The sequence below is a fragment of the Pseudarthrobacter sp. NKDBFgelt genome (assembly GCF_046097905.1).
In the GTDB taxonomy this organism is placed as follows: Bacteria; Actinomycetota; Actinomycetes; order Actinomycetales; family Micrococcaceae; genus Arthrobacter; species Arthrobacter polychromogenes.
The window spans coordinates 1-56,467 of sequence record NZ_JBJURL010000015.1 but is presented as its reverse complement, the minus strand read 5'-3'; the positions used below and the strand labels follow the sequence as shown (position 1 = coordinate 56,467).

52 protein-coding genes, 2 pseudogenes and 1 riboswitch (1 of these 55 cut by a window edge) are annotated in these 56,467 nt (G+C 66.0%); of the genes and pseudogenes, 23 read left to right on the top strand and 31 right to left on the bottom strand.

The genetic code is table 11. The annotated features are described in order from the left end of the window. The 3 genes from ACKAE7_RS06375 to ACKAE7_RS06365 all read right to left on the bottom strand — a co-directional run. On the bottom strand, window positions 1-113 hold the beginning of the coding sequence (locus ACKAE7_RS06375; protein WP_190612319.1) for a carbohydrate ABC transporter permease. 850 nt of this gene lie to the left of the window's left edge; the window shows 113 of its 963 coding nt (coding positions 1-113); its start codon is at window positions 111-113; its stop codon lies off the left edge, out of view. An 82-nt stretch (window positions 114-195) separates the two neighbouring features. Continuing rightward, entirely contained in the window at window positions 196-1,491 is a 1,296-nt protein-coding gene (locus ACKAE7_RS06370) for an extracellular solute-binding protein (protein ID WP_408978728.1), read from the bottom strand. 152 nt (window positions 1,492-1,643) lie between these two features. Then, window positions 1,644-2,666, bottom strand: a complete 1,023-nt coding sequence (locus ACKAE7_RS06365; protein WP_408978727.1) for a LacI family DNA-binding transcriptional regulator — start codon at window positions 2,664-2,666, stop codon at window positions 1,644-1,646. Window positions 2,667-2,905: 239 nt separating this feature from the next. Between ACKAE7_RS06365 and ACKAE7_RS06360 the strand changes: the two genes are divergently transcribed. Both ACKAE7_RS06360 and ACKAE7_RS06355 read left to right on the top strand, forming a co-directional pair. Next, a complete protein-coding gene (locus ACKAE7_RS06360; protein WP_408978726.1) occupies window positions 2,906-3,598 on the top strand; it encodes a hypothetical protein in 693 nt (230 codons plus the stop codon). After that, on the top strand, window positions 3,540-4,175 hold the full coding sequence (locus ACKAE7_RS06355; protein WP_408978733.1) for a Pr6Pr family membrane protein: 636 nt from the start codon (window positions 3,540-3,542) through the stop codon (window positions 4,173-4,175). The genes ACKAE7_RS06360 and ACKAE7_RS06355 overlap by 59 nt, the downstream gene beginning before the upstream one ends. On the opposite strand, the gene ACKAE7_RS06350 is transcribed toward ACKAE7_RS06355, so the two are convergent. From ACKAE7_RS06350 to ACKAE7_RS06320, 7 genes and pseudogenes are all read right to left on the bottom strand, one after another. Then, the gene (locus ACKAE7_RS06350; RefSeq protein ID WP_408978725.1) at window positions 4,172-5,059 is read right to left on the bottom strand and encodes a restriction endonuclease; all 888 of its coding nucleotides are present in this window, start codon (window positions 5,057-5,059) and stop codon (window positions 4,172-4,174) included. The genes ACKAE7_RS06355 and ACKAE7_RS06350 overlap by 4 nt on opposite strands. A 56-nt stretch (window positions 5,060-5,115) precedes the next feature. Then, window positions 5,116-5,310 (bottom strand): hypothetical protein, encoded by a 195-nt coding sequence (locus tag ACKAE7_RS06345; RefSeq protein WP_408978724.1) that lies wholly within the window; start codon window positions 5,308-5,310, stop codon window positions 5,116-5,118. Next, window positions 5,307-5,837 carry a hypothetical protein gene (locus tag ACKAE7_RS06340; RefSeq protein ID WP_191034409.1) on the bottom strand — a complete coding sequence of 177 codons (531 nt, stop codon included), beginning with the start codon at window positions 5,835-5,837 and terminating at the stop codon, window positions 5,307-5,309. Before ACKAE7_RS06340 ends, ACKAE7_RS06345 begins: the two co-directional genes overlap by 4 nt. Before the next feature lie 75 nt (window positions 5,838-5,912). Then, on the bottom strand, window positions 5,913-6,968 hold the full coding sequence (locus tag ACKAE7_RS06335) for a zinc-dependent alcohol dehydrogenase family protein (protein WP_408978723.1): 1,056 nt from the start codon (window positions 6,966-6,968) through the stop codon (window positions 5,913-5,915). Between the two features lie 128 nt (window positions 6,969-7,096). Further along, window positions 7,097-7,306 (bottom strand): annotated as a pseudogene (locus ACKAE7_RS06330) (VOC family protein); the annotation flags it as partial. 234 nt (window positions 7,307-7,540) lie between these two features. Further along, window positions 7,541-7,990, bottom strand: a complete 450-nt coding sequence (locus ACKAE7_RS06325; RefSeq protein ID WP_408978722.1) for a hypothetical protein — start codon at window positions 7,988-7,990, stop codon at window positions 7,541-7,543. Window positions 7,991-8,130: 140 nt separating this feature from the next. Then, complete coding sequence (locus ACKAE7_RS06320) at window positions 8,131-9,003, bottom strand: universal stress protein (protein ID WP_408978721.1); 873 nt, start codon at window positions 9,001-9,003, stop codon at window positions 8,131-8,133. Between the two features lie 154 nt (window positions 9,004-9,157). Here ACKAE7_RS06320 and ACKAE7_RS06315 point away from each other — a divergent pair, with 154 nt between their 5' ends. Then, the gene (locus tag ACKAE7_RS06315) at window positions 9,158-9,928 is read left to right on the top strand and encodes an SDR family NAD(P)-dependent oxidoreductase (protein ID WP_408978720.1); all 771 of its coding nucleotides are present in this window, start codon (window positions 9,158-9,160) and stop codon (window positions 9,926-9,928) included. A 29-nt stretch (window positions 9,929-9,957) separates the two neighbouring features. After that, complete coding sequence (locus ACKAE7_RS06310; protein WP_408978732.1) at window positions 9,958-11,418, top strand: DUF5129 domain-containing protein; 1,461 nt, start codon at window positions 9,958-9,960, stop codon at window positions 11,416-11,418. Between the two features lie 49 nt (window positions 11,419-11,467). Here the strand turns inward: ACKAE7_RS06310 and ACKAE7_RS06305 are convergent, their stop codons facing one another. Genes ACKAE7_RS06305 through ACKAE7_RS06290 form a run of 4 tightly spaced genes read right to left on the bottom strand, consistent with a single transcriptional unit; the run spans window position 11,468 to window position 15,055 of the window. After that, a complete protein-coding gene (locus tag ACKAE7_RS06305) occupies window positions 11,468-12,634 on the bottom strand; it encodes an ABC transporter permease (protein ID WP_408978719.1) in 1,167 nt (388 codons plus the stop codon). Then, window positions 12,631-13,785, bottom strand: coding sequence for an ABC transporter permease (locus ACKAE7_RS06300; protein WP_408978718.1), 1,155 nt, complete (start codon window positions 13,783-13,785; stop codon window positions 12,631-12,633). Before ACKAE7_RS06300 ends, ACKAE7_RS06305 begins: the two co-directional genes overlap by 4 nt. A gap of 19 nt (window positions 13,786-13,804) precedes the next feature. Then, window positions 13,805-14,767, bottom strand: a complete 963-nt coding sequence (locus tag ACKAE7_RS06295; RefSeq protein ID WP_188808767.1) for an ABC transporter ATP-binding protein — start codon at window positions 14,765-14,767, stop codon at window positions 13,805-13,807. 15 nt (window positions 14,768-14,782) lie between these two features. After that, a complete protein-coding gene (locus ACKAE7_RS06290) occupies window positions 14,783-15,055 on the bottom strand; it encodes a YegP family protein (RefSeq protein ID WP_408978717.1) in 273 nt (90 codons plus the stop codon). A 177-nt stretch (window positions 15,056-15,232) separates the two neighbouring features. Between ACKAE7_RS06290 and ACKAE7_RS06285 the strand changes: the two genes are divergently transcribed. Continuing rightward, the gene (locus tag ACKAE7_RS06285; RefSeq protein ID WP_188808769.1) at window positions 15,233-15,703 is read left to right on the top strand and encodes a DUF1003 domain-containing protein; all 471 of its coding nucleotides are present in this window, start codon (window positions 15,233-15,235) and stop codon (window positions 15,701-15,703) included. Between the two features lie 34 nt (window positions 15,704-15,737). Here ACKAE7_RS06285 and ACKAE7_RS06280 read toward each other — a convergent pair whose 3' ends face one another. The 3 genes from ACKAE7_RS06280 to ACKAE7_RS06270 form a co-directional block, all read right to left on the bottom strand. Further along, window positions 15,738-16,208, bottom strand: a complete 471-nt coding sequence (locus ACKAE7_RS06280) for a GyrI-like domain-containing protein (RefSeq protein WP_188808770.1) — start codon at window positions 16,206-16,208, stop codon at window positions 15,738-15,740. 88 nt (window positions 16,209-16,296) lie between these two features. Then, window positions 16,297-16,668: a DUF5655 domain-containing protein gene (locus ACKAE7_RS06275; protein WP_408978716.1), complete on the bottom strand. Its 372-nt coding sequence runs from the start codon at window positions 16,666-16,668 to the stop codon at window positions 16,297-16,299. Window positions 16,669-16,682: 14 nt separating this feature from the next. Beyond that, on the bottom strand, window positions 16,683-17,153 hold the full coding sequence (locus ACKAE7_RS06270; RefSeq protein WP_408978715.1) for a pyridoxamine 5'-phosphate oxidase family protein: 471 nt from the start codon (window positions 17,151-17,153) through the stop codon (window positions 16,683-16,685). A 143-nt stretch (window positions 17,154-17,296) separates the two neighbouring features. Here ACKAE7_RS06270 and ACKAE7_RS06265 point away from each other — a divergent pair, with 143 nt between their 5' ends. From ACKAE7_RS06265 to ACKAE7_RS06235, 7 genes are all read left to right on the top strand, one after another. Then, entirely contained in the window at window positions 17,297-17,779 is a 483-nt protein-coding gene (locus ACKAE7_RS06265) for a pyridoxamine 5'-phosphate oxidase family protein (RefSeq protein WP_408978714.1), read from the top strand. Window positions 17,780-17,915: 136 nt separating this feature from the next. Continuing rightward, window positions 17,916-19,736 carry a heavy metal translocating P-type ATPase gene (locus ACKAE7_RS06260; protein ID WP_408978731.1) on the top strand — a complete coding sequence of 607 codons (1,821 nt, stop codon included), beginning with the start codon at window positions 17,916-17,918 and terminating at the stop codon, window positions 19,734-19,736. A gap of 66 nt (window positions 19,737-19,802) precedes the next feature. After that, on the top strand, window positions 19,803-20,267 hold the full coding sequence (locus tag ACKAE7_RS06255) for a universal stress protein (protein ID WP_104186003.1): 465 nt from the start codon (window positions 19,803-19,805) through the stop codon (window positions 20,265-20,267). After that, entirely contained in the window at window positions 20,264-22,813 is a 2,550-nt protein-coding gene (locus ACKAE7_RS06250) for a cation-translocating P-type ATPase (RefSeq protein WP_408978713.1), read from the top strand. Before ACKAE7_RS06255 ends, ACKAE7_RS06250 begins: the two co-directional genes overlap by 4 nt. A 128-nt stretch (window positions 22,814-22,941) precedes the next feature. Then, a complete protein-coding gene (gene ppsA / locus ACKAE7_RS06245) occupies window positions 22,942-25,356 on the top strand; it encodes a phosphoenolpyruvate synthase (RefSeq protein ID WP_408978712.1) in 2,415 nt (804 codons plus the stop codon). 42 nt (window positions 25,357-25,398) lie between these two features. Continuing rightward, window positions 25,399-28,620: an HAD-IA family hydrolase gene (locus ACKAE7_RS06240; RefSeq protein WP_191034420.1), complete on the top strand. Its 3,222-nt coding sequence runs from the start codon at window positions 25,399-25,401 to the stop codon at window positions 28,618-28,620. Continuing rightward, entirely contained in the window at window positions 28,617-29,642 is a 1,026-nt protein-coding gene (locus ACKAE7_RS06235) for an ATP-dependent 6-phosphofructokinase (protein ID WP_191034421.1), read from the top strand. The genes ACKAE7_RS06240 and ACKAE7_RS06235 overlap by 4 nt, the downstream gene beginning before the upstream one ends. A gap of 85 nt (window positions 29,643-29,727) precedes the next feature. On the opposite strand, the gene ACKAE7_RS06230 is transcribed toward ACKAE7_RS06235, so the two are convergent. From ACKAE7_RS06230 to ACKAE7_RS06210, 5 genes are all read right to left on the bottom strand, one after another. Beyond that, window positions 29,728-30,150, bottom strand: a complete 423-nt coding sequence (locus ACKAE7_RS06230; protein WP_190612348.1) for an Hsp20/alpha crystallin family protein — start codon at window positions 30,148-30,150, stop codon at window positions 29,728-29,730. 100 nt (window positions 30,151-30,250) lie between these two features. Continuing rightward, window positions 30,251-31,264: a zinc-binding alcohol dehydrogenase family protein gene (locus ACKAE7_RS06225; protein WP_191034422.1), complete on the bottom strand. Its 1,014-nt coding sequence runs from the start codon at window positions 31,262-31,264 to the stop codon at window positions 30,251-30,253. Between the two features lie 78 nt (window positions 31,265-31,342). After that, window positions 31,343-33,787 (bottom strand): HAD-IC family P-type ATPase, encoded by a 2,445-nt coding sequence (locus ACKAE7_RS06220; protein WP_191034544.1) that lies wholly within the window; start codon window positions 33,785-33,787, stop codon window positions 31,343-31,345. Window positions 33,788-33,811: 24 nt separating this feature from the next. Further along, the gene (locus tag ACKAE7_RS06215; RefSeq protein ID WP_190612353.1) at window positions 33,812-34,690 is read right to left on the bottom strand and encodes a universal stress protein; all 879 of its coding nucleotides are present in this window, start codon (window positions 34,688-34,690) and stop codon (window positions 33,812-33,814) included. A 55-nt stretch (window positions 34,691-34,745) separates the two neighbouring features. Further along, complete coding sequence (locus ACKAE7_RS06210) at window positions 34,746-35,207, bottom strand: pyridoxamine 5'-phosphate oxidase family protein (protein WP_190612355.1); 462 nt, start codon at window positions 35,205-35,207, stop codon at window positions 34,746-34,748. 252 nt (window positions 35,208-35,459) lie between these two features. Here ACKAE7_RS06210 and ACKAE7_RS06205 point away from each other — a divergent pair, with 252 nt between their 5' ends. Then, a complete protein-coding gene (locus ACKAE7_RS06205) occupies window positions 35,460-37,139 on the top strand; it encodes a GAF domain-containing protein (protein WP_408978711.1) in 1,680 nt (559 codons plus the stop codon). A 66-nt stretch (window positions 37,140-37,205) separates the two neighbouring features. On the opposite strand, the gene ACKAE7_RS06200 is transcribed toward ACKAE7_RS06205, so the two are convergent. Further along, window positions 37,206-37,829: a response regulator transcription factor gene (locus ACKAE7_RS06200; protein ID WP_188808782.1), complete on the bottom strand. Its 624-nt coding sequence runs from the start codon at window positions 37,827-37,829 to the stop codon at window positions 37,206-37,208. Between the two features lie 318 nt (window positions 37,830-38,147). On the opposite strand from ACKAE7_RS06200, the gene ACKAE7_RS06195 reads away from it, so the two are divergent. Further along, complete coding sequence (locus ACKAE7_RS06195; RefSeq protein ID WP_188808783.1) at window positions 38,148-38,630, top strand: universal stress protein; 483 nt, start codon at window positions 38,148-38,150, stop codon at window positions 38,628-38,630. A 10-nt stretch (window positions 38,631-38,640) separates the two neighbouring features. On the opposite strand, the gene ACKAE7_RS06190 is transcribed toward ACKAE7_RS06195, so the two are convergent. From ACKAE7_RS06190 to ACKAE7_RS06175, 4 genes are read right to left on the bottom strand one after another with little or no spacing between them, the layout of a single operon-like run. Continuing rightward, on the bottom strand, window positions 38,641-38,910 hold the full coding sequence (locus ACKAE7_RS06190) for a hypothetical protein (protein ID WP_238340485.1): 270 nt from the start codon (window positions 38,908-38,910) through the stop codon (window positions 38,641-38,643). A gap of 36 nt (window positions 38,911-38,946) precedes the next feature. Further along, window positions 38,947-41,754: an HAD-IC family P-type ATPase gene (locus tag ACKAE7_RS06185; RefSeq protein WP_191034423.1), complete on the bottom strand. Its 2,808-nt coding sequence runs from the start codon at window positions 41,752-41,754 to the stop codon at window positions 38,947-38,949. Window positions 41,755-41,771: 17 nt separating this feature from the next. Continuing rightward, window positions 41,772-42,803 carry a polysaccharide deacetylase family protein gene (locus tag ACKAE7_RS06180; protein ID WP_238340486.1) on the bottom strand — a complete coding sequence of 344 codons (1,032 nt, stop codon included), beginning with the start codon at window positions 42,801-42,803 and terminating at the stop codon, window positions 41,772-41,774. Window positions 42,804-42,853: 50 nt separating this feature from the next. Next, window positions 42,854-43,303: a universal stress protein gene (locus tag ACKAE7_RS06175; protein WP_190612369.1), complete on the bottom strand. Its 450-nt coding sequence runs from the start codon at window positions 43,301-43,303 to the stop codon at window positions 42,854-42,856. 113 nt (window positions 43,304-43,416) lie between these two features. Between ACKAE7_RS06175 and ACKAE7_RS06170 the strand changes: the two genes are divergently transcribed. Then, window positions 43,417-43,884, top strand: a complete 468-nt coding sequence (locus ACKAE7_RS06170; RefSeq protein WP_190612371.1) for a hypothetical protein — start codon at window positions 43,417-43,419, stop codon at window positions 43,882-43,884. Here ACKAE7_RS06170 and ACKAE7_RS06165 read toward each other — a convergent pair. Continuing rightward, complete coding sequence (locus ACKAE7_RS06165) at window positions 43,879-45,597, bottom strand: DUF4389 domain-containing protein (RefSeq protein WP_190612373.1); 1,719 nt, start codon at window positions 45,595-45,597, stop codon at window positions 43,879-43,881. The two genes, ACKAE7_RS06170 and ACKAE7_RS06165, sit on opposite strands and share 6 nt — an antisense overlap. A gap of 70 nt (window positions 45,598-45,667) precedes the next feature. Then, window positions 45,668-46,534: a universal stress protein gene (locus tag ACKAE7_RS06160; RefSeq protein WP_190612376.1), complete on the bottom strand. Its 867-nt coding sequence runs from the start codon at window positions 46,532-46,534 to the stop codon at window positions 45,668-45,670. A gap of 192 nt (window positions 46,535-46,726) precedes the next feature. Here ACKAE7_RS06160 and ACKAE7_RS06155 point away from each other — a divergent pair, with 192 nt between their 5' ends. Next, on the top strand, window positions 46,727-47,065 hold the full coding sequence (locus ACKAE7_RS06155) for a hypothetical protein (RefSeq protein WP_229666281.1): 339 nt from the start codon (window positions 46,727-46,729) through the stop codon (window positions 47,063-47,065). 117 nt (window positions 47,066-47,182) lie between these two features. Then, entirely contained in the window at window positions 47,183-47,443 is a 261-nt protein-coding gene (locus ACKAE7_RS06150; RefSeq protein ID WP_190612379.1) for a hypothetical protein, read from the top strand. A 42-nt stretch (window positions 47,444-47,485) separates the two neighbouring features. On the opposite strand, the gene ACKAE7_RS06145 is transcribed toward ACKAE7_RS06150, so the two are convergent. After that, window positions 47,486-48,688: a globin domain-containing protein gene (locus tag ACKAE7_RS06145; protein ID WP_190612381.1), complete on the bottom strand. Its 1,203-nt coding sequence runs from the start codon at window positions 48,686-48,688 to the stop codon at window positions 47,486-47,488. 248 nt (window positions 48,689-48,936) lie between these two features. Between ACKAE7_RS06145 and ACKAE7_RS06140 the strand changes: the two genes are divergently transcribed. From ACKAE7_RS06140 to ACKAE7_RS06125, 4 genes are all read left to right on the top strand, one after another. Next, complete coding sequence (locus tag ACKAE7_RS06140; RefSeq protein ID WP_188808790.1) at window positions 48,937-49,119, top strand: hypothetical protein; 183 nt, start codon at window positions 48,937-48,939, stop codon at window positions 49,117-49,119. A gap of 67 nt (window positions 49,120-49,186) precedes the next feature. Beyond that, the gene (locus tag ACKAE7_RS06135) at window positions 49,187-50,164 is read left to right on the top strand and encodes a ribonuclease Z (protein ID WP_191034425.1); all 978 of its coding nucleotides are present in this window, start codon (window positions 49,187-49,189) and stop codon (window positions 50,162-50,164) included. Next, window positions 50,161-51,603: an APC family permease gene (locus ACKAE7_RS06130; RefSeq protein ID WP_188808792.1), complete on the top strand. Its 1,443-nt coding sequence runs from the start codon at window positions 50,161-50,163 to the stop codon at window positions 51,601-51,603. Before ACKAE7_RS06135 ends, ACKAE7_RS06130 begins: the two co-directional genes overlap by 4 nt. Continuing rightward, a complete protein-coding gene (locus ACKAE7_RS06125) occupies window positions 51,600-53,075 on the top strand; it encodes a protein adenylyltransferase SelO (protein ID WP_408978710.1) in 1,476 nt (491 codons plus the stop codon). The genes ACKAE7_RS06130 and ACKAE7_RS06125 overlap by 4 nt, the downstream gene beginning before the upstream one ends. Window positions 53,076-53,223: 148 nt before the next feature. Here the strand turns inward: ACKAE7_RS06125 and ACKAE7_RS06120 are convergent, their stop codons facing one another. After that, the gene (locus tag ACKAE7_RS06120; RefSeq protein WP_408978709.1) at window positions 53,224-54,075 is read right to left on the bottom strand and encodes a LysM peptidoglycan-binding domain-containing protein; all 852 of its coding nucleotides are present in this window, start codon (window positions 54,073-54,075) and stop codon (window positions 53,224-53,226) included. A gap of 3 nt (window positions 54,076-54,078) precedes the next feature. Next, a riboswitch (cyclic di-AMP (ydaO/yuaA leader) is annotated at window positions 54,079-54,279 on the bottom strand. A gap of 270 nt (window positions 54,280-54,549) precedes the next feature. On the opposite strand from ACKAE7_RS06120, the gene ACKAE7_RS06115 reads away from it, so the two are divergent. Continuing rightward, window positions 54,550-55,524 (top strand): dienelactone hydrolase family protein, encoded by a 975-nt coding sequence (locus ACKAE7_RS06115; protein ID WP_408978708.1) that lies wholly within the window; start codon window positions 54,550-54,552, stop codon window positions 55,522-55,524. A 169-nt stretch (window positions 55,525-55,693) separates the two neighbouring features. Further along, window positions 55,694-56,467: pseudogene (locus ACKAE7_RS06110) on the top strand (lytic transglycosylase domain-containing protein); the annotation flags it as partial.

Below are 56,467 nucleotides of genomic sequence, written 5' to 3'. Positions count from 1 at the left end.
CTGAGCTGCTCGCGCAGGTAGCGCGGCCTGCGATGGGGTTTGCTGGGCGGTGCGGCCGGGGCCGGGGCCGCCACTCGGCGGCCAGGATTAGGGGGAAGCTGGGTGGTTGTCATGGGATTCTCCGTTGACAGTCAGGGCCGGAGGTACGACGACGGCGGGTTGCGCGCCGCCGTCGCCGTACCGTTCGGCAGCTGGCTAGCTCTTGTAGCCGCCGTTGGACTTGATATTGGCGTCAATCGCCTTGACTGCCTTGCCCAGGGCTGCCTTGGGATCCGCACCGGCAAGGATGTCCTGGACAGCCTTGCCGTATTCGGTGGCGATGAACGGGTAGGCCGGAGTCTCAGGCCGCAGCACGGCGTACTCGCGGGAGAACTCCATGAAGATTCGGTTGGCACCGCCCTCGGCGAACGCGGGAATCAGGGCTGCGGCTTCATCAGTGGCGGGGATGCCTCCCGTTGCCTTGATGACGGCAGCCACGTTTTCCGGCTTTAGGGAATAGGACAGGTAGTCCATCGCGGCATCCGTATTGTTGCAGCCACTGGTGACGCCCCACTGCCAGGAGGCTCCACCGATCTTGGGACCGTTGCCCAGGTCCACCGTGGGCATGACAACCAGCTCATCTCCCAGGGTTTCCCGGGCCTTGTCTCCTGCCCAGGAACCGGTGTACAGGAGGCCGCTCTTGTTGTTCAGGAAGTCCTGGGTGGAGTCTTTCCCGCTCTTCGTCGCCATGAAGCCCTGGTCCGCCAGGCCGCGGAACCACTTGGCCCACTCGACAGCTTTGTCACCATTCAGGGCTCCGTCAGCCGACTGGTAGTCCTCGCGGTCGATCAGGTCTCCGCCGAAGGACTGCAGGAACGGCGAGTACGCATACGGCAGCCATTCGCCCGTTCCGGCAGTACCCATGTCCAGCGGGTAATCCCACTTACCCAGCGCCTTGAGCTTGGTCAGCGCGTCCTGGAACTCCTCCTTCGTCCATGGCTTCTCAATGGTGGCGGCCCGGATGCCCGCTTCAGCGAGATCAGATTTGCGGGCAAACATGGACAAAGCGACGTCGCCGTACCCAACCGCATAAGTCTCGCCCTCCCACGTGGCAACGGTGCTGGGGAGGTTCTTGGAAAGGTCCGCGGATAGCTTCAGTGGCGTGAGGTACTCGGCCCACGCCCAGTTGGGAACGTTGGGCCCGTCAATGTCCACAATGCAGGGAAGATTGCCGGCTGAGGCGGCCCCAACGACGGAATCGTTGTAGGACTCCTGCGGGAAAGCCTGTACCTTGATTTGCGCCTTCGCGCCGCTGCTCTTGTTATAGGAGTCCACGATCGACTGGGTCGCCGCCAGTTCGGCCGGGTTTCCGGCTGCGTGGGTCCACATGGTGATCTCAGTGGAGCCTTCGGTTGTGGCGGAGGAACTGCCCTTGCCGCAGCCGGCGAGGGCGGAGGTGAGGGCGGCAGCGGCTATGCTGGTCGCCAGGATCCTTGTGAGCTTCTTGTTCATGGGTCGGTCTTTCTGCTTGGACAGCGGGGGATTGATGAGGGTCCTGCAAGGGAACGCGGCCGCTGCAACGGCTGCGTTCCCGTTTTTTCTGGGGGTAATTCAGGGGGATGGAGTCTGACGCGCCTCTTGCGCCGGATCAGTTCTTCTGCCGCTCAGTTCCTGGGTGGAGCAACAGAGTCCCGCTCCACCAGCGGGCAGGGGATTTTTTCGTGGGTTCGGGGCGCCCCGGGGTTTTCGAGCTCGCTGAGGAGCTTCAGGACAGCCCAGCGGCCCATTTCATAGTGGGGGAGTGCCATGGTGGACAGCCCCGGCCAGAGGGCGTCCGCGATGAGTTCGAGGTTGTCCACGCCCACAATCGAGAGGTCGTCCGGGATATTCAGGCCGAGGTGGCCAGCCGCCTGGTAGGCGCCCATGGCCATCTGGTCGTTGAAGCAGAAGAGCGCGGTGGGCCGTTCGCTGCCGGCCAACAACTCCAGTGCGGCCTCCCGTCCTCCCGCAGTGCTCGGATATGCAACCACCACGCGGCTCTCCGGCAGCTGCATGCCGTGGCGGTCCAGGCCTGCCTGGAAGCCTGCGAGCCGCCCGTGGGCGGCGGGAATGTCGTCCTCGTTGTTGATCATGGCGATGTTGCGGTGGCCCGCTGAGACCAGCAGCTCGGCGGCAGATTCTCCTGCGCCGAACTCGTCCGGTACTACGGAGGACAGCCGTGGGTTGTCCGAGGTGGCGTCCAGGACGATGGTGGGCACGGCCTGGAGCTCCTCCGGGACAGATACCAGCTGGTTGAACATGCGGGCGTAGATGATGCCGTCCACCTGGTGCTGCTGGAGTGCCCGGATTTCCTGGCGCTCCAGTTCGTTATCGAGGCCGGAGTTGACCACCATGAGCAGGTGCCCGTGCTCGGAGGCGGCGTCCTGTGCGCCTTGGATCATGGCCCCGGCAAAAGGGGTGGTGGTGATTTCGTCGCTGACAAGGCCCAGGATCTGGGAGCGCTGGTTGCGCAGTCCGCTGGCCAGCCGGTTCGGAGCGTAGCCGAGATCGCAGGCCACGGCTTTGACGTGCTCCACGGTCCGGGCATTGACCCGGGAGCTGTGCGCTTCGCTCAGGGCATGCGACACAGTGGTCACGGAGACGCCTGCGGCCTTGGCCACGTCCCTGATGTTTACCTTTGTCGCCATTGACGTCGTTCCTTTGCAAAACGTTTTGTATGTTGCTTGCATCACTATATGCAAAACGTTTTGCAGCCGTCAAGCTTTCTTGCGGATTCCGCTGTCGGTGACTTCGCGCAGCGGGGGAACAAAGGCTTTCTTCCGAGAGGTTAATCAGCCCGCCTCTTCCCGGGAAACTCCTCTTGACAGGCGTGCGGACAGGGGACTCTCATCAAAGAAAAACGTGAAGCAGAAAGGGGGTGGCGGCTGTGCCTGCCATCCAAACTACCCCCGCGACGCAGTCCCGGCTCCGGACCGGAGCAGCCCTGATGGCTCTCGCCGGGCTGGCCTTCGTGGGGTACGCCGCAGCCTTCCTGGCACTCATCTTCTCGGGCGCCTTCCTGGAGCTGGGCATCGGTCCCGAACAGGTGGACAAGGGCAGGGCGGAGGTCCAGGCGTTCAGCCCCCAGCTACATCACTACATCAGCCATCTGCACATTGCGCTGAGCGGGTTCATCGCTGCCACCGGGCTGGCCATTGCAGCCATGTCCTGGTTCGGGGTGCGGCGGGGGGAACGGTGGGCCTTCGCCGCCACCGTCACCATTACGTCAGTCAGCCTCGCAATCTCTGTCCCGGCGCATTACCCGTGGGGCCTGGCAACGCTTGGACACCTCGGCCCGGTGTACGTCGCCATCCTCATATTCCTGGCGGGCGCCGCCGCAGCCTACAGCGGACTGCGGGACATGACGGTGGAAGCAGGTGACAGCGGTCTTTGTGCCCTGCGCAGGGACGTCCCTGGCGTGCAACACTTTGCGAATGAGCAGCGCACGCAAGTTGGTTCCCCTGGAGGAGCATCACCGCGACCCGGCCAGCGCCCTGCACCCGGACAGCCCGTGGGTCCGGGTGGTCCGGCTGCTGGTGGGCGCGTTCGTGCTCGCCGCCCTCGTGCAGAAGACCTATGACGCAACCCTGCCGGGCAACGACGTCGACAGCTTTCAGCTGTATTCGGAATTCACCGTCCAGGCGAACCTCGGACTCGGGCTCCTGCTGATCGCATCGGCGGCATGGCCGGCGGCCAGGCTTCCGCGTTGGTGGGTCCACCTCTTCGGCGCCTTTGTCCTCTACTTGGTGATGACGGGACTTATCTACATTGTCCTCGTGGCGCCGCCGGACGAACCTTGGTGGAGCTGGGACCTGTACTGGCCGCAGATGGCACACCACCGCCTGGCTCCGCTGTATGTTCTCCTCGATTGGCTCCTGGTCACGAGGACGGTGCGCGGTCCTTGGTGGCGGCCCCTGGCGTGGCTTGCCTACCCGGCGGCCTTCCTCATCTTTTCCTGGCTCCGGGGTTCGATCGACGGCTGGTACGTCTACGATTTCCTGGATCCCACGCTTGAGGGCGGCTGGCCTGCTGCCCTGGCGTCCATAGCCCAGGTCCTGGTGGCTTTCCTGGTGATCGCGGCCCTGGTGCATCTTGCCGGCAACGCGCGCGCCGCTCCCGCCCTCAGGCGCTCGCGGCGCCAACGCCAGGCAACCTAGGCCGGGGGCTCCTGCCGGTATATCCCCGGTCCTTCCAGGATCCTCCTCGCATCTTCCTGGGCCTGGAGGGCAAGGTCGCTGACCACCTCGCCCCTCAGGTGGCCGGAGGCGGAAATGATGTGCCGGAGCTCCGACACGGTGCGCGGCGGGCCGGCACTGCCGTGTGCCAGGGTGTGGCAGTTGGGGCACATTGGCACGAGGTCGGCTACGGGATCCAGCTGGTAGCCGCTCCCAAGCAGCTCCGGCGGCACCACGTGGTGGACGTCAATGGACCCGGAGCCGGCATCGCCATAAAAGGCTTCGAAGGAGAAACCGCAGGCAGCGCAGGACGTTCCATGGAAGGCCAAGCACACCCGGCGTGCGTCAAGGTTCCGCTCATGGCGGTTCACGTCGATAGTGCTGACGGCGTCCGGCGGGCAGGTCCCCGAAACAACGTGCGGGGGACGGGTCGCCGCGGGCCCGAGGTCCCGCCACAGGCGGCGGAGGCCAGATTCCGCATGACCAGGAACGGCAACGCCTGGGCGGTACATCGCCTCACTCCAGGGAATCCCGGGGACTGCTGCGCGGAGCGTGTCCTGACGGATCTGCTCACCGAGGGGGAGCAGCGCGTCGAACAGGATGCTGACGTGCCACTCTGCGGGGCTGTCTCCGGGCAGCGTCTGGTACGGCTCCGACATGGCCACCCCATGGCCGATCAGCCCGGTGCCGGCGTCGCTGCCGCCCTGGACAAAAAGCCAGGCTTCACTTCCTGCCGGGACGATGAGCGGCAGGCCGCCACTCCAGCGCCGCAGGAACCTGCCGGACTCCGCCACAAGCCCGACGGCGGCATGGTAGTCCCAGGGGTCGGATCCGCTTGGGTTCCATCCAAGAATTACTGCAGCCACTACTCACCCAATCCAGCACACACGTGCGTTGGCCTTCACAGCCTGCAGAACGGAACCTAGATGGGTTCCTTGGCCAGCGCCTTTGTCCTGGCCGGTGTTTCGCGGCCGAGGCGCTGGTCGAGCGTGACGCGCAGCCTGGCAGCAGCCACCTGGACGCGATGCTCGGCAGGGGTGGCTTTCTTCGGGGCCGGCTGGGCGGCTGCGCTCCGCGGAGGATGGACGAACCGGTGTTCGGACGATGCTGCGCTCATGGTCCAACCTCCTTGGTAGTGTCTTCACCCGTGGTTCCATTCTCGCCTATGTTGCCATCGGCGTCCACGAACGCCGTGTCCTGGCCAGCCTCGGTGCCCTGCCCGTCGTCGTCCGCGTTTTCATCGCCCCACACGCTTTTCCAGGCGATGTCGAACAACTCAAGCTCTTCGTTGCGGGCGAGCTCGCTGCGTGCCAGGACTTCCAGGGTTGCCAGCCCCAGGGCTTTCGTTCCTTCGTCCTGGTCCAGTGCCCGGTCCAGCGCCCACTGCGTCCGGCGCCACCATTCCGCGCGGCTGTCCGCTTCGGTTTTTTGCAGCAGGGCATGGGCGTCCGCTTCCCGCTTCTGCTCCAGCGCAGTGGCATCGGCAGCAGTGCGCTGTTTGAGCGTGCGCCAATTGATGTAGAACGCCAGCAGGGCAGCGATGAGGACGGCCAGGGGACCCAGTCCGGCAAGGATGACCCACCAGTCAGCCGGTCCGGAATGGACGACGACGTCGAGCGGGCTTGGGGAGGGAGCAGGGGTCACTGGACCAGCATAGGCCGCGGCGGGGCTGTCAGCCGGGCGGACGCATCCCGTGCCGTGCCCATCAGGACGCGACCATCAGGCGGTGATGATCACCTTCAGTGCGTTGGTCTCCGCGGCCCGGGCGAAAGTGTCGTACGCGTCCATGAACTGGTCGAAGCGGAAATGATGGGTGGCGAATTTTTCTGCGGGCAGCTTCTTCTGCGCGACGAGTTTCAGCAGCATCGGCGTGGTGTTGGCGTTAACCAGGCCCATGCTGATGTTGATGTTCTGGATCCAGAGGTTCTCCAGGTGCAGTTCCACCGGTTTGCCGTGCACGCCAACGTTGGCAACTGTGCCACCGGGCCTGACGATCTCGGTGCACATACCGAAGGTGGCGGGAATGCCCACGGCCTCGATGGCAACGTCCACGCCTTGCCCGTCCGTCCGGGACAGCACTTGGTCTTTCCAGTCGGAATCACCTGACAGGACAACGTGTGTAGCCCCGAACGCGCGGGATTGCTCCAGGCGGTTTTGGTCAAGGTCTATGGCGATGATGGTGGCCGCCCCGTAGAGCCCCGCCGTGGCGATCGCGGCCAGTCCCACCGGGCCGGCTCCCACCACAGCCACCGTGTCCCCGGGCTTCACGCGGCCGTACTGGACCCCGATTTCGAAGCCGGTGGGGAGGATGTCCGAGAGCATGACCGCCTGTTCGTCGGTGACCCCCTCCGGGAGGAGGTGAAGGGAGTTTTCCGCATAGGGAACGCGGACGTATTCTGCTTGGGTGCCGTCGATGAGGTGGCCAAAGACCCACCCGATTCCTGATGCGCCTTCGTCCCCGAGGCAATGGGAATAGAGCCCGGTCTTGCAGTTGGCGCAGTGGCCGCAGGACTTGATGCAGGAAATGATCACCCTGTCGCCGGGTTTCAGTGTGGTGACGGAGGCCCCCACTTCGGTGATGGTTCCCACGCCTTCGTGGCCCAGGATCCGTCCCTCCTGGACTGCAGGGACATCACCTTTGAGGATATGCAGGTCTGTTCCGCAGATGGTGGTGGTGTCCACTTTGACGATGGCGTCGCTTGGATTGATGATCGACGGGTCCGGCACATCGGTCCAGGATTTTTTCCCGGGCCCGCCGTAGACAATGGCCTTCATGACTGCTCCTTGTTGGTCGGCGATCGGGTTGATTCCGGACTGCTGCGTCAACCTCAAGGATGGAGGAGGGGGCCGGGATCGATAAGGGTCCTAGGTCCTGGTGGCCAGGATTGTGCCGTCCATGGGTGTCAGTCTTTCTGCAGTTTCTCGGCGAGCATCACAATGATTCCGCTGGGGCCGCGGAGGTATGTGAGCTTGTACGCGTCGCCGTAGGTCGCCACGCCGCGCAGCGGACGGCATCCGTGCTTCGCGGCTACCTCAAGGGCTGTGTCCAGGTTGTCCACCGAGAAGGCCACGCGGTGCTTGCCAATGTCGTTGGGCCGGGTTGGATTGGTCTTGGCGCTCGAGGCCCTCGGGGATGAATTCGGCGCGGGTGGCTACTCTGCAGGATGCCGGGCTGTTGACGCGATGTCCTAGTGCGAAGCGGAAGAGAATCGTCGTTGAAAGCTTCGGCGGCTATCGTGGCGAGGGCACGGGTTGCATAACCGCGGCCCAAAGCGCTGGAGCATCTTTGGATGTCCTTGGAAGAACGTCGATGGTCATAGCTCCATGGTGCCTCATGGACCAATTGCTCACCGGCCGGCCTCGTACCAGGCACACGCTGTCGTAGAGAGAGTGAGGAGTGCGGCCATAAGGCCCGCAAACCAGACTTCCCCTTGGAAGATGAAGTTGGACAACGTCACCGCGGCGAACCAGAGAGCGCCCCATATGCCCATGTAGACGGCCCATCGGAGACTGAAGCCCTGCGTATCGGTGCGGGTGAAGTAGAGGAAATTTGCCAGGTAGATGAACCCCCAGACGCCCATAAAGGACCCTGCAAGCACTGCTGAGGTATCTGACGCTAAGCGCGCATAAGTCAACGCGATGATTCCCATAGATGAGACGGCGCCCAAGCCCAGAAGTGAGCTGATCGCGGTCCAGCCTGCACTGGACCGGACGCTGCTGCCAGGATGGTTTACCTGCTCACGGAGAGCTTTGGCCCGCCCGGCATCAGGTGAAACTGGCGTGGTGGTGTCATTCATTGTTTCCCCCCCGGGCTGAATGGCGAGTGCCTGCCCTTAGCCTTGCAAATATGCTCCGAGGGGGCAACTCTTTGCTGAACCACGTGTTGCTTCAACGATTCCGGGCTGGGAAGGATGTGTTGCAGCCTGGAGTTTCCCCGTTACTGCGTCCCCCTGATGCGGGCGGTTGTGCCGCGGCGTGAGATGAGGACCGGGCCACGTGCGTGGTGCAGGACAGCGTGGGCGGTGGAACCTATCGTCTCCCTGAGGAGCCCTTGGCCCTTGGTGCCCACAACCAGCATTCGTGCACCGTCCGACGCTTTGAGGATGGCATGGGCGACCGACGTATCGGAGAGCACCTTTCCGTCCACTGCAACAGCCGGGGCGAGGGTGCGGACACGGCCGAGGGTGGAACTGAGGACCTCCCTGGCGGCAGCCTCGGCGTCAGGCATCCCGCGATGCCCGTACCCGGGCGGCGTGTGGCGGACATGGACGACGGTGAGGCCCGCCTGCCAGGCAGAGGCGAGTTCACAGGCGTCCTCAAGCGCCGTGGGGGACCCCGTTCCGTCCACCGCGACGACGACGGGCCCGCCGGGGTGGAGATCAGGCCTTATCACTGCTACCGGGCACGTTGCGGTGGCCGCCAGCTCCAGGCTTACGGATCCCACCAGGAGTCCCAGGAACCCGCCCAGGCCCCGGCTGCCGACGACGATCATCTCCTCCCCGGAAGAGATCTCGGCAAGATACGATGCGGGCAATCCATGCAACAGGGTGCCTTCAACCTTCAGACCGGGTGCCGCCGCTTCGGCACGGTTGATGCCCTCGTCCAGAATTGCCTGCGCCGCCCGTTCCAGCCCGCTGTCCGCAACTCCCGGAACCGGGCCGAGGTTCCTGGTCAGCAGCGGCCAGATGGAGCAGTGGACCACAAGAAGGGAGCGATTGCGCAGCTGCGCCTGTTCCGCCGCCCAGTTGATTGCGGTTGCAGCTTCAGCCGAACCGTCATAGCCGGCAACGATGGACCTTGAATCCTGCATAGCGTCTGCGCTCCTGGTCAGGGGACTTTCGGCCCTGTGGTTGCTTCTTCTGGGACTGCAAGCTGGTGGCGTGGGTTCCTGTGTACCCGCTCAATCAAGCAGAGCACCACACAGCAGCGGGAAGCAACACATGCTGAGGATTGAGGAGCACCGCATGGCTGTGTGGCAGGAAAATGTCACGCCGGGCCGGTTCGAGGGCCAGACCGTCATCGTCACCGGCGCCGCATCCGGGATAGGACGTGCAACTGCCCTGCGCGTTGCCCGCGAAGGGGGCCGGGTGGTTGCCACCGACGTGGGCGAGGAACGGCTGGAAGAACTGGTGGTCGAATACGCGGAGCTCGGTTTCGTACCCGTGGCCGGCGACATCAGCAAAGAGGACGTGGTGCAGAGGGTGGTGTCTGCGGCTGGTGGACGCATCGACGCGCTGGCCAACGTGGCAGGCATCATGGATAGCTTCCAGCCCGTGCATGAGCTCGACGACGACACGTGGGAGCGGGTGCTGGAGGTCAACCTGACTGCCGTCATGCGCCTTACAAGGGCCGTGGTGCCGGTGATGCTGACGGCGGGGTACGGCTCGATAGTGAACGTCTCCTCCGAAGCGGGCCTGCGCGGGTCGGCGGCAGGTGCTGCCTACACCGTCTCCAAACATGCCCTGATCGGCCTGACCCGCAGCTCAGCAGTCATGTACGGCCGCCGCGGGATCCGGGTCAATGCAGTAGCCCCCGGCGGCACCAGGACCAACATCCACGCAGAATTCAAGTCCCAGCTTGGCGCGGAGGTCCTTGGCCCCCTGCTCCAGGCAAATGTGCCGCCCATCGCGGAAGCCGGGGAAGTCGCCGCCGGGATCACGTTCCTGCTCAGCAGGGACGGCTCCAACATCAACGGCGTGGTGCTTCCCTCCGATAACGGATGGAATGCTGTCTGAATGGGTATGGGAGCAGCCGGGTGACGCAGATGAACACCGCAGTGCACAGGCTCGTGGGCCTGCTGCTGGTCCTGGCGGCGCTGCTGCCGGCCGGATCAGCCGCCGCTTTCGCTGATCCGCCCGTGTCTGTGGAAGTCCAGGACACGGCGGGGGTGCTGGACCAGAACAAGCTGATTCCGGCCCTTGAGGGGATCGAGTTCCACGAGCCCACGCGGGTTGTCATCTACACGTACAACGGCAGCACCGAGGACAACCTCAACGAAGAAGTCCTCAGGTTTGCCCGGAGCGGGCATCCGGAATGGATCAGCCCGGACGGGCAGAAGTGGGCAGACGGGATGTTTATCTTCGCCCTTGACCCCATAGGCCGCCATGTTGGGACCTACATGGGCGAAGACCGGAAGGTGTCCCTTGAACAACGGAGCGACATCCAGGACGCCGCCAAGGATCTCTTCCGTGACGCGCAGTGGACGGACGGAACAATCGCAGGCGTACGCCGCGGAGCCGAGCTCATCAACCAGCCGTGGTACCTGTCCGCGGCGTTCCTGATCATCGCCTGGGTAACCGCCGGAACTGCAGCCCTGGGCGCGGCAGCCTGGATCACTGTGCGGGCCGTCACCAGATCCTCCAGCCGTAAAGAGATTGAGCGCGGTGACCAAAGCTACGCCAGCGTCAGCATGGACCTTGAGGTGACAGAGTTGAACGCGGGCACCATCCCCGAGGCCTCCCGGTACGGAGGCCACGTCCTCGAGAAGCACCGCACTTTCCTCAACCGGTACAACACCGCCAGCCAGCTCTCAAACAAGGTGCATGCGCTGTCCAGGCGCGACCTGGGCCGCCGAAGGCACCTCAAGCTCGCCCGGGAATACGCAGACGCGGCCTCCGAGCTCGACGCGCTGGACGATGTCATCGCCGACACCAACGCCCTCCTCAACAAGGCCGGCACGTGGCCTGCGGCGTGGGACCGCCAACTCGCCCCCTTCCGCAAGGATCTCGCAGGGCTGGAGCAACTCCTTACCAAGCGCCACGGGCAGGGGGACTCTGCCACCGCGGCGGCCCTGCGGTCCTTCCGGGACCAGAGCCACCGGGATATCGAACGCTGGACGGCGGAACTGGCCGAAGCAAAGATCAGCCCCGAAAAGGCGCTCGACCGCCTCTACGACGCCCGGTCCCGGCTGGCCGTGCTCCTGGAAAACCATGCCCAAACAGTCATCGAGGGATTCGCGAAGAACGAACGCGAGGCGCAGCTGATGCGCAAGGAGATGCAGGCGGCCCAGGACGGACTCAACCACAAAAGGCGGCGCAGCTACGAGCCCAGCATCCTGGGCACCGTGTACCCGTCCTACAACTTCTTTTCCGTGGCCACCTTCAACTCCGGCCTCAACACGGGAGTCAGCGGCGTCAGCTCCGCCCGGGGCGGAGGCGGCAGCACCACCGGTTATGGAAGCAGCGGCGGAAGCTTCTCCGGTTCGGGCAGCTCATCCAGTTTCTAGTCCCGGCTAGCTGCCGGACATCATCGTGGAACGGGTCAGGCACCAGAAACTACAGTGCCCGGCCGAGGCTCCGTTGCAGCAGGAATGACCCGAGCGCGAGCAGTGCCAGCGCCATTGCGGCGAGGACGCCGAGCTGCGGAAGGATATCCGCGAGAGTGCCGTCATGCCGTTGGATATACGCGAAAGCGTCGTACGCCCAGCGGTGTGGCGTCACCCGGGAGACAGCCTGCAGCGTCTCGGAGAAGAACTCCGGGGGCACCATGGAGCCGCCCAAACCAGCCAGCACCAAACCCAGTCCCACCCCCACGCCGGACGCGGCGGCGTCGTTATCCATCAGCGAGCCGATTACCATCGCCGCCGCGGCCGAGACCGCGCAGAAGAACGCCAAAACCAACCCCGCCAGCAGGGGATTTCCCCAGTCAACGCCGAACAGCAGCGCCGTTCCCAGCATGATGTAACCGCCCTGGACGGCCGCAATGCCAAACCGTCCCAGCGCCTGGCCTGCGAGCGCCTGCCAGCTTGCAACGGGGCCCGCCATGACGCGCGCTATGACTCCTAAACGCCGGGCCTTGATCAGGGTGGCGGCACCCGTGAGGGAGCTCAGGAAGACAAACAGCAGGAGCTGCTGCGCGGCACCCAGGTCGAACCGGCCCAGCCCCTGGAAGACCTGGGTGACGTCGTTAGTGTCCACCAGCACCACCTGGGGCTGTTGCACAGATTCCTTCGCCTGCTTCAACGCTGTTGCAGCTTCCGTTGCGCCCACTCCTGCCGATTCGAGAAGGGACTGTTGCGTTCGTTCCGTGCTGACGGCCTGGACGGAGGCCCGCACCTCCTGGAGCACGGCCTGTGCGGCTGACTGCGACGCAGTCAGCACCTCAAGGTCCGCCGGCTGGCCGGCCGCGAAAGCCGCGGAGTCGTCGTCGCTGATGAAGATTCCGACGTCAGCCCTTCCCCGGCTGAGCTGGTCCCGCGCCGCCCCGGCTCCGGCGGAGGACACCTGGACACCGTCTTCCTTCAATTGCTCCGAAAGGACCTTCGCCAACTCTGTGCCTGAACCACCGGACAGGACAACGCGTGCCTGGCCGCTGTTGGCACCGAACTGGGAGCCCAGCAGCAGGATCAGCAGGAGGGGAAAGATGAAGACAAAGAAGATATTGGACCTGTCCCGCAGGAAGAGCCTGACTTCGACGACGGCGATTCCAAGGATGCTTTTCATGCGCGGGCACCCCTGTCTGGGAGCGCTCGGGATGCCAGGGTGGCCACGGTGGCGAACCCCAGCATCACGGCGAGGGGGACCGCTACGTCCGTCACTCCGCCTCCGCCAGCTGTGATGCCAAGGCCGCGGATGAAGGCGGCAATCGGGTTCAGGTCCATCAGCGTGGCCAGGAACCCCGAGGCTTCAATCGGGAAGAAGGCGCCGCCGGCGATACCCAGCACCATGGCCAGGATGGACTGGGCGATGTTCGCCTGTTCGGCGCTGCGGACGAGGCGGGCAACGATGAACGTCAGGCTCGTGGCGGCGGCGGCCACAGCCAGGACCAGGAGCGCCACCACCGCCGGTGAACCGAAGGAGACGCCGAACAGTATGCTTCCTGCAGCCAGCAGTATGGCAGTAGCCACCACGCCAAGAATGAATCCGACGAGGGCCTTGGCCGTGATAATCGTGCCCGGAGCCACAGGGGTGGATTGCAGCCTGGACAGTGTGCCCTCCTCCCGTTCGGCCAGCAGCCCCAGGACCCCGAAGCCGACGGTGAAGAGCAGGAAGAGCCCGGTTTGCCCCGCCACCAGCGTTCCCTTGAGTGACAGCTGCTCAGCGGACGCCTGGCCTTCCGATAAGGTCAGGGCAGGCGTCCCGGCCGCAGCCTGCTGGGCAAGTCCGCCCAGGACATCGTGGGGGAGTCCGGCACTTCCGCCCGCCTCGGCAGCAACGGTGCCTGCCGCGAACTGCCCCAGGAGCGCGTCCACCACGGAAATCAGGACGTCGGTTTCAATGCCGGCCGCATCCCCTTCGACGACCTGGACTGAGAGCGCCTGCCCGGACGTCACCGCCGTCGTAAAGTCAGCCGGGAGGATGATGCCCAGATCGGCCCCCGTGGTTTTCGTTTCCCGCCGGACATCGCCGGCAGTGACCTTCCTGACGGTCACATCCATGACGGGCAGTGACTCCACCGCTTCGAGGAGTGCGTCGCCAAGCTGCCCGCAGTCTTCAGAACTTGCAATAACGACGGCGGGCTTGAGGTCCACGCTCCCGCTGTCGAAGCCGCCGAAGGAAAGATTCAAGACTCCCATGAGCGCGAGAGGGACAACGAGGGAGAAGATCACGACGGATTTGTCGCGGATCCGCTGCCGGAGGTCGTTGGCGACCATCGTCCACAGCCCGCGCACGTCAGTCCCGCAGGGCTTTGCCGGTCAGGTGCAGGAAGACGGATTCAAGGTCGGGCCGGACGATTTCCACGGAGGACAACGCCATCCCCGCTCCGCCCGCTTCGGCCACAACGGGGGCCAGGAGGCCCGGGCCGTTGTGCACCGTGAGCGTCAAACCTGACGCGCCGCCGTCCACATGCTTTACCCCTGGAAGCCGCCGCAGTGCCGAGGCAGCGGCACCGGTGTTTCCGCTGCCGTGCAGGTCGATGCGGTCCACCCCGCCGGTCAGCTCCACCAGTTCGCCCCTGGTGCCCTCCGCCTGGATCCGCCCTTCGTCGATGATGGCGATCCGGTCGCACAGCCGTTCCGCCTCTTCCATGTAGTGGGTGGTATAGAGAACCGCCATCCCCTCCGTGGCAAGCGCCTCCACCGATTCCAGAATCGAGTTCCGGGACTGGGGGTCCACCCCCACTGTTGGTTCGTCCAGGATCAGCAGCGCGGGCCGGTGCAGCAGTCCGATGCCGATATTCAGCCGGCGCTTCATCCCGCCCGAAAACTTCTTGGTCTGCTCGCCCGCCCGGTCCGCAAGGCCGATGAGGTCAAGGACCTCCCCGGTGCGGGCCTTCAGGTCCCGGCCACTGAGTCCCTGGAGCCGGCCGAAGAACTGGAGGTTCTCCTTCGCTGTCAGGTCCGGGTAGATGGCAAGTTCCTGGGGGACCAGGCCGATGTGGCTTTTCAGCCGAGTGCTCGCCGGCGTCATGGCCGAACCGGCCACTTCGATGGATCCCGTGTCGGCGGGAATCAGCCCGGAGACCATGGAAATGATGGTGGTCTTGCCTGCGCCGTTGGGACCAAGCAGCCCGTACGTTTCACCGGCCCCGATATGGAAGGAGACATCGTCGACGACGGTATGGTCGCCATAGCGCTTGACCAGGCCTTTGACACCCAGGACCTGGGCCCTCTGCATCTGAACGTCCGCCGTCACTGGCCGAACGGATTTCTAAGCGGCACCGAGTGAGTTTGCCTTGCCGGCAAAGCGCGGGCGGACGTGGTGCGGACGCTTGGGCGTCCTGGTCCTTGCAAGGTTGGGTGCCGGAGCGAGGTCGCTGATCAAACCCGTTCCGGCGCACTCGCGGACATCCTCGATGGCTGCGGCAGCCTGGTATTTGTCCGGGTATTGTCCGGACACCGCCAGCACGGTTCCGTCCGGCGCGACAAGCCTGAACCTGATCCGCGAATCCTCATCGGCAAACAGCTCGAACGTTCCCGCCATAAATTTGCTCTCCCTCGATGGTCTTGCATCCGGCCTCTGTCTACGGTGCCAGAGGAAGAGGCAGATCCATTAGGGGCCAAGGTCCCGTTATGGGGGTTCGCCGGGGGTCAATCCTGCCGGCGGGTCTGTCCGCGCATTGGTCCAGCGGAGACCGCGGAGGCCGCATACCCTAGGCACATGAGCGAGCGAAGAAGTACGTGGCATGCGCGGCACAAGGAGGGCCTGAGCCGGGGTGAGCGGGCGGCTGACGTCCTCCGCAACGGCATGGGCAGCTGGTCTTTTGTGGGTCTGTTCCTCGCCGCCATGGCAGCGTGGGCCGGGTACAACACGTACGTCCTGGCAGCAGCAGCCTGGGACCCCTATCCCTACATACTCCTCAACCTTTTCCTCTCGATGCTTGCCGGACTCCAGGGCGCCATCCTGCTGATTGCCGCCAAACGCCAGGACGCCATAGCGGCGGCGATGGCACGCCACGACTACGAAACGGACGTGCAGTCAAAGTCAGAGCTGGACCGGCTGATGGCCATTAACATCCAGCAGTTCGAAATGCTGGAGGAGCTCCGGGCGATGCTTGGGAAGCCTGCTGTCCCGCAGCCCGGGGTCCTGCAGCCTGGTGCGCCGCGGCAGGCAGACGGCGGCGGCAGTTAGTCCGCCTGGGCACTTTCTCCTGGGTCCCGGGCAATCACGCGAAGGGCCAAATGACCCGTGTCTGCCACTTTGCGGGGTCGGGTTCCGTTTCGGGGTCGCTCAGGTAGTACTCCCACATAATGTCCCCCGGAGTGAGGCCTTCCGCCTGCATCTGCCCAAGGACCGCGTTGTAAGTGTTTTCCAGGGTGTCATAGGGCCCGGTATGCATGGCCTCAAGGGCGTCAGTTTCCGGCAGCGTCCCGCCGGCCACTCCATCGGCGTCACTGAAGTGCCCAGCCATGGGAAAGCCGGCTTCCACGTCAACGGTCTCGCCGGGCTTTCCCCGGTAAAGCGCGAAAGGAGGGCCCGCGGGGGCCGCACCCTGTTTCTGGGCTGCTGCCATGACCGTCCCGAAGGCCCTGCCGAAGAATTCCGTCAGTGCGTCCATCCGGACGCGTTCACGCACGACGGCGACCGGCTGCTCAGGGAGGTGGACTTTCCTGGGGTGCGCGCCAGAGTCATTCATAGCTCCAGCCTGCGCCGTTGGCACCGGGCCTGACAGGGCCTTAGGACTCTAAACTGTCCGGCCCGCGGGGCGGTTTTGGCCCGCGCACTCAGCCTGCATCCTCATATGCCTGGCGCATCCATTGCTCCACCTCGCCGTCGAGTTGGCTGCTGTCCAAGAGCTCAAGATGGTGCATCCAGATCCCGGGGGCAGGGTGCGCTGTCTCCTTGAAGCGGGGCGAGCCGATCTCGTGGGGAAGCGCCAACGACAGCACAACAGGAACCATGGACCTGACGTATGTGCCCGGGCGCCACAGATACGCAAAGCCCCTGCGGCGGCGGAACGAGACCTGGCTCTTGGACACACGGACCGTCATGGGTCCGATGCCGGAGGCCATGCGTTCTGCCGCCTCGTAGATGTTCCGGGCAGTGCCGTCACCCTCAAAAAAGCGGTCAACAGTCCATGGTTCGCCGCCTTGCACCGGAGCGGCTGTGGCTACTCGAGCCCTGCGCGGGTGGCTTCGTTCAACGGTGTCTGCCAGGTGCCGGTGGCTGACAGGGTGAACCTCCGGCCCGTCACCGACTGCGGAATGATCCTGATGAGGTGGTCCTGCCCAACGCCCTGCCAGGGAAAAAGCCCCCGGCGTGTCTCGTTCAGGGCGGGGGACGCGGCGTCGTCCTGGACAGCCTCGCCCTTGACCACAACACTCCAGGCCAGGCCAAACTCGGCACTCACGCTGTCCGCCTCCAGGGCAACCATCGAGTTCGCCTCAATGGCCTGCAGCTTTGTTCCGCTGCCCGTCCGGAAGACCAGGCCCTCGCCGTCGCGCTTGAAACTCACCGGGAACACGTCTGGCTGTCCGTCGACGACGACGCCAAGCCGTCCAATACTCGTTTGTTCCAGCAGGCTCCAGCACTCATCGGAGTCGAGAATTTCTGCGTCAGGGGCGATTTTCTTGTCGGTCATGCCGAGATCCTAAGCTGCTGGTCATTTCCCTAACAGGGCCCAAAGACCTTTGACCTGCCCGCCGGACCCCTGGCCGCCTCCAGGGGCGGGGCCGGGCCTTAATGCCCTAGCGGGCCCGGCTTGGCGGCAGTATTTTCAGCTGTATGCGCAATAACTCACCGGAACGGGACGGCCCATCCGCAGTGGAAGTCCTAGCCACCAACGACTGTTGGGATCTCCTGCGCGCGGTTTCGGTGGGCCACCTGGCCGTCCTGGTGGACGGCCATCCTGAGATCTTTCCCGTGAACTACAAGGTGGACCATGGCTCGGTGGTCTTCCGCACCGGAGAAGGGACGAAGCTCCACGCCGCGTCCCAGCCCACCGCCGTCGCCCTTGAAGCGGACGGCACTGACCAGGATAAACGAACCGCCTGGAGCGTCCAGCTGAAGGGCCACGCCGAGGTCCTGGAACCCTCACCGGAGCTGATGGCCGGTGTGGGACTCACCCTGTTCCCCTGGCAGGCGGGCCACAAGGACCACTTCGTGCGGATCATTCCGACGGCGGTAAGCGGCCGGCGCTTCACCGTCGCCTCCCCGCTGACCTGGTGGAGCCATCTGGAAGTTCCGACGCGGGCGGGCCTTGCCTGAGGGAAAGCCGGCAGCCCCGCCCGGCACCCCCGTACCGCCGCAGCCGAAGGCCGGCCCCGATGAATCCGGCACGTCGCTCCCGGTCCGGGCCTCAGCGCTGATCCGTCAGTACCCCCTGGTGGCACTGACATGCCTGATGCTCGCCGTCACCGGGATCATGCTGCAGTCCGGACTGGAACAGCCCGCCCGGCTCGGCGCGTCCGTTTACGCCGCCGTCGTCGCCGCCATCCGTGCGGTGGCGATGTTCCGCTCGCTCCGCGAGGGCCGCTGGGGGATCGACGTCCTGGCGCTGATGGCGATTGCCAGCACCGTGTGGGTGGGTGAGTACCTTGCCGCCCTTGTGGTGATCCTCATGCTGTCCGGCGGGGAAGCGCTCGAAATCTTCGCCCAGGGACGGGCAGCGCGTGAACTGAAGTCCCTGCTGGACAGGGCTCCCCGCTTCGCCCACCGCGAGGCTGCCGGATCAGTCCTGGAAGAGACACCCGTGGGCGAGGTGGTCCCCGGCGACGTGCTGGTGGTGCGCCCCTCCGAGCTGGTCCCGGTGGACGGGGAGCTCCTGTCCGACGCCGCAAGCCTGGATGAATCGTCGCTGACGGGGGAGAGCCTGCCCGTGGAGCGGGTCCGGGGGGACCTCCTGCTCAGCGGCTCCGTCAACGGCGAGACGGCCATCAGGATGCGGGCGGCCGCCACAGCCAAAGATTCGCAGTACAGCCGCATCATCGCCCTGGTGGAGGAGGCGGCGTCCAGCCGGGCCCCGGTGGTCCGCCTGGCCGACCGGTACGCAGTTCCCTTTACCGCGCTGGCGATCCTCATGGCCGGAACTGCCTGGGCTCTGTCCGGGGATCCCGTGCGCATCGCCCAGGTCCTGGTGGTGGCAACACCCTGCCCGCTCCTGATCGCCGCGCCCGTGGCGTTCCTCGCCGGCACCAGCCAGGCAGCCCACAGGGGCATCATTATCAAGAACTCCGGAACCCTTGAGCAGCTGGCCAAAGCCAGGACGGCGGTCTTCGACAAGACTGGAACGCTGACCTCCGGACGGCCCGTCCTGGACACGGTCCAGGTTGCACAGGACCAGGAAACAGGCCCACGTGCTGCGATGGGCGCCGGGCGGATCCTGCAGCTCGCCGCCTCAGCCGAGCAGTACTCCTCGCATGTCCTGGCGGCCTCGGTCATCGAAGCCGCCGCCCAGCGCAACCTTGAGCTCCTTCCCGTCACCCGGGCCACCGAACATGCCACCCAGGGCGTGGAAGCAGTATGCGGCGGGGACACTGTGGTGGTGGGCAAGGCGGGGCTGGTCCGGGACTCATCCGCGGGCTTCCGGGAAGCTGCCCTGCAGAGCGGCCAACTGGCCATCTATGTCGCCGTCAATGGGAGCTATGCCGGAGCCCTGATCATGAAAGACCCGCTGCGCACCGACGCAGGCGAGACCCTCGCCCGGCTGCACCGGCTGGGGGTCCGGCACACCATGCTGCTGACCGGCGACGCCCACGGGACTGCGGCCCACATCGCCGAGGAGGCCGGCATCCGGCATGTACAGGCAGACTGCCTGCCGGAGGACAAGGTCAACGCGGTGGCAGCCGTGCGGGAGCGGCCCGTCATCATGGTGGGCGACGGCGTCAATGACGCCCCCGTCCTGGCAGCCGCGGACGTGGGCATCGCCATGGGGGCAAAAGGTGCCACCGCCGCCAGTGAGTCGGCGGACGTCGTGATCATGCTCGACGACCTGTCCAAGGTGGCCGTGGTGGTCGAAATCGGGAAGCGCACGGTAGCGGTGGCCCTGGTGAGCATCTGGACAGGAATAGGCCTGAGCATCGGCCTGATGGCCGTGGCCATGACTGGCTACATTCCTGCAGTCACCGGTGCCCTCCTGCAGGAACTCGTGGATCTTGCCACCATCCTGAACGGGCTGAGGGCGCTGCACGGGGCCCGGCCGCGGAAACCCTGGGGCCGGGGCTGATCCGGCAGGTCCCGGCATGACCTTCGGCCCTTCCGCACTTCGCCGGCAGTGGCGAATGTGGTGGGTATGAACGCAGAAACAGTGTCCAAGCCTGTGATCGTGGGCGTCGACGGTTCCGAATATTCTTCCGCCGCCCTGCGGTACGCCGGAACCCTCGCCGCACGCCTGGGTGCGCGTCTGGAGGTCATCACCTGCATCGGCATGCCCGATTACCTGGTGGTGGCCCACCTCGAGAACGCCGAGCATCCTTTGACGGCAAGGCTGGAGGACACCGCCAGCCGCCTGGTGGAGGACGCCCTGGGACGGGCATTCACCGGGGACCGGCCGCAGAACATCGACGTCACCGTCAAGTTCGGGCCGCCCGGCAAAGTCCTCGTGGAAGAGAGCCGGCGGGCGCAGCTGCTGGTTGTCGGCCGGCACGGTGAGGGCGGATTCCTCGGCACGTCCATGGGATCGGTCAGCAAGGCCTGCGCAGCGCATTCCGCGTGCCCGGTGCTCCTGGTGGGCCAGGAGGCGGACGACGTGCCATGACGGCGGCGGGCCTGACCTCGGGCCAGGCTGCAGAACTCCTGAAGCAGGCAGGGCCGAACATCCTCCCCACCGAGAAGCCCGTACCGCAGTGGCGGAATGTCTGGGGGGAGCTGACGCACTTCTTTGCCCTCATGCTGTGGTGCGCGGCAGCCCTGGCCTTCCTCGCGGACCTGCCGCAACTGGGCGTGGCGATCATCGTCGTCGTTCTTGTCAACGGGGTCTTTGCCCATATCCAGCAGGAACGGGCCCAGCACGCCGCGGCCAGGCTGCGCGGGCTGCTGCCGGCTGACGTCATGGTGCGGCGGGACGGACACGTCCGCAAGGTCCACGCCAGCGAACTCGTGGTCTCCGACGCCGTGCTCCTGACCGCCGGCGACCGCATCCCCGCGGACGTCGTCCTGGCCACGGCACAAGCCTGCGCCGTGGACGAGTCGATGCTGACCGGCGAAAGCGATCCGGTACCTAAAACGGCCGGTGACTCCGCCTGGGCCGGGACGTTCCTGGTCAACGGCGACGCCGAGGCCACTGTCACGGCCACCGGTGCCCGGACACGGCTGGCCGGGATCTCCGCCCTCACCAGCGGCGCAGTTCCCCCGCCCACGCCGCTGTCGCTGGAACTGCGCCGGATTGTCCGGTTAGTGGCATCAGTTGCCCTAGCCATCGCCGCCCTGTTCTTCCTGGTGTCCCTGCTGGTGGGGATTGAATGGCGCGATTCCTTCCTGTTCGCCATCGGCGTCGCCGTCGCGCTTGTCCCCGAGGGCCTGCTGCCCACGGTGACGCTGTCGCTGGCGATGGGGGCGCAGCGCATGGCCTCCCGCAACGCACTGGTCCGCAACCTCGAAGCCGTGGAAACCCTCGGTTCCACCACCTTCATCTGCACCGACAAGACCGGAACCCTCACCCAGAACCGGATGAACGCCGTCGAGGTCTTCACGTCCGGCGGGTCGGTCCACATAGCGGGCGAGGGGTACAACCCGGAGGGCACCGTCCAAGGGGACGGGCAGGAGAGAGCCGCGGAAACGGCGCTCGCGGCGCTCGCCGCCTCTCAGGGGCGGGCCGAACTGCATGACGGGCAATGGCGTGCATTGGGTGACCCCATGGAAGCCGCCATCGACGTGCTCGCGCGGCGACTGGGCGTGGCAGGTGCCCGCATGGCGCCTTCGCGCCGCTTCGCCTTTGACCCTTCACGACGGCGGGAGTCGGCGATCGTGGGGCACGAGCTTTTCTGCAAGGGCGCCCCCGAGGCCGTCCTTCCGCTGTGCAGCGACGTCGACGGCCCGGTGGCGGACCAGGTCCAGGCCATGGCCTCCCGCGGGCTCCGTGTCCTCGCCGTGGCGCGGAGGCGGCTCGTTGGACCTTCCGCCGAGTGGGAGTCCCGCCCCGCCGGGGACGTCGAACGCGGCATGGAGCTGCTGGGACTGATCGGGCTCCATGATCCGCCGCGGCCGGACGTGGGCGACGTCATCCGGACGGCCCGCAAGGCCGGACTCAAACTGGCCATGATCACCGGCGACCATCCTGCCACCGCAGCGGCAATTGCCCGTGAGATTGGGCTTATGGGCGTACCGGAATTCGTCCTGGAGGGCTCGGACCTTCCCGGGGATGAACAGCTGCTGGGGGCACTCCTGGACCGGGACGGGGTAGTGGTGAGCAGGGTATCCCCAGAGCAGAAACTCCGGGTTGCCAAGGCCCTGCAGTCCCGCGGCCATGTGGTGGCCATGACGGGCGACGGCGTCAACGACGGGCCCGCCCTCCGTGAGGCGGACATCGGGGTGGCCATGGGATTGAGCGGCACCGACGTTGCGCGCGAAGCGGCTGACCTGGTGCTCCTTGACGACCACTTCGCGACGATCGTGGCAGCTATCGAGCAGGGCAGGGCCACCTACTCGAACATCCACCGGTTCCTGACCTACCACCTCACCGATAATGTGGCGGAGCTGACGCCCTTTGTGGTCTGGGCCCTCTCGGGCGGCCAGTTCCCGCTTGCGCTGGGCGTCCTGCAGATCCTTGCCCTGGACATCGGTACCGACCTGCTGCCTGCCCTGGCCCTGGGTGCCGAGCCGCCCGGCAAACGGGTGCTGTCCCGGCCGCCGGAGCGCCGGCACCTGATGGACCGGCAGCTGATGGTGCGGGTCTTCTGCGTGCTGGGCCCGGTGGAGGCCCTTGTTGAAATGACCGCGTTCTCCGTTGTGCTCTTCGGCGGCGGCTGGACCCGGGGCGAGGCGCCGGATCCCGGGCTCCTCATGGCGGCGTCGGGGGCTGCCTTCACAGCGGTGGTCCTGGGCCAGCTGGCCAACGCCTACGCCTGCCGGAGTGCCACCGTGCCGCCGTGGAGGCTGGGGTGGGGTTCGAACAAGCTCCTCGCGTGGGCTGTCCTGACTGAACTGGCCGTGCTTGCAGCCTGCCTGTACCTGCCGCAGCTCGCCGCCCTGCTGGGCCAGGCCCCGCCGCCGGCGTCCGGGTTGTTGGTTGCCGCCCTGGCCGTACCGGCCGTCCTGGTGGTGGACTGGGCCTATAAGGGCTTCAGGGGCCGCAGCGTCCGGTGAGCAGCACCCAGGAACCCCTGCCCGTGGTCCTGTCCCTAAGGGGGTTGGGCGGGGGGTGTCCTTGGACATGCGGCTGCTCGGGACCAAAGACTCTGCATAGCCTCCGGGGCACGGCCCAGAATCAAGGCATGACTGCTCCCGCAACGTCCCCGGCCGATGTCCACGTCAAGTGGTTCGAGGACACCGGGATCGGGGACATCGCGTCCGTGGGAGGAAAAAACGCGTCTTTGGGCGAGTTGAGCCGCTCCCTGCAGTCCGCCGGCGTGAGGGTTCCCGACGGGTTTGCCACCACCGCCGGCGCCTACCGCGCCTTCCTGGCTTCGAACGCCCTGGAGCCGCGCATCAGGACGTACATCGAGGAGTACCGGGCCGGACGCGCAACGCTGCGCCAGGCCGGGGCCGCAATCCGGGAGTTGTTCCTGTCAGCAACGTTCCCGGACAGCATCGGAGAGTCGATCCAGGAGCGCTACCGGCTCCTTTCCCGCCGGGCGGGCCAGCCGGAGGTGTCCGTTGCAGTCCGCAGCAGCGCCACAGCCGAGGACCTGCCGGACGCCAGCTTCGCGGGCCAGCAGGAGACATTCCTCAATGTGGCAGGGGAGCGGGCCGTCCTCGAGGCGTGCCGGAACTGCTATGCCTCGCTGTTCACTGACAGGGCCATAAGCTACCGCGAAATGAAGGGCTACGACCACCTCGACGTGGCCCTGTCCGTGGGCGTCCAGCGCATGGTCCGCTCGGACCTCGGCGCCTCCGGGGTCATGTTCTCCATCGACACCGAATCCGGCTTCCCGGAGGCCGTGCTCATCAGCGCGGCGTGGGGCCTCGGGGAGACCGTTGTCCAGGGGACCATCAATCCGGACAAATACCAGGTGTTCAAGCCGCTGCTCGCAGACGAGCGCTTCAGCCCAGTGATCGAGAGGGAACGGGGCGCCAAGGAACGCAAAATGGTCTACAGCCACGGGGGCAACGCGCGGACCCGGCTGGTGGAGACCACCGAACGGGAGCAGGAGTCCCTGGTGCTGTCCGATGACGAAGTGGTTCTACTGGCGCGCTGGGCCAAAGCCGTGGAAGACCACTATGGGCGGCCCATGGACATGGAGTGGGCCAAAGACGGCGTGACGGGCGAACTGTTCATGGTGCAGGCGAGGCCGGAAACGGTGCAGGCCCAGCGCAGCAGCACCTCCTTCCGGACGTACCATCTCCGGCAGCAGGGCAGGCTGCTGACCGCGGGGGCCGCGATTGGGGATGCCATCGCCGGCGGGCAGGCCTGCGTCATCCGGGACGCCAAGGACATCGAATCCTTCAAGGACGGGTCCGTGCTGGTGACCAGGATGACGGACCCGGACTGGGTCCCGGTCATGAAGCGGGCAGCCGGCATCGTCACTGACCACGGCGGCCCAACCAGCCACGCAGCGATCGTCAGCCGGGAACTCGGCGTGCCCGCCGTCGTCGGAACCCGGAACGCAACGGAAGCCGTGCCTGATGGTGCCCCCATCACTCTGTCCTGCGCAGAAGGCGAGGAAGGCCGCGTCTATGAGGGGCTGCTGGAGTTTGGCGTGGAAGAAGTGGACCTCGAGGCCCTTCCGGCCACCCGCACTGACGTGATGGTGAACATCGGCAGTCCTGCCGCAGCCTTCAAGTGGTGGCGGCTGCCGGCGGCGGGAGTGGGCCTCGCGAGGATGGAATTCATCATCAACAACCTCATCCGCATCCATCCCATGGCACTGGTCCACCCTGAAAGGGTGACGGACCCGGAGGAAGCTGCGCTCATCCGGAAGCTCACCAGCGGCTACAGCGACCCGACGGAGTATTTTGTTGACGTGCTGGCCACCGGGATCGCCAAAATAGCGGCGCCCTTCCACCCAAAACCGGTGATCGTCCGGCTCAGCGATTTCAAGAGCAACGAGTACAGCCACCTGGTTGGCGGCGGGTTTTTTGAACGTCCGGAAGAGAACCCCATGCTGGGCTTCCGCGGAGCCTCGCGCTACTACAGCGATCACTACCGGGAAGGCTTCGCCCTCGAATGCAAAGCCCTCAAACGGGTACGCGAGGAGGTGGGCTTCGCCAACATCATCGTTATGGTCCCGTTCTGCCGGACCGTCCGGGAAGCGGACCTGGTCATCGAAGCGATGGCCGGCCAAGGACTGGTGAGGGGCGGTGCCGGGCTGCAGCTCTACATGATGTGTGAAATACCCTCGAACGTAGTGCTGGCCGAGCAGTTCGCCGAGCGCTTCGACGGGTTCTCCATCGGCTCCAACGACCTGACCCAACTGGTCCTGGGGGTGGACCGCGATTCCGAACAGCTCGCCGGGCTGTTCGATGAGAGGGACCCCGCGGTCAGCGCGATGATTGCCCAGGCCATCGACAAGGCGCACGCCGCGGGCATCAAGATTGGCATCTGCGGGCAGGGGCCCAGCAACCATCCGGATCTTGCGGAATTCCTGATCGGCCGCGGCATAGATTCAATCTCGCTGAACCCGGACACCTACGTGAAGACCCTGCCCATCATCGCCGCAGCCGAGCAGCGGCTGGCCAGACAGGCCTAACGGCACTGTCAACTGCGGACGGCCTGCTGGTATCCCTGTCATATGACCGCGTCCTCACCCACTGCCGCAGCCGCCAGGCCGCCCTTTGACGCCGTCATTTTCGATCTGGACGGGGTGGTGACCAACACGGCACTGGTCCATCAGGCGGCCTGGCGGGAGGCCTTCGAACAGATCCTGCAGGACCTCAGGGTGCCGGACACTGCCGACCGTTCACCCCTTTCCAAAGCTGACTACCGCACCTACATCGACGGCCTTCCCCGGGAGGAAGGCGTCCTGAAGTTCCTTGCTTCACGGGGGGTCAAAGTTGAAAAAGGGTCTGACGGGGATGAGCCCGGCATCTGGACAGCGTTCGGCCTTGGTGCCCTGAAGAACCGGCTGTTCCAGGAGAGGCTTAGGCGGGACGGTGTCCAGAGCTATCCGGGAACGGTGCAACTGCTGCACAGGCTTTCCGACGCCGGAGTCCCCACCGGAGTGGTCACGTCCAGCCGCAATGCGTCCTCGGTCCTGGACGCCGCCGGCATCCCGGATGTTTTCGGCGTCATCCTGGACGGGACTGCTGCAGCCAACCTGGGCCTCCGGGGAAAGCCCGCCCCTGACGTCTTCCTGGCGGCCGCGTTCCGTCTTGGGGTATCGCCGTCCCACTCCGTGGTCATCGAGGATTCGGTGGCAGGGGTCCTCGCAGCGCACAGGGGCGGGTTCGGCCTGGTGGTGGGCATCGACCGCAGCGGAACCCGGCGGGAGCTCGAAGCCGCCGGTGCCGGCACAGTCCTCAATGACGTCCGCGAACTGGACCTGGGCCTTGTCCTTGGCGATCCGTGGCAGCTTGTCTATGAGGGCTTCGACGCAGGACACGAGGGCCACCGGGAAGCGCTGACCACCCTTGGCAATGGCTACCTGGCGGTCCGGGGCGCATCCCCGGAGGGCGGCGGAAGCATCCGGTATGCCGGCATGTACCTGGCCGGCGTGTTCAACCGCCTGGCCGCCGAAGTCGCCGGCGAGGTGCTCGTGGAGGAACACATGGTGAACGCGCCTGACTGCCTTCCCCTGGACCTGCGGCTGGCGGACGGGCAGTGGTGGTCGGAAGGAGGCCTGGCGGTTGTCCGCGAGCGCCGCACCCTTGATCTCCAGCGTGCGGTTCTGGAACGGCGGCTCCTGCTGGAAGCCGGGGACAAACGGCGGATGGAAATTGTCCAGACCAGGTTCGTGTCCATGGCTGAGCCCCACCTGCTGGGCCTTGAAACGAAGATTACGCCCTTGGGCTGGAGCGGTGCCGTGGAAGTGCGCAGCGGCGTCACCACGGGCGTCACCAACTCGAATGTCCCCGAACCGGCCTCCAGTCCGGGGGTTCACCTCGTTGACCGGACCACGGACGGCGGCGGCTTCAGTCAGCCGGCTCCGGACGACGTTTCCGTGGTCGAGGCCGAGACGACCCAGAGCCTGATCCGGGTAGCCGTGGCGTTCCGCACCCGTGTGTCCGGGGGAGAAGGCGTCGGCGGAACAGGAAGCGGCGGAACGGGTCCAGGGAAGCCCGGCAGCATAGGCCCGTTCCACTTCATGGCATTCCAGCTGGCCCTCGCTGACGGAGCTGCAGCAAGAATCAGCAAGACCGTGGCGGTGGTGACATCCCGCGACCGGGCGATCGCATCCCCGGCCTCAGCCGCCGTGGCCGTGCTGGCCCGCGCCGGCGGGGACATCGACGCCCTCATGACCGCACACCAGGACGCCTGGCGGCACGAACTCCATCCGTTCCTGGTGGACATCGAGGCTCCGGTGCAGGTGCGCCTGGTCCTCAACCTCCATATTTTCCATCTGCTGCAGACCCTTACGCGCCACACGGCGGAACTCGACGCCGGGGTCACCGCCCGGGGGCTCCACGGTGAGGGCTACCGCGGCCATGTCTTCTGGGACGAATTGTTTGTCCTTCCGCTCCTGACCACACGGACACCGGATGTAGCCCGGTCCCTCATTGAATACCGGTGGCGGAGGCTTCCGGCAGCCCGCCACGCGGCAGCGGTCCAGGGCCTCTCCGGGGCGCAGTTTCCCTGGCAAAGCGGGAGCGACGGTACGGAAGAAACGCCCAAGTGGCTCTATAACTACAGGTCCGGCAGGTGGGTGAAGGACCACTCGCACATGCAGCTGCACTCGGGACTGGCTGTGGCCTTCAACGTCTGGCAGTATTTCCAGGCCACCAGTGACAAAGCCTGGCTCCTCCGCAAGGGCGCCGAACTGGTGGTCGAGGTTGCCCGGTTCTTCGCATCGCGGGCCGGGCACAGCCCGGACACCGGGCGGTACCACATCCGCGGCGTCGTCGGGCCAGATGAATATCACACGGGATATCCGGGCCACACGGATCCCGGACTGGACGACAACGCCTACACCAACGCCATGGCTGCCTGGGTCTGCCTTAGGGCTGCGGAGATCATGGGCATCTTCCACGGGAACGAACTCGCCGGCCTGATGGAAAGGCTTGGCATCACCGGTGAGGAGGCAGCCGGCTGGGAGCAGGTGGGCAGGGCCATGTTCATCCCGTTCCACACGGACGGCGTCATCAGCCAGTTTGCCGGGTACGAGGGGCTCGAGGAACTCGACTGGGAACGGTACCGGGAAACCTATGACAGCATCGAGCGGCTCGACCTGATCCTGGAAGCCGAGGGGGACGAAACCAACCGGTACAAGCTTGCCAAGCAGGCCGATGTCCTGATGCTGCCCTACCTGCTGGGCCATGAAGGGGTGATCGCCCTGCTCCAGGAACTGGGATACGCGTTTACGGGAGACCAGTTGAACCGGACCATCGAGTATTACCTGGCACGGACTGCCCACGGGTCCACCTTGAGCCGGGTTGCCCACGCTTCCGTCCTTGCCGCGCTGGACGCCGACCGTGCCTGGGACAGCTTCCGGGAAGCGCTCGACGCCGACCTCGACGATACCCAGCACGGCACGACACGCACGGGCATCCATCTGGGGGCCATGGCTGGGAGCATCGACGTCATCCAGCGCAGCTTCGCCGGACTAAGGCTCAGCGGCGACACACTCGTCTTTGCTCCCAACCTGCCCACCGGCCTCCGGTCCGTCGCCTTCAGGGTCCGGTACCGCGAGCATTTCCTGAACGTCGAATTGAAGGACGGGCGCATGAGGATTGCCTCGGCGGACGGGGACGCTGAACCCATCAGCGTGCGCGTCAACGGCAGGAAGGCTGCGCTTGCCGCCGGCCAAGTCAGGACATTCCGGCTGCCCATGCCGGGGGAGGGATCGGCCGCGTCATGAAGAAACTCGGAATCCTGACAAGCGGCGGGGACTGCCCCGGCGTCAATGCAGTAATCCGCGGAGCCGTGCTGGGCGGTGAGGTTGTCCATGGATACGGGTTCGTGGGGTTCCGCGACGGCTGGCGGGGAGTCCTGGAACAGGATGTGGTTCCTTTGCCCCGGCGGAGCGTCCGCGGCATATCCCGGCTCGGCGGGACCATCCTGGGAACATCCCGCACCAATCCGCTGGAAGGCGGCGGAACCGGCGCGGTGCGGGAAAGCCTGCGGCGCAACGGCCTGATGGGCCTGATCGCCATTGGCGGTGAGGGGACGCTCGCCGCAGCGAAGGCGCTGTGCGACCAGGGCGTCAACGTGGTGGGTGTTCCCAAGACCATCGATAACGATCTTGGTGCGACGGACTATACGTTTGGGTTTGATTCGGCCGTCCAGACAGCCACTGAAGCCATTGACAGGCTGAGGACCACAGGGGAGTCGCACCACCGGTGCATGATCGCCGAGGTCATGGGCCGGAATGCCGGCTGGATCGCCCTGCACTCGGGGATGGCCTCGGGCGCCCATGCCATCCTCATCCCCGAGCACCCGGTGTCCCTGGACCAGATCTCCACGTGGGTGATGTCAGCACGGGACCGCGGGCGGGCGCCCATGGTGGTGGTGGCCGAAGCTTTTGCACCGGAGGGGCAGGGAACACCCTATGCGCCCCGTGGGCTCGATACCTTTGGCCGGCCGCGCCTTGGGGGTATCGGCCGGCTATTGGAACAGCAGCTGCAGGAGACCACCGGGATAGAGACACGGGCCACCGTCCTGGGCCACATCCAGCGTGGTGGAGAGCCCACGGCGTATGACCGCGTCCTTGCCACGCGGCTGGGGCTGGCGGCCGTCGAAGCGGCGGCCAATGGCTCGTGGGGGACCATGGTGTCCCTTCGCGGCACGGACATCGTCACCGTGGGCCTCGAGCTTGCGCTCGGAAGCCTGAAGGTGGTTCCCGAGGCCCGGTACAAGGAGGCGGCAGTCTTGTTCGGCTGATGGCGCCGGTGCTGACGCGGCACCTGGCTGGCACGACACTTGGGTGGCGTGACCGTGCCTGGCCCAGGAGGGACCAGGCACACCGTCAGCCTCTGCTAATGGGGACCTTTGACGCGGAAGCCACCTCTTGCTGGTCCGGAAGGGGAGCGCGGACTTCCAGGACGCCGTCCTTGTAGGAAGCGGTGACGTCACCTTGCTGCACCCCGCTGGGGAGGGGGAGCCGCCGGACGAAAGAACCGTATCGGAATTCGGACCGGTAGCTGTCTTTGTCCTTGTGTTCCGTTTTCTCCTGCCGCTCGGCCTTGATGGACAGGACACCGTCTGTCACGGTCACGTCCACGTCTTTTTCCGGGTCGATTCCGGGCAGCTCCGCCCGCACCACCAAGGTGTTGCCGTCCACCATTTCCTCAACCCGGATGGGGGACGACCCCATCTCTCCTTCGAAGAGTCTTTCGATCACATCCATGGGGGAGCGGTGGGATTCAAACCATTTCATCAGGTCAGTCATTGTTGCCTCCTGCTCATTGTGCGCCGGGACGCGTCACCCGGCATTAACACCATCCGCCCTCTGCAGGTGCTGTTCCAGAGTCCAAGGTCCCACCCCGGTTTCACTCTTTCTCCGGGCGGACCCGCAGGACGGCAGAACCTGTAATCCTGTCCGCAGCGAGATCACCAAGAGCCGTGTCCGCGGCATCGAACGGGTAGGCGGTGGTGGTGGGTGACAGCGGAATCCGGGCCGCGAGCGCAAGGAACTCACGTCCGTCCGCGCGTGTATTGGCTGTCACGCTGCGGACCTGGCGCTCGTAGAACAGGTGGTCCTCATAGTTCAGGGCTGGTATGTCGGTGAGGTGGATACCGGCAATCGCAAGTGTGCCGCCGCGGTCAAGGGCGGCGAGCGCGGCCGGCACCAGGCCGCCCACCGGAGCAAAAAGAATCGCGGAATCAAGCGGCACCGGTGGCCTGTCATACGCGTCTCCGGCATATTCGGCTCCCAGGTCCCGGGCAAGGGCCCGGGCCTCCTTAGACCGGGTCATGACAAAAACGGATGCCCCCTGGTAGATCGCCATCTGCGCGGTCAGGTGGGCGGAACTGCCGAAACCGTAGATGCCAAGGCGCCCGCCAGCCGGCAGGTTGGCGCGTTTCAGAGCGCGGTAGCCAATGATGCCCGAGCACAGCAGCGGCGCTGCCTGTTCGTCGCTGAACACCTCAGGAATGAGGTAGGCAAAATCCTGGGAGACAGTGAGTTTTTGCGCGTAGCCGCCGTCCTTGTCCCATCCGGTGAAGACGGGCGCCGAGCACAGGTTCTCGTCACCCCGGCGGCAATACGTGCACGTTCCGCAGACGCCGCCCAGCCACGCGACGCCTACCCTGTCGCCCGGGGCGAACCGGTGGGCGCCCGGGCCGGTTTCCACCACCACGCCCACCGCCTCGTGGCCCGGGACAACCCCGGGACGGCGTGATTGCAGGTCCCCTTCGGCCAGATGGAGGTCGGTCCGGCAGATTCCGCAGACACTCACGTCCACCAGGAGTTCATTGGCCGCGGGCCTGGGGTCTTCGCGGAGGCCCCTGACCAGGGGACGGGTGGACATAGGGCCGGGCTGGCCCACCCACCATGCGAGCACCTTGTCCTCCTTCTGCCGGGTTGTTTAACAATGGCCCAGCTTGGCTGTGCCTCCCAGAGCCGAAGGTCACCCTTGTCTTCAGTCCGCTGAGCGGCCAGCCAGGCGCCGCTGGACGTACCGGATTGCTTCGATGATGATGCTGCCGCCCACGGCCACCGCGACCGAAGCGGCCAGGAGGTCCGGGGGCGGCCAGTCCAGGCGGAAGAACTCTTTTGCCGACGGCACGGTGAACAGGAGCGCCAGGCCTGCGTACATGCCCGCCAGAATGAGGGTCTTCGTCCAGGTGAGGGGCCGGGAGGCGGTCACGAGGATCCAAGAGGCCACCAGGGCCAGGGTGATGACGGCGGCAGACTGCGTGGCCTCGGCGCTGCCAGGTGCAGCGAAGCGCGCGTACAGGCTGACCGCCAGCACACACAGGGCGCCGCACACTCCGGCCGGCACCGAGAAGGCCAGGGAGCGCTTCAGGAATCCGGCCTCATAACGCTGCGCGCTGGGTTGCAGGGCCAGGAAGAATGCCGGCAGCCCGATGGTCAGTCCGTCAAGGACGGACACCTGGCGCGGAAGGAACGGAAAGGGCCACAGGAGCAGGGCAAACGCCAACGAGATGACGGTGATGTAGACGGTCTTGCTGAGGAACACCATGGAAACCCGCTCGATGTTGCTGATGGCCCTGCGGCCCTCGGCAACCACCGCCGGCAACCTGTCGAAGCGCCCGTCCAGGAGGATAAGCCGGGCTACCGCCTTGGTGGCCGGTGACGCTGTGTCCATGGCGATGCCCAGGTCGGCTTCCTTGAGTGCCAGGACGTCGTTGACCCCGTCGCCGGTCATGGCCACCGTGTGCCCTCCCCGCTTCAGCGCCTGGACCATGTCCCTCTTCTGGGAAGGGGTCACGCTTCCAAAAACGTGATGGGTCTCCACCGTTTCCTGTAGCAGCAACGGGTCCGTGGGCAGTTTCCTGGCGTCGTAGGCCCCGCCCGGTCCCAGGCCCACCGCGCGCGCGAGCACTGCCACTGTGCGGGGGTCGTCACCGGAGATGATCTTCAAGGCCACCCCCTGCTGCCGGAAATAGGCAAGCGTCGCTGGTGCTTCCTTCCGGATATCCTCGCGGAAGGTCAGCAGCACCACCGGGATGAGGCCCGCGGGCACTGCGACGCCCTGCTCGGATACCGGCAGGGGCCCGGGCATGTGGGCGAGTGCCAGCGTCCGCAGGCCCGTGGAGGCCAGCGCCGCGGCGCTCCGGCGGGCGGGGGCGCCGGATGACAATTCCGCCAGTACGAAATCCGGGGCCCCAAGTACCCAGGTCCCGGCGGCCTGCGAGCCCGGCGGGAACGTCACTGAGCTCCATTTCAGGGCGGAGGTGAACGGCACGGATGACGTTTCGGGCAAAACGTCGGCCGCGGGAAAAGCGTCGCCGATGGACTTGGCGGTGGTACTGGCTTCCTCCTTGGCGCCGAACCATTCAAGGGCCTTCCGCCACCCCTCGGCCGGTGGGGCACCGGCGTCGTGGACGGCGTCGAATGTCATGGCGCCGGAAGACAAGGTCCCGGTCTTGTCCAGGCACAGGACATCCACCCTGGCCAGTACCTCAACGGCCGCAAGCTCCTGGACCAGGACCATGTGGCCGGCAAGCCGGACCCCGCCCACCGCAAAAGCGACGCTGGTGAGCAGGACCAGGCCAAGGGGAATCATTGACATGATGCTGGCCACCAGTCCCACCGCGGCAGGGATCCACTGGCCGGAGCTGAAGGCGGCCTCCCAGCCTCCGGCGTTCTGGACCTGGGCGTGGGTAACCAGGACGGCAGTCGGCAGGAGCAGCCATGTGATGACCCGAAGCACCTTGTCCAGCCCGGAGCGTATCTCGGACGTGACCAGGGCGAACCGTCGGGCTTCGGCAGTCAGTTTGTAGGCAAACGTGTCCGGTCCCACCCGGACCACCACCGCCCGTCCGCTGCCGGCCATGATCAGTGATCCGGACAGGAGCGCTGCTCCCGGTTGCTTGGGAACCGGTGCTGACTCACCGGTCAAAAAGGATTCATCCGCCTCCACGTACCCGCCGTCCAGGAGCCGCACGTCAGCGGCCACCTGTTCCCCGGCGCTGAGCAGGACGATGTCATCAGGAACCAGGGCCTCCGCCGGGACCAGCCGGGTGCTGCCGTCCCGGATGACCCTGCTCTGTGCCGCGTGGAGTATGGCCAGCCTGTCCAGGGACTGCTTGGCGCGGTATTCCTGGACGATTCCGATTAGGGAATTCCCCAGCGCCGAGAAGCCAAAGAGCGCGTCGCGCCACTGGTCCAGCACCAGCAGCAGGACAAAGCAGCCCGCCACGATGGCGTTGAAAAGGGTCAGGACGTTCGCCCGGACAATGTCCCACACGCTGCGGCTTGTTGCTCCGGGGATGCTGTTGGTCTGTCCCGCGTTAGTCCGGGCCAGGACCTCGGCTGAGCTGAGTCCGTCCAGCCCCGGCTGTCCCGCGGGGGCGCCGGAAGCCACGTGGTGTCCGGCGCTTTCCCCTGCTTCAAACATCACGTGGGGCGCGCAGCCCGCCCGTTATGTGTCATGCCGGGACTTCTTGAGCCGGGTGATGACCGTGGGGCAGGGAGGCTGGGTCAGGACACCGTGCGCCGTCGAGCCGAGCAGAAGCCTGCCGAAGCTTCCCCTGCCCCGGCTGCCCAAAACCAGCATCCGGGCGTCCGCGGCTGCCCGGACCAGGGCATCTGCAGGTTCCAGGACGGTTTCCAGGACCCCGTGCACTACAAGGCCGGGGTAGTCCTGGCGAAGTCCCGCAACAGCCTCGGCCAGGACAACCTGTTCCTCTTCCTCCACATGTCCGGCGAAGCTGCTGGACGGAAGGCCCGCTCTGATCCAGCGGTTGGGGCCAGTGAACGCGTACAGGACGGTGAGTTCCTCGCCCAGTGCGTCAGCCTCGGCCGCGGCGAAAGCCACGGCCTGCGTGGACTCCCTCGACCCGTCCACGCCCACCACCACACCCTGCCCGCTGCTGCCCTGGCCTGTCCCGATCACGGCCACCGGACATTCGGCCGTTGCAGCTGCCTGGAGGGCACGGTCGGTCAGCGCACCGCGGGAGTGGCCACTGCTGCCAAGGACCAGCATCGAGGCGTTCTCCGAGTACTTGCCAAGGGATGCCCCAACGCTTCCTTCCAGGAGTTCACGGGAAACCTGAAGGTCCGGTTCTGCGCTGCGCACCGTTTCTCCGGCTTCTTTCAGCATGTCCATCGCAGATTTGCGCAGGACGTCGATGTAGGGGAGGGCTTCAATCCTTTCGCCCGCCATCCAGCGGTCGTCGAGGACATGAAGGATTGCCAGCGGCACCTTTTGCCGACGGGCACGGGCCGCTGCCCACAGCAGTGCGGCCTTGGAAGGAGCGGAGTCGGCGATGCCGACGGCGACGGGCTTGTGTGCGTCCATGGGTGACCTTCCGTGAAGCTGCTGTTGCTGACGGTTTCTCATGCCGGACAGGGCCTCAGGCCCTGCCGGCCGGTTCCTGCGGTGCCCACCACCTGGTTGGCGGGTTGATGACGAATTTCCTCCCGGTGATTTCCTCAGGGGTGACCCGGATAAGGCTTTCCTTTGGGCCCGCCTGCCAGGGAGACAAACCTGCGTCTGAGGCATCCTGGAAGTCTTCGGCGTCGTCCACTACGGCAGCGTGCCCCTTCACCACCACGCTCCAGGCAATGGTGCCGTACTGGTTCAGCCCGTCAGCTTCCAGGGACACTGCCTTGCGGCCGGCCACTGCATCCATTTTTGTGCCCGGGCCGGTGCGAATCAGCAGGGTGCCGTTGCTGGGCACAAAGTTGACCGGGAAGATCTCCACCGTGTCGCCGCGGGTAAAGGCCATCCTGCACACGGAGGTTGACCGCAGGTACCTCCAGCAGTCATGCACTCCAAGGTTTTCGGGTTCCGGTTCTGTTGCAGCTGTGTCCATGGCCGTAGCCTAGGCCGCGGAGCTGGACGGGGCTAGGGAAGAAGGTCCTGCTGCATGCCGTCCTGGTGGCAGCTGATATCCGGCGTTCCATAAAAGGGGTATTTCAGGCCTTGACTTACCCTCCTAGACTGGTCCCGGGACGTCGCTTCGTACTCAGGCGGAAGCGGCGTTGCCGGGGGACCCACTTCCCGGACGCGTGCAACACCGCTGAGGGCCTGCAACGACGCAGGCACTCTCCACAGGAGGTCGGACATGAGCACTGAGCCGTGGAGCTCTCCCATGAAGGAGCGGGCCGAGGATCTCCTTCGGGACTTCGTTGCCCGCGCAGATGAGCTGCTGCAAACCCAGGAACGAATGAACGGCCTGCTTGCCGCCGTCGTCGCCCTGGCCCAGGATCTGAGCCTTGAAGCCGTGCTGGACCGCCTTGTCCGGTCAGCATGTGAACTCGTGGGTGCGAAGTACGGCGCGATGGGGGTGATCGCGGAGGACCGCAGCCTGAGCCACTTCATCACCGTTGGAGTCGATGAGGAAGACATCAGGTCCATTGGGGACTTGCCTATGGGGCACGGCGTCCTGGGACACCTGATCCGGGAGCCTCGGCCACTGAGGCTCCACGACCTCGGCCGGCATCCCATGGCCTCAGGCTTTCCCCCCAACCATCCACCGATGAACACCTTTCTTGGAGTGCCGGTCCGTGTCCGCGACGAAGTGTATGGGAACCTCTACCTGACGGAAAAGGACGGCGGGCAGGACTTCACCCCGGAGGATGAAGACCTTGCCGTGGCCCTCGCCGCCGCTGCCGGTGTGGCCATCCAGAATGCCCGCCTGTTCGAGGACAGCAAGCGGCGCCAGAAATGGCTGGAGGCGGGGATGGAACTGAGCAGCCGGCTGATCATGGCGCCGCATCCCGGGGACTCGGACAACCTGGACCTGGTGGCCGAAACTGCCTTGCGGGTCTCAGACTCCGCGCTTGCCGTGATTGCTGTCCCGGCCGGCGACGGGGTCCTGCGGTGCAGGTCCTCCCTGGGCGTCCAGGGCCTGCAGGCGGGGCAGGAAATCGGTGCTTCTGATGCCGTCTCCAAGGTCATCGAGACGGGGGAGTCCCGCGTGGTGCGTGATCCCCAGCAGGTGTTTGGTGACCAGGTGGCGGAAAAGCTGGGGTCGGTGCTGGTGTGCGCCATCGGCCACAGCAACAGCGAGAACGGCGTGCTGCTGCTCGCCCGTCCGCAGGGATCAACTGCCTACAGCCAGGCCGAAGCGGAATCCAGCTCGATTTTCGGGAGCAGGATCGGGCTGGCACTCGACCTTGCCCGGGTCCATGCGCTCCGTGAACAGAACCTCCTGTTCACGGACCGGGAGCGGATTGCCCGGGACCTGCACGATCTTGTCATCCAGCGGCTTTTCGCCTCCGGATTGAGTATCCAGAGCCTCCGCCGCTACACCCTTGACCCCATAGCGCACGAACGGATTGCCACGGTCACGTCCGAACTGGACGACACCATCCGGAAGCTGAGGGACACCATCTACTCCCTTCGGACCGGTGAGGAAAACCATGACCCCCTGACCAGCCGCATCCTGGGAGTGGTCCAGGACAACTCCCGCAGCTATGCCGTGGAACCGAAGGTGGCCTTTACCGGCCCCGTGGACGCAGTCCGGGAGAACGTTGCCGGCCACGTGCTTTCCGTTCTTTCCGAGGGACTCAGCAATGCCGCCCGCCATTCCGGTGCCAAGGAGATACGCGTTGCCGTGTCCGTAACCGCACGCCAGGTTGAACTGGTGATCCAGGACAACGGGTGCGGTTTTGACGAACCTGTACAGGTGAGTGGCCTGGCCAATATGCGGCACCGGGCAGAAATGCTGGGCGGCAGCTGCACCATCCGGAGCGCGCCGGGGGAGGGCACCCGAATTACGTGGACCGCCCAGCGCCTGTGACGGAACCGGAAAGCGGCTCGCCCTGAACTGCTGCCGTGCCCGGCAGCTGCGGGCCCGTGGGGCACGCTATTGCCCGTCGTGACTGTTCCGCGTGACGTACACGGCGGCCTGTGTCCTCCGCTCGAAGCCCAGCTTCGCCAGGATGGATGACACGTAGTTCTTCACTGTTTTCTCGGCCAGGAAGAGTTCCTCGCCGATCTGGCGGTTCGTCATGCCCTGCCCGATCAGCGTCAGGACCTTCTTCTCCTGGGCACTGAGCGCATCCAGCCGCGGGTCTGTCTGGGTCTTGGAAAGCCCGGCGATGATCCGCTCCCTGACTCCGGGCTCAAACAGGGACTCGCCGGCAGCGGCCCTCCGGATTCCGGCGAGGAGGTCGTCGCTCCTGATCTGCTTGAGGACGTACCCGGAAGCTCCTGCCAGGACGGCGCCGCGGATGGCCTGCTCGTCGTCGTAGCTTGTCAGGATCAGGCAATGCAGTCGGGGGTCCAGCGAGCGCACGTCCCGGCATACCTCGATGCCGGTGCCGTCCGGGAGCCGTCCGTCCAGGATCGCGATGTCCGGCTGCAGCGCCGGGATTCGGCGCGTAGCCTCCGCCGCGGATCCGCTTTCCCCGACCACCTCGAACCCTTCGCCCTCCAGCAGGTCTTTCAGCCCCTGCCGGACAAGCTCGTGGTCATCGAGAATGAACACGCGAAGCGGCTCCTGGGGATCTGCGGCCCTGTCCGAGCCTGACTCAAGCCTTTGCACCCTATGCTCCCAATTGTCTTAAGGACTATGCCTGCACTGCTGTGCCGGGCAGCCCGCGCCAGGGGCTTGGTCCCATCTTTCCTTCCGGGCGGACCCGCTGGAAGGGACCAAAGTCTGGAGTCCTGATCATATATCTGCCGCGCCACCACCGGCGGTTGTCCGGCACCGGCCCGGCGCCCCCGGCCGGCCGGTGACTTTCGGCCCTATCCCGTTGCCCGGACCCTGTACAGTCTGGGAGCAGACCCAACAGATCGGAGCCACATGGACGCCCCCGAGCGGCACCCCAGGATTGTTGTAGGCGTGGACGGCTCCGATGCCTCGATCGCGGCCCTTCGTACAGCCGGGTCATTGGCCGGGCCCCTCGGAGCAACGGTGGAGGCCTGGGCATGCTGGGACGTGCCGCCTGGCTATGGGCTCTACCTCGTTGTTGGCATTGAGGGCTTCGAATACGCCGCCAAGCAGTCACTGGAGCAGGCCCTCGCGGACGCTTTCGGCCCGGAGTTGCCGGCATTCGTCCAGCCGCGGCTGGTGCGGGGGAAAGCCAGCGAGCAACTGATAGAGGGGAGCCGGAACGCATCCCTCCTCATCGTGGGGCGGCGCGGGCACGGCAGCCTGGTGCTGGGTTCGGTGAGCTCGGCGTGCGTCAGCCACGCCCACTGTCCGGTCCTGGTGGTCCACGCCCCGGAGGAATCCACGCACGGAAAAAGAGGAAGCCACGCACGGAAAAGCGACGACGGGCAGTAAGTCCGGCTTATCAGCGATGGTGCGCGCCGTCGTCGTGCGTTCCGCCGTGGTGGCCCGCGCCTTCTCCGGTCAGTTCGTGAAGCCCCCGCACTGACTCGGCAAGGGACATGTCCGGGGACTGGACAATGAAGGGCATCAGCAGGCGGTTTTCCTTGTCCAGATGCAGGGCAAACAAGCGCTGGATGGCAGAGCCGGCCACGGCGGCGGCAAGTCCGCTGGAGGTGCGTAGTTCCTCCACGAGATCGACTATCACGCGGTGCTCGGCAAGCATCCCCTCCACCAGGAGCCTTCCCTCGGGTGTGGCGTGCGGTCCTGCCTAGAACGCGTGGCGCCGGAAGCGCTTGTCCACGGCGACAACGAGTGAAGCCAGCACGGCGATGCCCAGGATCCGCAGCCACGTGTCCACACCGATGGGGGCCGTGTGGAAGAGCCCGTTCATCACTGGTGAGTAAGTGATGGCCAGCTGGCCGGCCGCCTGGACCACGACGCCCAGGATGACCCAGCGGTTGCTGAAGAAGCCGATCCGCCAGACAGACCGCGTGAGGGAACGGCAGCTGAAGAGGTAGAACAGCTCCACCGCCACAAAGACGTTCACCGCCGCGGTCCGGGCCTCGGCGAGGGACGCCCCACTGTCCAGTTCAAGTTCGAATATCCACCAGGTGCCTGCCACGAGCAGGGTGGAGACCAGCAGGATCCGGAGGGTTAGGGTCCAGGTCAGGAGCGGCCGGCCGGGGGCCCGGGGAGGGCGGGACATGAGGCCCGGCTCCTTCGGTTCGAAGGCCAGCATCAGGCCCAGGCACACAGCGGTGGTCATGTTGATCCAGAGAATCTGTGTGGGCAGGACGGGCAGCGTTGCTCCGGCCAGGATCGCCACGAGGATTACCAGGCCTTCCCCCATGTTGGTGGGCAGGGTCCAGACGATGAATTTGGTCAGGTTGTCAAAGACGTTCCTGCCTTCCTCGACAGCTGCCTCAATCGTGGCGAAGTCGTCGTCGGTGAGGACGATGTCCGAGGCCTCCTTGGCCACTTCCGTCCCTGACCGGCCCATCGCGATACCGACGTTCGCCTGGCGCAGGGCCGGCGCATCGTTGACGCCGTCCCCGGTCATGGCAACCACGTGGCCCCGGGACTGCAGGGCACCGATGAGGCGAAGTTTCTGCTCGGGGGATACCCGCGCGAAAACTGTTGCCCGCTCCACCGCATCCGGCAGTTGGTCTGCGGGAATCGCGCCCAGCTCCGCTCCGGTCAGCGCTGTCCCGTCCGCCCGGTCCGCGGTGATGCCCACGGCCTCGGCGATGGTGGCGGCCGTTCCCACGTGGTCCCCGGTGATCATCTTGACGGCCACTCCGGCCTGGTGGCAGGCACGGACTGCTGCCGCTGCCGCCTCCCGCGGCGGATCGAACATCGCCTGGAGCCCTGTCAGCGTCAGCTGCCCGTGCAGGTTTGCCTCCGAGAGGACGGTGCCGGCAGGCAGGTGCATCGTGGCGGTCGCCAGGACCCTCAGTCCCGTGCCGGCAAACCGGTGCGCAACCTCCAGGACTGCCTGCTTGTTGAGGTGCGCGTTGGCGCCGTGGCTGTCCATCTGCCAGGCACACAGCTCCAGCACCCGTTCCACGGCGCCCTTCACCAGCACGGTGTCCTTCCCGGTGCCGCTTCCGTCCGGGAGCCGCGGGGAGTGGAGGGTGGCCATGTACAGGCGCTCGGACGTGAAGGGCAGCGCGCTGCGGCGCGGAGTGGCGGCGAGGAACTGCGCGGTGTCCACGCCGCCCTTCCCGGCGGCCACCAGCATCGCCGCCTCCGTGGGGTCCCCCTGGACCTGCCAGACATCCCCTTCCCTGACCACCTTCGCGTCATTGCAGGCGCCGCCCGCCAGGAGGGACCAGTGCAGCGCAACGTCCTGCGCCGCCGCCCCACCAGCCGCTTCCACGGCGCCCTGGACGCCCGCACCTGCACCTGCACCCGCACCTGCGGGAAGGATACGCCCCTCCGGGCCGTAGCCCGAGCCTGTCACGTCGTAGGAGCCGGCCGGAGTCCAGAGGCCCCGCACCGTCATCTGGTTTTCGGTAAACGTGCCGGTCTTGTCAGAACAGATGACCGTGGTGCTGCCCAACGTCTCAACAACCGGCAGCCGGCGCACCACCGCGCGGCGCCGTGCCATCCGGCGGACGCCGATGGCGAGCGTTACGGTGACTGCTGCGGGAAGGCCTTCAGGGATTGCCCCCACCGCCAGCGCAACGGCGGCCGTAAACATTTGGGCGGGCTCCTGTCCACGTGCCACGCCGGCAAGGAAGGTCACGGCGGCCAGGGCAAGGATGGCCACCGTCAGCGTCATGCTGAAGCGCGCCAGCTTTTGGGTCAGGGGGGTGGCTACCGGCTGGACCGCTCCCATCAGCCGATGGATCTCACCGAGCTCCGTCTCGCCGCCGATGGCGACGACGACCCCGGCGCCGGTGCCGGCCGTCACCAGGGTGCCGCTGTAGACCATGTTCCGGCGGTCCGCCACCGGTGTTGTCGGGGGAAGGACCACTTCGTCCTTTGCCACTGCTTCGGACTCGCCTGTCAGTGCGGATTCGTCCGCCCGCAGGCCGGACAGCCGGACCAGCCGAAGGTCCGCCGGGACCTTGTCGCCGGCCTCGAGCAGGACCAGGTCTCCTGGAACGAGATCCTCCGAGGGCACCTCCAGCCGTTGCCCATCCCTGACCACCACTGCACGCGTGCGGACCAGGGAGTGGAGCGCATCCAGGGCAGCCTCTGCCCGGACTTCCTGGACAAAGCCAATCACCGTGTTAACCAGGACGACGGCGAGGATGACGCCCGAATCCAGGTACTCACCAAGGAACAACGTGACGGCTGCCGCGGCCAGCAGCACGTACACCAGCGGATTGTTGAACTGCCGCGCGAGTTTCCGGAAGATCCCCCCGCCGCGTGAGCGCGGAAGGACGTTGGCGCCGAACTGGATTTGGCGGCGGGCCACCTCTGCGGACGCGAGGCCCTGGACGTGGTCCGTCCCCAGCAGCAGGACCACCTCATGCAGGGGGAGTCCGTGGTGTGCGGGGTCGGCCGTTCCGCTGGCTGCCGCAGCAGGACGCCTGCCGGTGGATCGCGCCTGCCTGGTCTTTTCCATGACTGGCCCTTCCGGTCCTAGGGGGCCAGCAGCGCGTCGAGGGTGGCGAAGCCGTAGCCTGCGGCGCTGATCCGGTCGATGATGTCCGGCAGGGCGTCGGCGTCAAGGGTGGAACCGTCGTCGGGATTCGAACCGATGTGCATGAGGACGATTTCGCCTGGCTGCAGGGCGGCCAGCGTGCGGTCCGCGACCGTCTGGGCTGTAGCGCCGCCGCTGGTGCCCTTCCATCCCAGGGTGTCCACGGTCCACCGCACCGCAACGTAGCCGAGGCTGTTGACAGCGGCAATGGTGCGGGCATCCCGTTCACCGAAGGGGAAGCGGAACAGCGGTCGCGGATCGCCTCCGGCCGCCAGGATGGTTTGCTCCGCTCCCCGGACCTGCCGGGCAATCTGCGTGCCGTCCAGCCCGGTGAAACCCGGATGGGTCATGGAGTGGTTGGCCACCCGGTGCCCCGCGGAGACAATCTGTCCCACCCCGCCGGGGTTGGCCTCCACCCAGTTGCCGGTGAGGAAGAACGTGCCAGTGACCCCCTTTGCTGACAGGGTGGACAGGATTTTCGGCAGTCCTGCCGCGTTGGCGCCGGCATCAAAAGTCAGCGCCACCACGCTGCCCGCGTTCGGGATCACCGTGAGGTCCTGGGTCAGGAGCGCTGAAGGGAACGGCGCCGCCGGCGGCACAGGATCCGGCGCAGGGCCAGGCTTGGCTACCGGCACGGACGGCGGCGGGACCGGGACGGGCGGCACAGTGACGGGTGGCTGGACAGGATCCTGCCCTGCCTCCGGTGTTTCCGTCGATGCCCCCACGGGCTGGGATGGGGAGGGCTGGGCTGTTCTGGGCTGGGTTGTGGAGGGAGAGACGCTGGAGGCCGCCGGACCGGGACTGGGGCTGGTGGGCGCGCCCGGGGAGGCGGAGGGCGCGGCCGGCTGTGGAGGACTTCCCGCCGGTGCCCGCAGAAAGACGGCAAGAACAATGGCGAGGACAAGCAGGGCGAGCACGACGGCGGCTGCCGCCATCCGCCGTCGTGCGTCACTTTGCAGCGGCTCCGTCAACGGTCTGCGCCTGCCGTGGTTCCGGCCATGTGGACCTCCTCCGGAATGCCCTAGGACTGTTCATCCGGAGTGTGGACCACCAGCACCGGGCAGTGGGCATGGGCCACCAGGGCTGAGCTGACCGAGCCCAGCAGCAGCCCGCCGAAGCCGCCGTGCCCGCGCCGTCCCACCACCACCATGTCCGCGTCGCGGCTTGCTTCGATCAGCGATTCGCGCGGATGGCCGCGGACCAGGGTGGGAACAACGTTCGACGGCGTTTCGTCACCGAACGCTGTTTTGACCGCCTCATCGAGGATCTCCCCGGCGCGCTCCTCAAACCCTTCGATGCCCATCATCACGTAGCCCGCGTAGACCTGCGGGTAATCCCAATAGGCGTTGGCCATGACCTTCGCGCCCAGCGGCGTTGCCAGGCGTTGGGCCTGTCGCAAAGCCTCAATGGACGGCTCCGAGCCGTCGACGCCCACAAGGATCCGGGCAAATGGCGCTCCAGCAGTACTCATCTCAGCTCCTCAGGTGACCCGTGTGGTCCATCGTAATGATGTCCCGGCAGGACAGCGGGAGGTAGGGCCGAAAGTCACTGCAGACTTGCTGTGGATGCGGGTTGAGTGGGGCCATGGAACAGTTGATCCCGTGGCTGGTGTTTTGCGTGGCCTTCCTGGTGTTTTGTTTTGCCCGGCCGAACGGTGCCCGGATCTTCATTGGCATCTTCTTCATCGTCATGGCGCTGGGGGTCAATGCCCTCCTGGCTTTTGTGGCCCCGGAGCAGTTTGTTGCGATGGGGACGGATGACCCACTGATTCCTGTTTACGCCTGGTTTTTCCAGAATGTGGTGGCTGCCGCTCCCACCGTGGTGGGTATGCTGGCGGCCGCGGGTGAGATCGTGGTGGGCCTGCTGGTCCTCAGCCATGGACGAAAGGTGAAGGTGGGCCTCCTCGCTGCGATCGTATTCCTGCTTCTGGTCACTCCGCTGGGCGTGTGGACGCTTCCCAATCCGCTGATGGCCGTGGGGCTGGCGAGGCTGCTGACCCAGGAGTTCCCGCGCTCGTTATGGCAGAGGAGGCAACCTGCTGCCAGGTCATGATCCGGGAGTCGGGCCGGCCTCCGGGCGCGGCACTTCATGATGCGGTGGTTCCTGGTGTGATGGTTCCTGGTGAACTGGTCCCGATACCGCGGGCGGAACTTCAGCGGGGCCCTGGTCAAGCCGGAACGGCGGGTATTCATCGCGCATCAGGGCGGTGTAGGCCAGGACGCGGTAGATCCAGCGGTTGATGCCGAGGATGAAATCGAACAGCGGCCGCTGGTACCTTCCGGTGAACAGCAGGGCCACCACGGCCACCAGGACGAGCAGGCCCAGCAGGGACGGGCCCGTTGCGCGCTCATAGGTAGTGCCCAGATCAGTGGTTTCGGTTTCCCACGTCCACGTGGCGCCGGACAGCGCTGCGACGATCAGCAGATGCGGGAGGGACAGGAGCCACCACTTCACCAGAACCAGTCCGCGGGAGAGCCGCTCCGGGTAGTCCACCTCGAAGTCCGCCGGATAATCGGTGTGTGCCAGGGTGAAGGGCGGGTAGCGGTCCGTGCCCGCCGCGGCGTAGGCGTAAAACGCCACCCGCCAGTTCCAGCGCAGAACTCCCACGTTGAAGTCGAACAGGGGCCGGGGGTAGCGGCCGGTGAACAGGATGGCAAAGCCGGCCACAATCGTGGTCACGAGGAACGCAAACCACAGGAAGACCAGCAGAATGAAGTGCGGGATGGCCAGGAACCACTTGACCAGCCACATTGCCCGGGACAGGGCAGGGTCAAGGTCACCGAAGAGCCGGGCGGGATAAGGCGCGCGGTCTGCCCGGTCTGCGGCGCCGGGGTGGGGCACCGGCGGGACTCCGGGGACCGCGGCTCCCGGCATGCCCGGCGCTCCTTGGGTGCCGGGGGCTGATGCTCCAGGCACTGCTCCTGCATGCCCGGGTGGTGGTTCATGTCCGGGCAGTGGTGTAGACCCAGCCGCATAGCCGGGCGGTGGGCCATACGCCGGCGCGTAGCCCGGCTGTGTGCCATAACCCGGCCCGTAACCCGGTGGCGTTCCGTACCCGGGTGGCGGCGCGGCAGGCCCACGGGGCTGCTGCCGCGCGTGCCGGCCGAGCCCTATGGCGCCCAGGACCAGCAGGGGGATCCCGATGGCCAGCGCAACGGCCCCTCCCACCAGCAGCCCTGTGGCCGCCGGCATGATCAGATCGGAGCGGAAGCCCGCCTGCACCTCGGCATCCACCCCAAGGCTGCCATCGGCGTTCATGATGACTATTGCCCAGCTGCCGGCGGCCAGGTCCCACGTGAGCTCCTGCTCGCCGGGGCCGGAGGCGGATGTGCTCCAGAACGCCTGCGCTGCAGGTGGTGCGGGCGTGCCGGTGCCTGGAATGTCACGGTATTCGGCCCGGAAGGGCCGGCTGTCCACTTCAAGTAGTTCCGAATGATGCACGCCTGAAAGGTACCGCTCAACGTCGGCCTGCGGGGCAACGCCTATGAAGATCTCCTTGCCTGGGTCCGCGGACGTGGCCCGCAGCCTCAGCGTCCCGACGTCGAAAGGCAGGCGCGGCGGGATGCCCTCGCCGACGGCATCAAGCCGGGGCGAGGTCAGGGCGTGGGACCCGACGGCCAGGCGGGCGGTGCCTGACGTGAGGTATCCGTCTCCCTGCGCGGATCCCACCACCGAGGCCACCGCACCTCCGGCCAGAGTGGCGAGGCCAACCATCGAGATGAGGATCCCAAGGACGAGCATTATTACTGAAGCAGTCTTCTTCATGGTGCCAACCCGGAACGTAGGAGGAGGGGAACAGTGAATGAGCGGGAGAAGCGGGAGGCCCGGTACAGGCCTAGTTCTTGTTCTTGCTGGCCTGGATCCGGGTAATGACGGTAGGACAAGGCAGATGCCGGAGTACGCCATGGGCCGTGGATCCCAGGAGGAGCCGCTGGATTGCGCCCCTGCCGCGGTTGCCCACCACAAGCATCCTGGCGTTCATGGCGGCATCCACAAGGGCTTCAACCGGACCCTTTTCGGTTTCCAGCACCTGGTGAACCTGCAGGCCCGGATAGTCCTCCTTGAGCCCGGCCACCGTCTCCGCCAGGACAAGGCGCTCCTCTTCGGCAATGAGCTCGGCGAGGCTGGTGGATGTGAGGCCGGCATCCTCCACCCGGTCCGGGGCGATGATGGCATACACCACGGTCAGCTCCTCACCTTCCCGGTCGGCCTCTGCTGCGGCGAAGGCCACGGCCTGCGTGGCTTCCTTTGAACCGTCAACACCCACCACTACGCCGGAGCGGCCCTCCAGGTCCTGTGTTCCCACCACGGCCACCGGAACCTTTGAAGAGGCAGCAACCTGGAGAGCCCGGTCGGCCAGCGAACCGCCCAGGTGGCCGGTGCCCGAGCCGATGACCAGCATGGATGCCTTGGCCGAGTACTTCGCAAGCGAACGTCCTATGCTTCCGGTGAGGAGCCGGGTGGTAATGGCGATGGGGAACGCGTCGCGGACGCGTCCGGCCGCCGTCTGCAGGAGCCGGTCACCGGCCTCTTCCATGACGCCGATCCAGGGGTACGGCTCAGCCACCCACCTGTCGTCCACAACGTGGAGGACCACCAGGGGCAAACCGGCCCGCTCCGCCCGGCGTGCAGCCCACAGAACCGCCGCCTGGCTCTGCGGTGAGTCGTTGGTGGCTGCCGCGATCGGTTTACGAGTTGTCATGGCCAAATCTCCTGGTTCGCGCGGGCGTGGTCACTTACAAGACTCGCGCCACGCCCACGGCAGATATAGGGCCAAAGGTCACGGCAAATGCGGGCTTGGACGCTTTCAATGGAGGGGCACGTCGAGGAACTCCGGCGCAGGCTCCTGGTGGCTCAGTTGCGGGGACGTCAGCAAGGACACCATGTGATCAGTATGCTTACTATTGTTACTCCGGCGATTCACGAGAAAGGCATCACCATGACGGAACAGAACCTTCCCGAGGAGGGGCTTGAAGTTGTCCAGGATGACGACGTGCTCCTTGATGAGACCCCCGGCGCGGCTTCATCCCTTGAACTAGACCCTGTACATGGCGAGCCGGACAGCTACCCTGGCGCGGCGGAGAACAATCCGGACCGCTGGCAGGAGGATCCGCTGATCCAGGATGAGTCTGTTGCCGATGCCGAGTTTGGCGAAGCCGCTGCCAGTGATGATGAGGAAACCTTCGGCGGGTCGCCGCTCAGTGAATTCGAACCCGACGATTTGGAGCGTTGAGGAGCAGGACAGCACTTAAGCCGGGGCGGGGGAATCCAGGGGACGAAGGACTCTGGCCCCGGACGCCCTCTGCGGAGATAGTCGAGCAAAGGCCGGCAGCCGGGCGGAGGAGCAGCGATGATGTACTGGGACGGAAGCATGGGCGCCTGGGGTTTCGTCCTGATGGTGGTGAGCTTCATCCTGTTCTGGGGCGCAATCATCGCTGCCCTTGTCCTTTTTGCCCGCTCCACGTCCCCGGGCCACCGCGGGCGCGGGAGCACCGGGCCCGGTGGAAGCGCGGCGGAGGACCTGCTTGCCGAACGGTTCGCCCGCGGCGACATAGACGCGACGGAATACACTGCCCGGCTGGCAGCGCTACGCCGCGCCCGTGGAGCCTAGGCGCCCGGCGTCGCGGTACCTTTTCCGTCGCGGTACCTTTCCCTACTGGAAGTCGGCCTGCCAGAGGTCCGGACCAAATACCTCGTACTGGATGTCCTTGGGCGGAATGCCCTTGGAGATGAGGCTGCTCCGCACGGACTGGAGGAAGGGCAGCGGGCCGCAGAGATAGTACTCGGCGTCGAGCGGGAGTTCGACGGCGTTCACGTCCATGAATCCGGTAAAGCTGGAACCGTTGGAGTCCTGGTCCCGGTTGAGGAACCATGTGTGCATAGTGCCGTCGGACAGGAGTTCCAGGTCCTGGGCGACCTGACGGCGCAGGGGAAAGGAATCCGGGCTGTCGTCAGCATGCAGGAGCATTATCTGGCGCTGGCTCCCGGCTTTCACCAGGTGCGAGAGCATGCCGGCCATCGGCGTCACCCCGATCCCCGCGCTGGCCATGACCACCGGCCTGTCCGTGTACTCCAGCACTACATCCCCGAAGGGGGCTGAGAGCACCACCTCGTCACCTACTTTGACGTCGGTGTGCAGGAGGTTGGACATTTCGCCGTCGGGAGTTCCCTGGCCGTGCACCCGCTTGACGGCGAAGTGCCGGTGCTTGCCGTCGTCGGCGCGGGTAAGGCTGTACTGCCGCGGCTGGTGGACTCCGTCCTTCATTCGCATCTTGATGGTCACGTACTGTCCCGGCAGGGAAGGCTTCACCTCCCTCTCGTCGACGCGCTCCACGACGAAAGTGACGACGTCGTCCGTCTCCTGGATGCGCTCAGCAACCCGCCAGGTGCGCCAGATGGTCTCCGGCGACAAGTGCACAGCGTTGTACAGTCCCCGTTCCTGGTTGATTAACATGTTGCCCATCAGCCAGTAGACCTCGTCCCACGCAGCCGCCACGTCCGGTGTTACAGCCTCGCCGAGCACATCAACAATGGCCCAGAACAGGTGCTCGTGCACGATCTGGTACTGGTCGGGGCTTAGTCCCAGCGAGACATGCTTGTGGGCAACCCTGGACAGCAGATGGTCAGGCAGCTGGTCGGGTTTCTCCACGAGGTACCGGGCGAACGCTGCGATGGATCCGGCCAGCGCCTGTTGCTGCCGGCCGTCGGCCTGGTTTCCCCGGTTGAACAGGCCGTCCAGCAGGTCAGGCCGTGCCTCGAACATGTGCTGGTAGAACCGCTTGGCGATCTCCTGGATATTTTCGCCGACCACAGGCAGCGTTGCCTTGATCACGGGGAGGGAGGTGTCTGAAAGCATGATGGTTACCTTCCGGATAACGGGTTTCCTGGCGGGGGGAGGTGGCCTGAGGCGTGCAAATTTAGCAGCCGTTCCAGCCCGCCGATAGGGGCAACCGCCCCTATTCCCCAGCTCCCGGGCCGGGCTGTGGACTTCATTTAATGGCGGGGATGTTTGGCCAATCCCCTCGACCTGCGGCCAAACTAGGCTAAAATCATAAGCAGGCTGATGAATATCGGTTGGCAGGATCACTACTGAAGGAGTTTCACATGAACTTGGGAAGCATGATCAAAAATGCCGCTGGACGATTCGCAGGCAGGACCGGTACTGGCGGAACTGCCCGCGGGACCGGGCTGAATGCCACCGGCCGGACGCCCGGCACCACGGGTGCCGCAGGTGCAAGGCCGGGCGGCGTAGCCGGCAGGATCATGGGAATGCTCCGGCGGCGCTAAGCCGCCGCCGGAACCAACAAAGCAGGTACCGGATCTTCCGGCACCTGCTTTTTGGCCCTTAATAACAATGCGCCAGCTCGTCGTCCTCGGCACCGCGTCCCAGGTCCCCACCCGGACCCGGAACCACAACGGCTACCTCCTGCGCTGGGACGGTGAGGGCCTGCTTTTCGACCCGGGCGAGGGAACGCAACGCCAAATGATCCACGCAGGGGTTTCCGCGAACATGATCACCCGCATCTGCCTCACACACGTTCACGGTGACCATTGCTTCGGGCTGCCGGGGGTGCTTTCGCGCATGGCCCTCGACGCCGTGCCCCACCCGGTCCATCTCCACTTCCCATCCTCCGGCGCGGACGTGGTCCGGGCCCTCGTGTCCGTCAGCACACCGGGGGTGGACCTCAGGCTGCACCCGCACGGAGAAGGCGGACCGGTGGCTGACGGCCTGGAAGTCCGGCCCCTCAAGCACCGCATAGAAACCTACGGCTACCGGTTGGTCGAGCCGGACGGCCGGACTCTGCTGCCGGAACGCCTGCAGGCGGCAGGGATCTCCGGGCCGGACACAGGGCGCCTGCAGCGCCAAGGGAGCCTGGCAGGGGTGCGGCTTGATGACGTCAGCGCCGCCCGGCCGGGCCAGCGTTTCGCCTTCGTGATGGACACGGCGCCCTGCCCGGGCGCAGAGGAACTGGCCGACGGCGTCGATCTCCTCGTCGCCGAGTCGACCTTCGCAGACGACGACGCCGGGCTGGCCGGCCAGTACCGCCACCTCACAGCAGGGCAGGCGGGAGAGCTGGCGGCACATGCCGGCGCCCGCACCCTGGTGCTCACGCACTTCTCCGAACGGTACGGCGGCGACGCCACACTGCTCTCGGCCCAGGCGCGCGCCCGTGCGGGTGCTGCTGCGGTCATCGCGGCAGAGGACCTGCAGCGTATCGGCTTCCCCCGGCGGCGGCGCTGGTCCCAAGGCGCCGCGCTGCAGCACGGGCCGGTCACCGCATCGATGCCAAACCCCTCATTCAGCCAAGTCAGCCATGGAGGTCACTCGTGAGTGCAGCTTCAGAAGAAGTGTCAGACGTTACCGCGCATGGCAAGGAGCCCACGCTCAAGAGAGTGCTGGGACCCAAGCTCCTCCTGCTGTTCATCGTGGGGGACATCCTCGGCGCCGGCGTCTACGCGGTGACCGGAACCATGGCAGGCACCGTGGGGGGAATCGTCTGGCTGCCGTTCCTGCTGGCCTTCGTGGTGGCCACGCTTACCGCCTTCTCCTACCTTGAACTGGTTACGCAGTATCCACAGGCGGCGGGTGCCGCGCTGTACACGCATAAGGCGTTCGGGATCCACTTCGTCACCTTCCTGGTGGCCTTTGCGGTGGTCTGCTCCGGAATCACCAGCGCCTCCACCTCTGCGAACGTCCTGGCCCAGAACTTCTTTGGCGGCCTTGAGATCAACGGCTGGATGGGCAAACCCGGTCAGGGCGTGATCACCGCGGTTGCCCTTGGATTCATGCTCCTCCTGGCCGCCATCAACCTGCGTGGGGTGGGGGAGAGCGTCAAGTTCAATGTGGTGCTCACGGTGGTGGAGATGGCCGCACTGTGCATTGTGATCGGCGTCGGGTTCTTTGTCATGGCACAGGGGACCGGAAACCCGGGCGAAATCTTCGTCTTCAACGACTCCCAGGACAAGGGACTCTTCCTGGCCGTCACCGCAGCCACCTCCATCGCGTTTTTTGCCATGGTGGGCTTCGAGGACTCCGTCAACATGGTGGAAGAGACCCAGAACCCCGAGAAAATCTTTCCCCGCACCATGCTCACCGGCCTGGGCATAGCAGTCCTGCTCTACATGCTGGTGGCGGTGTCCGTGGTGAGCGTCCTCACGCCCACCGAACTCGAGGGCATCCGGGAAGCTGAGGGCGCGGCCCTGCTGGAAGTGGTCCACAAGGGCTCGCCGGACTTCCCGATCGACAGGGTCTTTCCCTTCCTGGCAGTCTTCGCGGTCGCCAACACGGCCCTCATCAACATGCTGATGGCCAGCCGGCTGATTTACGGCATGGCCCGCCAGCACGTCCTGCCCCGCCAGCTGGGCAAGGTCCTTCCCGTCCGGCGCACCCCGTGGGCGGGAATTGCATTCTCCACTGTCCTGGCACTGGGCCTCATCCTGTATGTCACCAGTGATCCCGAAAGCAACATTGTGGCCAACCTGTCCGGCACCACCGCCTTCCTGCTGCTGTGCGTTTTCACGGTGGTCAACGTGGCCTGCGTGGTGCTGCGCCGCAAACGGGACCCCCACCGCAAGGTGTTCTTCACGTCCCCGGGCCAGCTTCCGCTCGTTGCCGCCGCCCTGTGCGCATTCCTTGCCGGACCCTGGGTGGGCAGGAACATCATCCAGTACCAGATCGCCGGCGGACTGATGGCCATTGGAGTCATCCTGTGGCTTATCACCTGGCTGATCAACCGCAGGACAAACGACGGCGCTAGGGTTGATTCATGACTGCAGCAGCAGAATCAACTGTCACCTTCGAAGGACTTTTCGCCAGTGAACTCCCGGAACTCGCCGTTCCCTGGCAGGCCGAGGAAGCGCCCGAACCCGGTCTCCTGGTTCTCAACGATGCCCTGGCCGGCGAGCTGGGACTTGCCCCTGAATACCTGAAAACCCCCGAAGGCGTGCGGCTGCTCCTGGGGAACCACGTCCCGGCCGGGGCCACCCCGGTTGCCCAGGCATACGCGGGGCACCAGTTCGGCGGCTACTCACCGCTGCTCGGCGACGGCCGGGCGCTCCTGCTCGGCGAACTGGTGGACGTTGGCGGGCGCCGGCGGGACGTGCATCTCAAAGGCTCCGGCCGCACCCCCTTCGCCCGGGCTGGCGACGGCCGTGCCGTCGTCGGCCCCATGCTGCGGGAATACCTTGTGAGCGAGGCAATGCACGCCTTGAACATCCCCACCACCCGGGCCCTGGCCGTTGTGGCCACAGGACGCCCGGTGCGGCGGGACACGATGCTGCCCGGCGCCGTCCTGGCCCGGGTGGCCAGCAGCCATCTCCGGGTGGGCAGCTTCCAATATGCTTGGGCCACGGACAACATGGAGCTCCTGCGCCGGCTGGCGGACCATGCCATCAGCAGGCACTACCCGGACGCAGCCCAGGCTGAACATCCCTACCTGGAACTGTTTGCCTCGGTGGTGGCCGCCCAGGCCGGGCTGGTGGCCCGGTGGATGCTGGTGGGGTTTGTGCACGGCGTTATGAACACGGACAACATGACCATTTCCGGCGAAACCATCGACTACGGCCCCTGCGCCTTCATGGACGCTTTCAATCCCGGGGCCGTGTACAGCTCCATTGACGTCAGCGGCCGCTACGCCTACGCCAACCAGCCGGTGGTGGCTGAGTGGAACCTGGCGCGGCTGGCGGAGGCCATGCTGCCGCTCTTCCACGAGGACCAGGAACAGGCAGTCGCCCCCGCAGTGGAGGCGCTGGGGAAGTTCCGCAGCCAGTACAGCGATGCCTGGTTCAACGGCATGAAGGCAAAGCTTGGCATCAACGGCGGGCCGGCCGGAAGCAAAGAGGGGGACGAGGCGTCGGCACTGGTGGACGGGGTGATCGCCCTGCTGAAGGACGGACCTGTCGATTACACACAGTTCTTCCGGAGCCTTGGCCAGGCCGCCAGGGGCGATACCAGGCCGGCGCGGGGCATGGTCCTGGATCTCGCCGCGTTTGATGCCTGGGCTGGGCGCTGGGCCGGCCTGAAGCCCGACGCCGGGCTGATGGACAGCGTCAACCCGGTGTACATACCCCGCAACCATCTGGTGGAGGAAGCGCTGGCGGCGGCAACAGCAGGGGACATGGGCCACTTCAACCGCCTCCTGGAGGTGGTGAAGTCCCCGTTCGAGGAACGCCAGGGGCTGGAGCGCTACACCGAGGGGCCGCCGGAGGACTTCGGCACCTACCGGACCTTCTGCGGTACCTGACCCCGGGCGACGCTGGGCTCCGGACGGATCAAGAATGAAAACCGTGGAAGCATGACAAAGGCGGCAGCCGGGAGAACCCGGCTGCCGCCTTTGCTGGAGTGGCCTGGCCCCTGTGGGCCGGCTGCGCCTGTGTCTGTGTCTGTGGTGACTACGCCACGCGGACGAAGGAAGCGCCGCTGAGCCAGCTGATGGAGTGAACGGCGGTCTGGTTGCCGTTCACGCCGCCGCTGACAACCTGGCCGTCGCCGGCGTAAACGCCCACGTGGCCGGCGGTGATCACCAGGTCGCCGGGGGCGGGGGTGCCCACGGTGGTGCCGTACTGGTAGAACTGGCCCGGGGCAAGGTCGCCGACGGACTTGCCGACCGTGCGCAGGGCCTTCTCCACCATCGCGGTGCAGTCCTGGATCTGGCCCACCTGGCCGTAGGCGTTGGCCAGGATGGCTGCTCCGGCGCCGCTGCCGGTGGCTGTAACCGGTGCGGACGCGTAGGACATGTTCATTCCGGTGTTCGCCGGGGTAGTAACAGCAGCGGTCTGGACCGGTGCCGGTGCCGGTGCTGCAGCCGGTGCGACGTAGGCCGGCGCCGGGGCAGCCGGAGCGGAACCGGCGGCAGGAATCTGAATCTGGTCACCGGGGTAGATGATCGTGGAGACGGAAAGCCCGTTGGCTGACAGGACGTCATTCAGGCTGACACCATGCATCGACGCAATGGCACCAAGGGTGTCGCCCGATACAACCGTGTGGACGTTGCCGGCTGCTGCGGCGGGGGCTGCGACTGCTGCAGCAGGGGCGGCCGACGCCTGGACGCTAGCGGTCTCGGTGGTGTCCGGACCGTTCACACCGGCGTGGGCCGGGGCGCCTACGCCGAAGGCAATGCCGGAGGCTGCTGCTACGGCGAGAGCCGGACGGCCCAGGGACTTGGCCGAAACAGCCAGCCCTTCGATCGCGATGGAGCGGGCCGGGGTTGCGCGGTGACGGGCAGTGGTGGAATTTTTTGACACAGTTGATCGCCTCTCCCATGCCTGCGGGGTGAGCTGTCGGGTTCGGGTTGGAGATACCCGGCCGGCAACACCTCCGAATGGAACGGACGCGCTGTCGACTTAACCCCAAGGCCTTCAAAGGCCGCGGAAACTTGGTTCCCCCGTCCCTGCCAGCTGGAAAGCGTTGGTTCCCGGGTCAGTGGCAGGGCTCGGCATTCTGACGGGGAATGTCCCGTCTGGGAGGGACACCTGAAGACCATAACCCGACTTAGCACCCATTGTCACATTTGGATAACATGCGAGGCGATTCTCTCGGTTTCGCTATCGACTGGATTACGCGTGACCCATGGGCATCAGTGCGCAGAACAGGCTCGCCGATTTTGCCGGGAGTGTTTCTCATCACGAATCCATAAAGGAAAGGCAAAGATCGCCGGGGAACCTTGTCCGGAGCTGGCTGGGGGAGGAGTATGTTCGGCACCCCCGAGGAGGCAGACTGTGACCCAGCTTGGCAAGTATGAGAAATACCTGATTGAGGAATTCTTCGATGACTACCGGACCGGCGCACTGAGCCAGCGGACCTTCACCCGGCGTGTTGCCTTCATCACCGGCAGCATGGCGGCGGCGTCGGCGGCGATGCTGCTGGTGGGCTGCACGCCCAGCGAGGTGCCACGGAGCACCGACCCCATGCCCACCCCGGAACCCTCCCCGTCGTCCGCTGCCGGGACTGCGGGGTCGGGAGCGGTGCCCGGGGCCAAAAGCCCGCTCTCTGTCCCGGAGGGGGCGCCAGGATTGACGACGGCGTCCGTCCAGTTTCCGTCCGGCGGCGCCTCGGTCAGTGCCTACCTGGCAAGGCCCGAGCAGGAAGGGCGCGCTCCCGCCGTGTTGATCTGCCATGAGAACCGCGGGCTGACGCCTCATATCGAGGACGTTGCCCGCCGCTTCGCGAAGGAGGGGTATGCGGCCCTTGCGCTCGACCTGCTCAGCCGAGAAGGCGGGACAGCCGGCATGGACCGGGACGCTGTACCCGGCGCCCTCACCCAGGCCGGCGCCCAGCGGCATGTGGCGGACTTCGCGGCAGCACTGGAGTACCTCCAGGCCCAGGACTTCGTGGACGGCGGCCGCGTCGCCATGACCGGCTACTGCTTCGGCGGCGGCATCACCTGGCAGGCGGCCACCGAACTGGTCGGCCTGAAAGCAACCGCGGCATTTTACGGACCCGCCCCTGACCTGGCCAAAGTACCGGACATCAAGGCGGCCGTATTCGGGGTCTACGCTGAACTTGATCAACGCATTACCGGGCCCATGCCTGCGCTCAAGGATGCGCTGGCAGCCTCCGGTGTTGTCCACCAAGTCACGGTCTACCCCGGCGTGGACCATGCCTTCCACAACGACACCGGCGACCGCTACAACGAAGCCCAGGCGACGGCCGCGTGGAATGACACCCTTGCCTGGTTCGGCCAGCATCTGTAAGAGGCCGGCACTTCTGTCCTTCCCGTCAACGTAACTGCCTCCGGTCCATAACGATGTAGAAACGTCCGCCTTCAACCTGAGGATGAAGGCGGTAGGCTTCCCGACTATGTGCCGGTTCGTTACCAAACCCAGGGCGCGGCTCGCCGCGGCGCTTCTTTCGTGTGCGCTGGTGGGAACCCTATGGCTCACGCCGGCAGGTGCTGCGGAGGTCCCGCCCGGCGATTTCCCGTCCTGGGAGGAGGTGCAGGACGCGAAGGAGAGCGAGGCCAAAAAGGCCGCGGAAATTGCCAGGATAGGTGGTTTGCTGTCCGCCCTTCAGGACCAGTCCGAGGCCGCAGGCTCCGCCGCGGTGCAGGCGGCGGCGGAGTACGCGGTGACGGACGCGGCTTTGCAGGCTGCATCTGCAAGGGTGGAAGTCCTGGCGGCGCAGACCGCGCAGGCTGACTCTAAACTGGTCCAGTACAGGAAAGAGCTCGGTGCGCTGGCGGCCCAGTCATACAAAACCGGCGGTACGAACATGGGGTTCTTTGTTGCCCTCGACGCCGTCCAGGGCAACACCGTGCACGGGCTCAACGTGGTGCAGATCGTGGGGGACACGACCGCCGCGCTCGTGCACAAGGCGTCGGCCGCAGGAAAGGTTGCTGCTGCGCTGGCGGCCCAGGAACAGGCTGCGAAGGATGAGCGCGGGCGGCTGTCCCTTGAAGCCGAAGCCAGGCTCACGGAGGCCCGGTCCGCCCAGGACGCCGTGACCCGCCAGGCGGCGGAGGAAAAGCAACGCAGCGGGCAGCTAACGGCGCAGCTGGCGTCGCTCAAAGGCACGACGGCGGAGGTGGAGAACGCCTACCGGCAGGGCCAGGCGGCGCTGGCCGCCTACGAGGCATCCCAGGCGGCCAAACGCGCCGCGGCTGAAGAACAGTCACGCCGGCAGGCCGACGCAGCTGCC

Coding starts and splice junctions, on each gene's coding strand:
- ACKAE7_RS06370 (WP_408978728.1), bottom strand. CDS start 1,491: ATGAACAAGAAGCTCACAAGGATCCTGGCGACCAGCATAGCCGCTGCC.
- ACKAE7_RS06365 (WP_408978727.1), bottom strand. CDS start 2,666: ATGGCGACAAAGGTAAACATCAGGGACGTGGCCAAGGCCGCAGGCGTC.
- ACKAE7_RS06345 (WP_408978724.1), bottom strand. CDS start 5,310: ATGAGCGCAGCATCGTCCGAACACCGGTTCGTCCATCCTCCGCGGAGC.
- ACKAE7_RS06335 (WP_408978723.1), bottom strand. CDS start 6,968: ATGAAGGCCATTGTCTACGGCGGGCCCGGGAAAAAATCCTGGACCGAT.
- ACKAE7_RS06325 (WP_408978722.1), bottom strand. CDS start 7,990: ATGAATGACACCACCACGCCAGTTTCACCTGATGCCGGGCGGGCCAAA.
- ACKAE7_RS06320 (WP_408978721.1), bottom strand. CDS start 9,003: ATGCAGGATTCAAGGTCCATCGTTGCCGGCTATGACGGTTCGGCTGAA.
- ACKAE7_RS06315 (WP_408978720.1), top strand. CDS start 9,158: ATGGCTGTGTGGCAGGAAAATGTCACGCCGGGCCGGTTCGAGGGCCAG.
- ACKAE7_RS06310 (WP_408978732.1), top strand. CDS start 9,958: ATGAACACCGCAGTGCACAGGCTCGTGGGCCTGCTGCTGGTCCTGGCG.
- ACKAE7_RS06305 (WP_408978719.1), bottom strand. CDS start 12,634: ATGAAAAGCATCCTTGGAATCGCCGTCGTCGAAGTCAGGCTCTTCCTG.
- ACKAE7_RS06300 (WP_408978718.1), bottom strand. CDS start 13,785: ATGGTCGCCAACGACCTCCGGCAGCGGATCCGCGACAAATCCGTCGTG.
- ACKAE7_RS06290 (WP_408978717.1), bottom strand. CDS start 15,055: ATGGCGGGAACGTTCGAGCTGTTTGCCGATGAGGATTCGCGGATCAGG.
- ACKAE7_RS06285 (WP_188808769.1), top strand. CDS start 15,233: ATGAGCGAGCGAAGAAGTACGTGGCATGCGCGGCACAAGGAGGGCCTG.
- ACKAE7_RS06280 (WP_188808770.1), bottom strand. CDS start 16,208: ATGAATGACTCTGGCGCGCACCCCAGGAAAGTCCACCTCCCTGAGCAG.
- ACKAE7_RS06270 (WP_408978715.1), bottom strand. CDS start 17,153: ATGACCGACAAGAAAATCGCCCCTGACGCAGAAATTCTCGACTCCGAT.
- ACKAE7_RS06265 (WP_408978714.1), top strand. CDS start 17,297: ATGCGCAATAACTCACCGGAACGGGACGGCCCATCCGCAGTGGAAGTC.
- ACKAE7_RS06260 (WP_408978731.1), top strand. CDS start 17,916: ATGCTCGCCGTCACCGGGATCATGCTGCAGTCCGGACTGGAACAGCCC.
- ACKAE7_RS06255 (WP_104186003.1), top strand. CDS start 19,803: ATGAACGCAGAAACAGTGTCCAAGCCTGTGATCGTGGGCGTCGACGGT.
- ACKAE7_RS06250 (WP_408978713.1), top strand. CDS start 20,264: ATGACGGCGGCGGGCCTGACCTCGGGCCAGGCTGCAGAACTCCTGAAG.
- ppsA (WP_408978712.1), top strand. CDS start 22,942: ATGACTGCTCCCGCAACGTCCCCGGCCGATGTCCACGTCAAGTGGTTC.
- ACKAE7_RS06240 (WP_191034420.1), top strand. CDS start 25,399: ATGACCGCGTCCTCACCCACTGCCGCAGCCGCCAGGCCGCCCTTTGAC.
- ACKAE7_RS06235 (WP_191034421.1), top strand. CDS start 28,617: ATGAAGAAACTCGGAATCCTGACAAGCGGCGGGGACTGCCCCGGCGTC.
- ACKAE7_RS06230 (WP_190612348.1), bottom strand. CDS start 30,150: ATGACTGACCTGATGAAATGGTTTGAATCCCACCGCTCCCCCATGGAT.
- ACKAE7_RS06220 (WP_191034544.1), bottom strand. CDS start 33,787: ATGTTTGAAGCAGGGGAAAGCGCCGGACACCACGTGGCTTCCGGCGCC.
- ACKAE7_RS06215 (WP_190612353.1), bottom strand. CDS start 34,690: ATGGACGCACACAAGCCCGTCGCCGTCGGCATCGCCGACTCCGCTCCT.
- ACKAE7_RS06210 (WP_190612355.1), bottom strand. CDS start 35,207: ATGGACACAGCTGCAACAGAACCGGAACCCGAAAACCTTGGAGTGCAT.
- ACKAE7_RS06205 (WP_408978711.1), top strand. CDS start 35,460: ATGAGCACTGAGCCGTGGAGCTCTCCCATGAAGGAGCGGGCCGAGGAT.
- ACKAE7_RS06195 (WP_188808783.1), top strand. CDS start 38,148: ATGGACGCCCCCGAGCGGCACCCCAGGATTGTTGTAGGCGTGGACGGC.
- ACKAE7_RS06185 (WP_191034423.1), bottom strand. CDS start 41,754: ATGGAAAAGACCAGGCAGGCGCGATCCACCGGCAGGCGTCCTGCTGCG.
- ACKAE7_RS06175 (WP_190612369.1), bottom strand. CDS start 43,303: ATGAGTACTGCTGGAGCGCCATTTGCCCGGATCCTTGTGGGCGTCGAC.
- ACKAE7_RS06170 (WP_190612371.1), top strand. CDS start 43,417: ATGGAACAGTTGATCCCGTGGCTGGTGTTTTGCGTGGCCTTCCTGGTG.
- ACKAE7_RS06165 (WP_190612373.1), bottom strand. CDS start 45,597: ATGAAGAAGACTGCTTCAGTAATAATGCTCGTCCTTGGGATCCTCATC.
- ACKAE7_RS06160 (WP_190612376.1), bottom strand. CDS start 46,534: ATGACAACTCGTAAACCGATCGCGGCAGCCACCAACGACTCACCGCAG.
- ACKAE7_RS06155 (WP_229666281.1), top strand. CDS start 46,727: ATGCTTACTATTGTTACTCCGGCGATTCACGAGAAAGGCATCACCATG.
- ACKAE7_RS06150 (WP_190612379.1), top strand. CDS start 47,183: ATGATGTACTGGGACGGAAGCATGGGCGCCTGGGGTTTCGTCCTGATG.
- ACKAE7_RS06145 (WP_190612381.1), bottom strand. CDS start 48,688: ATGCTTTCAGACACCTCCCTCCCCGTGATCAAGGCAACGCTGCCTGTG.
- ACKAE7_RS06140 (WP_188808790.1), top strand. CDS start 48,937: ATGAACTTGGGAAGCATGATCAAAAATGCCGCTGGACGATTCGCAGGC.
- ACKAE7_RS06135 (WP_191034425.1), top strand. CDS start 49,187: ATGCGCCAGCTCGTCGTCCTCGGCACCGCGTCCCAGGTCCCCACCCGG.
- ACKAE7_RS06125 (WP_408978710.1), top strand. CDS start 51,600: ATGACTGCAGCAGCAGAATCAACTGTCACCTTCGAAGGACTTTTCGCC.